This is a genomic window from Chryseobacterium sp. 2P (assembly GCF_059579425.1).
Genome location: NZ_CM184194.1, coordinates 2,479,414 through 2,537,084 on the forward strand (window position 1 = coordinate 2,479,414; position 57,671 = coordinate 2,537,084).

The 57,671-nt window shown below is 36.1% G+C and carries 53 protein-coding genes, 1 tRNA gene and 1 pseudogene (2 of these 55 only partly in view); 21 read left to right on the forward strand and 34 right to left on the reverse strand.

The genetic code is table 11. From position 1 onward, the window contains the following. Both mtgA and AC52CF_RS11290 read right to left on the reverse strand, forming a co-directional pair. A protein-coding gene (gene mtgA, locus AC52CF_RS11285; RefSeq protein WP_336689356.1) for a monofunctional biosynthetic peptidoglycan transglycosylase crosses the window boundary here: on the reverse strand, positions 1-193 show its 5' portion. 452 nt of this gene lie to the left of the window's left edge; only the first 193 of its 645 coding nucleotides appear in the window; its start codon is at positions 191-193; its stop codon lies off the left edge, out of view. 40 nt (positions 194-233) lie between these two features. Then, the gene (locus tag AC52CF_RS11290; protein WP_235131003.1) at positions 234-1,280 is read right to left on the reverse strand and encodes an ABC transporter substrate-binding protein; all 1,047 of its coding nucleotides are present in this window, start codon (positions 1,278-1,280) and stop codon (positions 234-236) included. Positions 1,281-1,339: 59 nt separating this feature from the next. Here AC52CF_RS11290 and AC52CF_RS11295 point away from each other — a divergent pair. Beyond that, a tRNA-Arg gene (locus AC52CF_RS11295) sits at positions 1,340-1,413 on the forward strand. Here AC52CF_RS11295 and AC52CF_RS11300 read toward each other — a convergent pair. From AC52CF_RS11300 to AC52CF_RS11315, 4 genes are all read right to left on the reverse strand, one after another. Further along, a complete protein-coding gene (locus AC52CF_RS11300; RefSeq protein ID WP_496517022.1) occupies positions 1,379-2,941 on the reverse strand; it encodes a recombinase family protein in 1,563 nt (520 codons plus the stop codon). The genes AC52CF_RS11295 and AC52CF_RS11300 overlap by 35 nt on opposite strands. A 98-nt stretch (positions 2,942-3,039) precedes the next feature. Further along, on the reverse strand, positions 3,040-3,252 hold the full coding sequence (locus AC52CF_RS11305) for a hypothetical protein (protein WP_496517023.1): 213 nt from the start codon (positions 3,250-3,252) through the stop codon (positions 3,040-3,042). A gap of 277 nt (positions 3,253-3,529) precedes the next feature. After that, entirely contained in the window at positions 3,530-4,138 is a 609-nt protein-coding gene (locus AC52CF_RS11310; RefSeq protein WP_496517024.1) for a phosphoribosyltransferase, read from the reverse strand. Continuing rightward, positions 4,128-4,802 carry a DNA-processing protein DprA gene (locus AC52CF_RS11315; RefSeq protein ID WP_496517025.1) on the reverse strand — a complete coding sequence of 225 codons (675 nt, stop codon included), beginning with the start codon at positions 4,800-4,802 and terminating at the stop codon, positions 4,128-4,130. The genes AC52CF_RS11310 and AC52CF_RS11315 overlap by 11 nt, the downstream gene beginning before the upstream one ends. Positions 4,803-5,188: 386 nt before the next feature. Here AC52CF_RS11315 and AC52CF_RS11320 point away from each other — a divergent pair, with 386 nt between their 5' ends. The 3 genes from AC52CF_RS11320 to AC52CF_RS11330 all read left to right on the forward strand — a co-directional run bounded on the left by AC52CF_RS11320 (position 5,189) and on the right by AC52CF_RS11330 (position 7,211). Further along, a complete protein-coding gene (locus tag AC52CF_RS11320; protein WP_496517026.1) occupies positions 5,189-5,590 on the forward strand; it encodes a single-stranded DNA-binding protein in 402 nt (133 codons plus the stop codon). Between the two features lie 36 nt (positions 5,591-5,626). After that, positions 5,627-6,700, forward strand: coding sequence for a DUF932 domain-containing protein (locus AC52CF_RS11325; RefSeq protein WP_496517027.1), 1,074 nt, complete (start codon positions 5,627-5,629; stop codon positions 6,698-6,700). Between the two features lie 61 nt (positions 6,701-6,761). Next, a complete protein-coding gene (locus AC52CF_RS11330) occupies positions 6,762-7,211 on the forward strand; it encodes a JAB domain-containing protein (RefSeq protein ID WP_496517028.1) in 450 nt (149 codons plus the stop codon). A gap of 171 nt (positions 7,212-7,382) precedes the next feature. Here the strand turns inward: AC52CF_RS11330 and AC52CF_RS11335 are convergent, their stop codons facing one another. The 11 genes from AC52CF_RS11335 to AC52CF_RS11385 are packed head-to-tail and all read right to left on the reverse strand — an operon-like array spanning position 7,383 to position 16,322. Then, a complete protein-coding gene (locus tag AC52CF_RS11335) occupies positions 7,383-7,823 on the reverse strand; it encodes a TraQ conjugal transfer family protein (protein WP_496517029.1) in 441 nt (146 codons plus the stop codon). A gap of 10 nt (positions 7,824-7,833) precedes the next feature. Beyond that, positions 7,834-8,394: a conjugal transfer protein TraO gene (locus AC52CF_RS11340; protein WP_496517030.1), complete on the reverse strand. Its 561-nt coding sequence runs from the start codon at positions 8,392-8,394 to the stop codon at positions 7,834-7,836. A 1-nt stretch (position 8,395) separates the two neighbouring features. Next, positions 8,396-9,304: a conjugative transposon protein TraN gene (traN, locus tag AC52CF_RS11345; protein WP_496517031.1), complete on the reverse strand. Its 909-nt coding sequence runs from the start codon at positions 9,302-9,304 to the stop codon at positions 8,396-8,398. 16 nt (positions 9,305-9,320) lie between these two features. Then, complete coding sequence (gene traM, locus AC52CF_RS11350; protein ID WP_496517032.1) at positions 9,321-10,619, reverse strand: conjugative transposon protein TraM; 1,299 nt, start codon at positions 10,617-10,619, stop codon at positions 9,321-9,323. Between the two features lie 28 nt (positions 10,620-10,647). Then, the gene (locus AC52CF_RS11355; protein ID WP_496517033.1) at positions 10,648-10,899 is read right to left on the reverse strand and encodes a hypothetical protein; all 252 of its coding nucleotides are present in this window, start codon (positions 10,897-10,899) and stop codon (positions 10,648-10,650) included. Positions 10,900-10,909: 10 nt separating this feature from the next. Further along, complete coding sequence (gene traK / locus AC52CF_RS11360; protein WP_496517034.1) at positions 10,910-11,533, reverse strand: conjugative transposon protein TraK; 624 nt, start codon at positions 11,531-11,533, stop codon at positions 10,910-10,912. Positions 11,534-11,545: 12 nt separating this feature from the next. After that, on the reverse strand, positions 11,546-12,538 hold the full coding sequence (gene traJ / locus AC52CF_RS11365; protein ID WP_496517035.1) for a conjugative transposon protein TraJ: 993 nt from the start codon (positions 12,536-12,538) through the stop codon (positions 11,546-11,548). Position 12,539: 1 nt separating this feature from the next. Then, a complete protein-coding gene (locus AC52CF_RS11370) occupies positions 12,540-13,172 on the reverse strand; it encodes a DUF4141 domain-containing protein (RefSeq protein WP_496517036.1) in 633 nt (210 codons plus the stop codon). A 21-nt stretch (positions 13,173-13,193) separates the two neighbouring features. Beyond that, entirely contained in the window at positions 13,194-15,704 is a 2,511-nt protein-coding gene (locus AC52CF_RS11375) for a TraG family conjugative transposon ATPase (protein ID WP_496517037.1), read from the reverse strand. Beyond that, entirely contained in the window at positions 15,701-16,033 is a 333-nt protein-coding gene (locus tag AC52CF_RS11380) for a DUF4133 domain-containing protein (RefSeq protein WP_496517038.1), read from the reverse strand. The genes AC52CF_RS11375 and AC52CF_RS11380 overlap by 4 nt, the downstream gene beginning before the upstream one ends. Before the next feature lie 10 nt (positions 16,034-16,043). Further along, positions 16,044-16,322: a DUF4134 domain-containing protein gene (locus tag AC52CF_RS11385; protein ID WP_496518216.1), complete on the reverse strand. Its 279-nt coding sequence runs from the start codon at positions 16,320-16,322 to the stop codon at positions 16,044-16,046. A 211-nt stretch (positions 16,323-16,533) separates the two neighbouring features. Here AC52CF_RS11385 and AC52CF_RS11390 point away from each other — a divergent pair, with 211 nt between their 5' ends. Further along, the gene (locus AC52CF_RS11390) at positions 16,534-16,944 is read left to right on the forward strand and encodes a hypothetical protein (protein WP_496517039.1); all 411 of its coding nucleotides are present in this window, start codon (positions 16,534-16,536) and stop codon (positions 16,942-16,944) included. Between the two features lie 131 nt (positions 16,945-17,075). Here the strand turns inward: AC52CF_RS11390 and AC52CF_RS11395 are convergent, their stop codons facing one another. Genes AC52CF_RS11395 through AC52CF_RS11405 form a run of 3 tightly spaced genes read right to left on the reverse strand, consistent with a single transcriptional unit; the run spans position 17,076 to position 18,874 of the window. Continuing rightward, positions 17,076-17,696 carry a hypothetical protein gene (locus tag AC52CF_RS11395; RefSeq protein WP_496517040.1) on the reverse strand — a complete coding sequence of 207 codons (621 nt, stop codon included), beginning with the start codon at positions 17,694-17,696 and terminating at the stop codon, positions 17,076-17,078. A gap of 11 nt (positions 17,697-17,707) precedes the next feature. Beyond that, positions 17,708-18,106 carry a DUF3408 domain-containing protein gene (locus AC52CF_RS11400; protein WP_496517041.1) on the reverse strand — a complete coding sequence of 133 codons (399 nt, stop codon included), beginning with the start codon at positions 18,104-18,106 and terminating at the stop codon, positions 17,708-17,710. After that, entirely contained in the window at positions 18,107-18,874 is a 768-nt protein-coding gene (locus AC52CF_RS11405) for a ParA family protein (RefSeq protein ID WP_496517042.1), read from the reverse strand. 604 nt (positions 18,875-19,478) lie between these two features. Between AC52CF_RS11405 and mobA the strand changes: the two genes are divergently transcribed. The 7 genes and pseudogenes from mobA to AC52CF_RS11440 all read left to right on the forward strand — a co-directional run bounded on the left by mobA (position 19,479) and on the right by AC52CF_RS11440 (position 26,140). After that, positions 19,479-19,910, forward strand: a complete 432-nt coding sequence (gene mobA / locus AC52CF_RS11410; protein WP_496517043.1) for a conjugal transfer protein MobA — start codon at positions 19,479-19,481, stop codon at positions 19,908-19,910. A 4-nt stretch (positions 19,911-19,914) separates the two neighbouring features. After that, a complete protein-coding gene (mobB, locus tag AC52CF_RS11415) occupies positions 19,915-21,195 on the forward strand; it encodes a conjugal transfer protein MobB (RefSeq protein WP_496517044.1) in 1,281 nt (426 codons plus the stop codon). A gap of 65 nt (positions 21,196-21,260) precedes the next feature. Further along, positions 21,261-21,983 (forward strand): DUF8737 domain-containing protein, encoded by a 723-nt coding sequence (locus AC52CF_RS11420; RefSeq protein WP_496517045.1) that lies wholly within the window; start codon positions 21,261-21,263, stop codon positions 21,981-21,983. A gap of 91 nt (positions 21,984-22,074) precedes the next feature. Beyond that, a complete protein-coding gene (gene mobC, locus AC52CF_RS11425) occupies positions 22,075-24,069 on the forward strand; it encodes a conjugal transfer protein MobC (RefSeq protein ID WP_496517046.1) in 1,995 nt (664 codons plus the stop codon). Positions 24,070-24,430: 361 nt separating this feature from the next. Beyond that, positions 24,431-24,778, forward strand: a pseudogene (locus tag AC52CF_RS11430) (DinB family protein); the annotation flags it as partial. A gap of 184 nt (positions 24,779-24,962) precedes the next feature. Further along, positions 24,963-25,724, forward strand: a complete 762-nt coding sequence (locus AC52CF_RS11435; RefSeq protein ID WP_496517047.1) for a DUF6597 domain-containing transcriptional factor — start codon at positions 24,963-24,965, stop codon at positions 25,722-25,724. A 29-nt stretch (positions 25,725-25,753) separates the two neighbouring features. After that, positions 25,754-26,140 (forward strand): VOC family protein, encoded by a 387-nt coding sequence (locus AC52CF_RS11440; RefSeq protein WP_496517048.1) that lies wholly within the window; start codon positions 25,754-25,756, stop codon positions 26,138-26,140. 88 nt (positions 26,141-26,228) lie between these two features. On the opposite strand, the gene AC52CF_RS11445 is transcribed toward AC52CF_RS11440, so the two are convergent. Further along, positions 26,229-27,008: a helix-turn-helix domain-containing protein gene (locus tag AC52CF_RS11445; protein ID WP_496517049.1), complete on the reverse strand. Its 780-nt coding sequence runs from the start codon at positions 27,006-27,008 to the stop codon at positions 26,229-26,231. A 92-nt stretch (positions 27,009-27,100) separates the two neighbouring features. On the opposite strand from AC52CF_RS11445, the gene AC52CF_RS11450 reads away from it, so the two are divergent. The 4 genes from AC52CF_RS11450 to AC52CF_RS11465 are packed head-to-tail and all read left to right on the forward strand — an operon-like array spanning position 27,101 to position 31,331. After that, positions 27,101-27,361: a hypothetical protein gene (locus AC52CF_RS11450; protein WP_496517050.1), complete on the forward strand. Its 261-nt coding sequence runs from the start codon at positions 27,101-27,103 to the stop codon at positions 27,359-27,361. Beyond that, the gene (locus tag AC52CF_RS11455; RefSeq protein ID WP_496517051.1) at positions 27,348-28,682 is read left to right on the forward strand and encodes a TolC family protein; all 1,335 of its coding nucleotides are present in this window, start codon (positions 27,348-27,350) and stop codon (positions 28,680-28,682) included. Before AC52CF_RS11450 ends, AC52CF_RS11455 begins: the two co-directional genes overlap by 14 nt. Positions 28,683-28,692: 10 nt before the next feature. Next, entirely contained in the window at positions 28,693-29,739 is a 1,047-nt protein-coding gene (locus tag AC52CF_RS11460) for an HlyD family secretion protein (protein WP_496517052.1), read from the forward strand. Next, positions 29,739-31,331: an MFS transporter gene (locus tag AC52CF_RS11465; RefSeq protein ID WP_496517053.1), complete on the forward strand. Its 1,593-nt coding sequence runs from the start codon at positions 29,739-29,741 to the stop codon at positions 31,329-31,331. Before AC52CF_RS11460 ends, AC52CF_RS11465 begins: the two co-directional genes overlap by 1 nt. A gap of 152 nt (positions 31,332-31,483) precedes the next feature. Here the strand turns inward: AC52CF_RS11465 and AC52CF_RS11470 are convergent, their stop codons facing one another. Next, positions 31,484-32,326: an RteC domain-containing protein gene (locus tag AC52CF_RS11470; protein WP_496517054.1), complete on the reverse strand. Its 843-nt coding sequence runs from the start codon at positions 32,324-32,326 to the stop codon at positions 31,484-31,486. Between the two features lie 46 nt (positions 32,327-32,372). After that, entirely contained in the window at positions 32,373-34,079 is a 1,707-nt protein-coding gene (locus AC52CF_RS11475; RefSeq protein WP_496517055.1) for a helix-turn-helix domain-containing protein, read from the reverse strand. Between the two features lie 700 nt (positions 34,080-34,779). On the opposite strand from AC52CF_RS11475, the gene AC52CF_RS11480 reads away from it, so the two are divergent. The 3 genes from AC52CF_RS11480 to AC52CF_RS11490 all read left to right on the forward strand — a co-directional run bounded on the left by AC52CF_RS11480 (position 34,780) and on the right by AC52CF_RS11490 (position 36,975). After that, complete coding sequence (locus AC52CF_RS11480) at positions 34,780-36,222, forward strand: MauE/DoxX family redox-associated membrane protein (RefSeq protein ID WP_496517056.1); 1,443 nt, start codon at positions 34,780-34,782, stop codon at positions 36,220-36,222. A gap of 74 nt (positions 36,223-36,296) precedes the next feature. Further along, positions 36,297-36,578, forward strand: a complete 282-nt coding sequence (locus AC52CF_RS11485; protein ID WP_074234186.1) for a DUF6520 family protein — start codon at positions 36,297-36,299, stop codon at positions 36,576-36,578. Between the two features lie 118 nt (positions 36,579-36,696). Further along, positions 36,697-36,975, forward strand: a complete 279-nt coding sequence (locus AC52CF_RS11490) for a hypothetical protein (RefSeq protein WP_496517057.1) — start codon at positions 36,697-36,699, stop codon at positions 36,973-36,975. 22 nt (positions 36,976-36,997) lie between these two features. On the opposite strand, the gene AC52CF_RS11495 is transcribed toward AC52CF_RS11490, so the two are convergent. From AC52CF_RS11495 to AC52CF_RS11505, 3 genes are read right to left on the reverse strand one after another with little or no spacing between them, the layout of a single operon-like run. Continuing rightward, positions 36,998-39,502 (reverse strand): alpha/beta hydrolase family protein, encoded by a 2,505-nt coding sequence (locus AC52CF_RS11495; protein ID WP_496517058.1) that lies wholly within the window; start codon positions 39,500-39,502, stop codon positions 36,998-37,000. After that, positions 39,489-40,886 (reverse strand): RagB/SusD family nutrient uptake outer membrane protein, encoded by a 1,398-nt coding sequence (locus AC52CF_RS11500; RefSeq protein WP_496517059.1) that lies wholly within the window; start codon positions 40,884-40,886, stop codon positions 39,489-39,491. The genes AC52CF_RS11495 and AC52CF_RS11500 overlap by 14 nt, the downstream gene beginning before the upstream one ends. Before the next feature lie 11 nt (positions 40,887-40,897). Continuing rightward, entirely contained in the window at positions 40,898-43,903 is a 3,006-nt protein-coding gene (locus AC52CF_RS11505) for a SusC/RagA family TonB-linked outer membrane protein (RefSeq protein WP_496517060.1), read from the reverse strand. 637 nt (positions 43,904-44,540) lie between these two features. Between AC52CF_RS11505 and AC52CF_RS11510 the strand changes: the two genes are divergently transcribed. After that, positions 44,541-44,789, forward strand: coding sequence for a transcriptional regulator (locus AC52CF_RS11510; protein ID WP_496517061.1), 249 nt, complete (start codon positions 44,541-44,543; stop codon positions 44,787-44,789). Positions 44,790-45,162: 373 nt separating this feature from the next. On the opposite strand, the gene AC52CF_RS11515 is transcribed toward AC52CF_RS11510, so the two are convergent. The 3 genes from AC52CF_RS11515 to AC52CF_RS11525 form a co-directional block, all read right to left on the reverse strand. Next, positions 45,163-45,519 (reverse strand): integrase core domain-containing protein, encoded by a 357-nt coding sequence (locus tag AC52CF_RS11515; RefSeq protein WP_496518217.1) that lies wholly within the window; start codon positions 45,517-45,519, stop codon positions 45,163-45,165. 40 nt (positions 45,520-45,559) lie between these two features. Continuing rightward, positions 45,560-46,144, reverse strand: coding sequence for a helix-turn-helix domain-containing protein (locus tag AC52CF_RS11520; protein WP_496517062.1), 585 nt, complete (start codon positions 46,142-46,144; stop codon positions 45,560-45,562). Between the two features lie 101 nt (positions 46,145-46,245). Then, positions 46,246-46,518: a transposase gene (locus AC52CF_RS11525; protein ID WP_496517063.1), complete on the reverse strand. Its 273-nt coding sequence runs from the start codon at positions 46,516-46,518 to the stop codon at positions 46,246-46,248. A 189-nt stretch (positions 46,519-46,707) separates the two neighbouring features. Between AC52CF_RS11525 and AC52CF_RS11530 the strand changes: the two genes are divergently transcribed. Next, on the forward strand, positions 46,708-46,956 hold the full coding sequence (locus tag AC52CF_RS11530; protein ID WP_496517064.1) for a hypothetical protein: 249 nt from the start codon (positions 46,708-46,710) through the stop codon (positions 46,954-46,956). 529 nt (positions 46,957-47,485) lie between these two features. On the opposite strand, the gene AC52CF_RS11535 is transcribed toward AC52CF_RS11530, so the two are convergent. The 5 genes in view from AC52CF_RS11535 to mads6 are tightly spaced (at most 11 nt apart) and all read right to left on the reverse strand, a layout consistent with a single transcriptional unit that may run on beyond the window. Then, positions 47,486-48,034 (reverse strand): hypothetical protein, encoded by a 549-nt coding sequence (locus tag AC52CF_RS11535; RefSeq protein WP_496517065.1) that lies wholly within the window; start codon positions 48,032-48,034, stop codon positions 47,486-47,488. Between the two features lie 11 nt (positions 48,035-48,045). Beyond that, positions 48,046-48,738: a PP2C family protein-serine/threonine phosphatase gene (locus AC52CF_RS11540; RefSeq protein WP_496517066.1), complete on the reverse strand. Its 693-nt coding sequence runs from the start codon at positions 48,736-48,738 to the stop codon at positions 48,046-48,048. Continuing rightward, the gene (mads8, locus tag AC52CF_RS11545) at positions 48,738-54,140 is read right to left on the reverse strand and encodes a methylation-associated defense system ATP-binding protein MAD8 (protein ID WP_496517067.1); all 5,403 of its coding nucleotides are present in this window, start codon (positions 54,138-54,140) and stop codon (positions 48,738-48,740) included. The genes AC52CF_RS11540 and mads8 overlap by 1 nt, the downstream gene beginning before the upstream one ends. A gap of 10 nt (positions 54,141-54,150) precedes the next feature. After that, positions 54,151-55,707 (reverse strand): methylation-associated defense system protein MAD7, encoded by a 1,557-nt coding sequence (gene mads7, locus AC52CF_RS11550; protein WP_496517068.1) that lies wholly within the window; start codon positions 55,705-55,707, stop codon positions 54,151-54,153. 2 nt (positions 55,708-55,709) lie between these two features. Beyond that, positions 55,710-57,671: the final stretch of a methylation-associated defense system protein kinase MAD6 gene (mads6, locus tag AC52CF_RS11555; protein ID WP_496517069.1), read on the reverse strand. It continues 2,511 nt past the right edge of the window; 1,962 of the gene's 4,473 nt are visible here — the last part of the coding sequence; the start codon falls outside the window, past its right edge — the gene reads right to left on this strand; the stop codon is at positions 55,710-55,712.

A 57,671-nucleotide genomic window follows, 5' to 3' on the forward strand; every position in this document is an offset into this window, starting at 1 on the left:
AAGCAATTACTGCTTTTTTTACGTTACTTCCCATTTCATCATAGGAAATATAATCTCTCTGCAATCTTCCGTATTCAAAGAGTCCTCCAATCTGGGTAAGCGTAATGGGAGGATTGAAAAATCTTCCCCAGACAATAAAAACTACGTTAAGAATAAGAAGGACGAATATAATCTGTTTAATTTTTTTCCACATAATTTTAAAAAGAAAGTCAAAAATAAGGAAATACTCCGAGTTATTGCAATTCTTTCATGTAAGTAAGCTGATATCCGGGTAAAAGTTCAGGATGAAAAATTTTAATATAGTCTTTTAATACCAAATCTGCACGTACCACACCGCTTTCGAAGAAATCATTTGCCTGTGCTTTTTCTTTTCCTGTAATCACATAGATTTTTCCTTTATTGAAAACATTCAGTTTGCTGTAAAAGGGATTCATGCTAAGCATTTCTTTTTTGGAGATATGATTTCCTGCATTGATCCAATACTGTACTTTACCGGATTTTGCAAAAACCTCTTCAAAACTCATAGTTACAGCCTTCTGATCTGTATTGTCTTTAAGAATATATTCTGCATTGGCATCGGAAATAAAATTAGCAGCAGAAGTTTTTCCTCCCGGAAGATACCATACATCTCCATACATTTCGTTTGCTAAAACAATTGGTTTTTCTTTTGCAGTAAGCGCCAGTTTTTTCAGATCACTGTAGTTTTTTTCAACTTCATCGAATTTTGTTTCCGCTTCTTTTTCTTTTCCTAAAAGTTTTCCGAAAAGCTTAATGTAAGCTGTCTTTTCCAAAGGTTTCTGCTCCAGATATTCATCCAGAAAGACAACCTGAATGCCGTTGTTTTTCAGCAATTGGTAGGTATTGTCAAAACTTGCAATGTGATTGGTAAAAATAGCATCGGGTTTTAGCGAAATAATTTTTTCTACGTCATATTTCTGTTCACTTCCCAAATTCTGAATTTTTCCCTGCTTAATTAAATTCTGAATTTTTTCTGAATAAATATATTCCGGATTTGATACGCCGATAATGAGATTTTCTGCATTCAGCTCCGAAATATAGCCTGCCATACTTGCATTCAGCAGGATAATTTTTTTAAACGGAATCTGATTTTTCTTGAAATCATAGGTGAAATTTCCGGATTTGATGTGTATTCCTCCATTCTCTTCTTTGTACTGCACCAAATTTGAAACTGAAACAGCTTCCGAAGGTGAATTTTTTGTCTCTCTTTTACAAGAGGTTAGCGCGAAAAACGCGATTAATAGTAAAATTCTCGGTTTCATCTTTCAAAGAAAAGAAAAAAGTGCTATATTTGCAAACCTTTAAACGATAAGGAAACAACGGCCTCGTGGCGCAACTGAATAGCGCATCTGATTACGGCTCAGAAGGTTACAGGTTTGAATCCTGTCGAGGTCACAAGACCGACATTTGTAGATTTTTTTCTCTTATGTCGGTTTTTTTTATTTCCTAATCCGTTGTTATACTGATAGATACATTGAGCCACAATATTCATTTTAGGTGTTTGAAAACTTTTTCCGTCAAATTCGACTTTTTGAGGAAATATCAAACACCCTATCGTTCTTTTTGTCTGTAAATCACCCTGCTGATAAAGGTTTGCCAGGTTTTCCATTGAATCGAGAGCATTTTCTATTTTTGTTTTTATATCAAGTTCTTTACTCTCTGAAACAATATGCTGAATCTCCTGTTCCAAGTGTTCAATCTGTTCTTTTGTTATTTTTTTTACCTCTTTGTAATCTTCTTCATCTAATTTATCTGCAAGATATTTATCTCTTGCATTAGCAACTTTCTCATTAAGCTCATTAATCTCTTTTGATATGGACTTCCTTTTTGCATCTATATCAAAAGTGAACTGTTTGTAGTTATCTAAAAGTATATCTTTCATCAAATCTTTGATGATAGGATTGTATTCCAATTTCGAAATTTCCAATTCGAATAGTTCATTTAATCGATCTGAATCAAAACGAAATCCACATTTATAATGGCAATGATAATAGTAATACGTTTTAGACTTTCCTTTAGCCCCACTTGCTGTGAGATTTTTACCACATCTTGGACAACGTAAAAGTCCACGTAATGGAAAACGTTCATTACCTAATACTCTTCCGCCTGGTCCTTCTACCTTTCTTTTTTTGTCCATAATCTGCTGCACCTGATTAAAAAGTCTTTCGCTAATCAGCGGCTCATGTTTTCCATCACTGTAATATGCTTCTTCCTGTTTATAATCCTCAATATATATTTTACCACAGTAAACTGGATTTCTCATAGCTTTTGCAAATGCACTTCTTGACATTGAAGCACCCTCTCTTTTATTCATCTGCAATCTGACATGATCTGCCGGAATATGTCCTTTTGCAACCTCATTAAATGCCCAGGCTATATTAGATCCTTCCGGCTCTTTGATGGCAATATACTTTTTGCCATCTTCATGGCTTCTATTGATATATCCATAGGGAGCAATTCCCATCAATCTACCTTCTTTTTTGGCTCTCCGCATACCGTGAAAAGTGTTGAGTGCCCTTCTGTCATTTTCTACCTCCGGAGTGGAGAGATAAATCGCAAGCATAAGCTTGTTTTCAGGAACAGACATATCCAATGGCTGTTCAATAGATTGAGGAATAATGTGATTTTTATGTAGTAAACTTATCATTTGATAAGCATCTGCTGTATTACGACTGAATCTGTCCCACTTGGTAAATAGGACTAAGTTGCTTTTATGGCTTTTCTTTCTTATTTCAAGAAGGTATTTTTTCCACTCAGGGCGATTAAAACTTTTTGCTGAATGATCTTCAAAAATCACTCTATTGATAGCTATATTGTTATTAGCACAATATTTTCTTAATCTTTCATCCTGATCTCTTTGTGAATAACCTTTTTCAGCCTGTTCATCGGTAGATACTCTTATATACAAATCTGCAATAACCATAGTTGTAGTATTTCGTTAAAATTTAGTTTTAAATTCGCATCAAAGAAACTGATGCAGTAGAAATTCATCTTTCCGATATACTGCTAAGGTACAAATTATCAATCAGATGTAAAAAATTCTTTTAAAGTAAGTTTTACTATAATGTATAGAAATTCCATAATCTCTTCTGACTGTTCTTCGTTTACATCATGACCTGCTTTCCTTAATATCTGTAGCGCCTTTTCGGGAGGAATTTTTTTTAAAGGTATTGTTGGAATATATTTTTTAATTTCGGGTTGCTGGGATGCATTTTTTGATTTAGCTTTCTTCATAACAATGTGATTGAAGATTTGTTCTCAAACATTGTAATTTAAGTAGGTAGCATATTATTGATCAAGTTACTGTCGTAAAAGTCCTTTTTTGGCTGTTGGTTGCAAGCTAAATTTTAACTAAAAAATTTCTTACCTTTTCGTTATGAATATAACTGGTGACTAAAACGGTGGGTATCCGCATAGTACCTATGAATATTAATCTGCACAAATCAATTGCGGGTTTATCAGTATTTGAGATAATAATTCCCCGCAAATTAAAATAAAATGTACTGTAAGCTTAATCCGGTAACTGAACGCCACCATTGGCTGTAAGACTCATATGGCCTCTACTAACATCTATAATATTTTCTAAATTCTTCCAGCCTCTTGTTCTGATAGCACAGAAAATTTTAATCTCTTTGTCCGGATAAATCTTTTGAAGCTCAAGAGCAGCAGCCATAGATGTTCGACCTAATGTCAGAATATCATCAACCACGATAATCGTTGGTTCGGTGATAATTACAGGTCTTATGATTAAGCTATCTTGATGAGTTTGAACTGTATTTCTTGTATCGGCGTGAAACTGCCCGCTTGATTTAGGAATTGCATATGCACGATCTACACAAATAGCGACACTTTCGCCTAATCCATTTTTGACCAGTGTTTCACAAATTACTTGTGCTGGAAAAACAGCTCCGTCTACTAGAGGAGTACTTCTTGGAACAGGAACTAAGGATGAGTTTGCAAAATATTCTGATAAATCTGCTTCTTCTATTCTTTGGCTTAATCTTGTACTGAAGCTGACATCTCCATTTTTGCAAGAACCGGCAACCGTGCGTGAATTGATTTCAATCTCAGACTTACCTCTTGGAGAATAGGCCAGAAAGGTAAGAAACTCAAAAGACATACTCCTTTTTTGTGGTTAAAAAAGGAATGCTTTCAATTAGAAATTCAAAGTTGTCGTTGGTCAAAACCTGTGCACCATAACTTAGCATTTCTTCTGCCCATGAAACTTTTTGATTGAGCACATTTTCCATAATAAGAAGCTGCCTTCCCAATCTTAGAGCTTCCCATCCCTGATGTTTTGTACCGCTTTTTTCACTGGCCTCAACAATGATTGTTGCATCACTTATCAATGCCATGGTTCTATTTCTGATCGGAAAGCTTTTCGGAGTTACTGGATAATTTTCAGGAAACTGAGAAATCAGCAAATGATTTTCAGCAATAAAATCCTGCAATTGCTTGTTCTCAGCCGGAAAATATTTATCAATAGGAGTTCCTATAACACCAATCGTATGACCTTGGGATTCAATTGCCGTTTTATGAGCTATTGTATCAATACCTTCAGCTAAACCGCTTACTACAGTTATATCATTTTGCACTAATAATTTAGCAATCTTTCTAGCTCTTCTTACACCAAGATCTGAAACCTTACGAGAACCAACAACTGCTACTCTCCTACCATTTTCCAACAAAGAAAAGTCCCCCTTATAGAATAATTCTTTGGGACTGTTTTTTTTCTCAATAGTGGTCAGCTTATCATAGTAATCGTTAAAAGAACCGATCTGCATAAGTATTAAGGTTTAAATGAACATTGTAAATATAGTGTATTTACAGTGTATTTTCAAAGTAATAGTAGTAAATAATATAGATTAATTTACGGTTGTTTTATTAAACATTTTCCATAACAAACCGGTAAAAAGGCAGCTAAGGTATTGTTGTCAGCCGAAGGCTTTTCCCACCAAAAGACTACGGCATAAACGGTTTCCTTCCTAAAGGTACCCTCCAATTATTCCGTTTCCTTTTGGCTTTTTCTCTTTGTCAACACTTCATATCTGCTTTCTTTTTTCCGGTTTTTCTTTTGAAAAATATTCAGCGAAGCCAACAGGGCTTTGTAAGAAAGGACGGAGAAGAGATTGAAAACAAATCAAAATGTACAATCTTAAAACAAACAGTTATGAACATTATCGGAAGACTGACAAGAGATGCGGAAGTACGCACCCTGTCAAATGAAAAACAAGTAGTTAATTTCTCAATTGCTACCAATGACAATTATCGCAACAAACAAGGCGAAAAAATCGAACAAACTACCTATTTCGACTGCTCATATTGGATTTCTCCGAAAGTGGCTGAAATTCTTACTAAGGGAGCATTAGTCGAATTAAATGGCAGAGCCTACACTTCTGCATGGATAGGCAAAGATGGAGAAGCGCACGCAGGACTGAATTTCCTTACATCACAGATTAAACTCCACAGCAGCAGTAAAAAGGATAGTAGTAGTACAACATCTAAAAACAAAGGAGAAAATGCAAAATCAAAATCAGCAGAAAACGACAAAGACGACGATTTACCATTTTAAAATCAATCACAATTATTAACATTTAAAATCATTATCATGGCACATAATTTAAATTTCAACAACAGAACAGGGAAATACTCATTTTTTACTGTTAAAGAAAAAGCATGGCACAACTTAGGACAGATTGTGCAGGAACACCCAACGAGTGAGGAAGCAATTAAGTTTGCAGGACTTGACTATGATGTGGAGAAATCTCCACTATTTACCAAAGGTTCAGGAATTTTAGAAAATGACAACGGAATTGAAATAATTGATTCTGAATTGGAAGTTCCAAATTACTTTGCCAATATCCGTACTGATAACAACATCGTGTTAGGTGTAGTAGGAAAAGATTATCATATTGTACAAAACCGTGAAGCCTTTTCTTTTTTTGATTCAATTGTAGGCGGTGGAAATGGTATTTTATACGAGACTGCAGGAGCTTTAGGAAATGGCGAAAGAATTTTTATTACGGCTAAACTTCCTGATTATATCCGTGTTGGAAACGGTGATGATATTACAGAAAAATATATTTTCTTAACAACCTCGCACGACGGAAGCGGAAGTATTACCGCCGCATTTACCCCAATCCGTATTGTCTGCCAAAACACTTTAAACGCCTCTCTAAAAAACATGAGCAATGTTGTACGCATAAGACATACCGCAGGAGCAAAACAACGTTTAGATGATGCTCATAAGGTTATGGGATTAGCAAGCAAAATGAGTAATGAATTGGAAAACACTTTTAATCATTGGTCAAAAATAACTGTTGGAGATGCTGAAATGAAAAAGCTAATTCAATTGGCACTCTGCCCAAACAAAGAAACTTTAAATCATCTGCAAAAGGGAAATTTTGACGAACTGTCAACTGTCTTTAAAAATACCGTTGATGATGCTTTTGCCTACGCTATGATGAGCGATACACAGCAGATGGAAACAACCAAAGGGACTTTATTCGGTGCTTATAATGCTGTTACTGGTTTTTACCAAAATGTAAAGACCTACAAAGATGATGAAGCCAAACTACAATCTATTGTTATGGGCGGAACTGCGCAAATCAAGTCACAAAAAGCATTTGAATTATGTGAGATATTTGCCAAAAGTGGCGCAGATTCTTTACTGATGAACTAATTACCCCTATTAATTTTCTACGCACGGGAAATCCAAGTCTCCACCGTGCAGGAGCACTAATATGAATTACAGTATTGTGAACGAAATAAAAATAACATACACCCGAAAAGGCAACAGTGAAAAGAAGATCACCAACTCAAACGATGCGGTAAGTGTTTTCCGTCAGCATTTCGACAGTGAGGAAATCGATTACAGAGAATCTTTCTATGCCCTTTATCTGAATCAGGCAAACAACGTTTTGGGAATAAAGAAAATTTCTGAATGTGGCATTTCCTCAACGATGGTTGATGTAAGAATTATTATGCAGGCTGCTCTGCTCTGCAATGCTACCGCAATCATTATAGCACACAACCACCCCTCCGGAAACCTGAAACCTTCAGGAGAAGACCTCAAGATAACACAAAATATAAAGAAAGCATCAGAATTTCTCAACATCAGATTATTGGATCACTGTATCTTAACAGCAAGTCACCACTGCTCATTTGCAGATGAGGGTTATTTATCCAATTAAATTCTTGAAAAAAACAAAACGGCAATTAAATTTGCCGTTTTTTAAAATTTGGGCGAAAAGGCAATTCCTTCCGATGGTCGGAAACGTCTTTTCGCCGTCTTATTGGAAATCAACTCATTTGAAGTGCCTTGCTTAATCCTTAACATTTCAAAACAGTTGATCGATTGAAAGTCATTGAGTGCTATCAAATTCAAAATCTATTCGTTTCTCATTACCATAACTATCCTTAATCCAAATACTGAATTGGTGAGATTCTGATGACTGAGAAGTGTAATAAAGTCTAAATTGTTTCTCGGGCAATATATATTCATCATTAGGAAGATACGGTTCATCACTATAACGTTGAAGTTTTCCATTTCCCTCAAATTGAAAATAGCGTATGCTATATTTTGTCTCGCTAAAATTACCTGCCGTTTCCAATATTATTCTAATCTCGACGATTTCACCTTCTTTGATCTTACTTGGAATAGGCATAACCTTAACATCGAACGGAAAGTTTTGCTTCATTTCCAAATCATTGTCCTGACATGAATTAAAAACTATACCCATTAAAACCATAATAAATGAGTACTTTAAAAGATTTAGTATTTTATAATTAATCGCATTTTTCATATTGTATATTTTAAAAATTATAGCGCAGTCCTATGCCAATCAATGAATGTAAAGCTCCAAGCTGGCTGTTCTGCAAAAACCGCAATTGACCATCTACAATAAAGACTATGTGTTCAGTCAGATAACTTTCTAAAGATAACTTACCGGAAACTCCGTATATAAAGCTTTCTGTACTGTCCAGTAATGACCCATCGTAGAGTATTGGTATATTTCTGTTTACTTCCTGATAGCCACCAAGAGCCCCTACTCCGAAATTCAAATTTACATTTCGCATTGAATCACCTATCAAATAGAAACTGTAACCAGCATTTAATAGAAAGGTATCAATCGGTATATCGTAATTTCTGTATTCATAATATTTCCTGCTGTATTCAGCCCTTCCAAAAACATATCTACCGTTCTTACCATAAGAAATAAGACCAGCCGCAAATACATAATTCTGCTTTTCTGGAGATTTAGGAAATACTGAATAGGATATTTCAAATCCTTTTTGCTTTGGAATCATCTGCTGTGCAAATGATTGTACATTCATTGTGAAAATGAAAAGCATTGTTATCAATAATTTTTTCATCTCAATTGGTTTTGAAATTTAAACTATTGATAAGTTTCGCATTGATTAGCTCTGAATTTTCAAGCTCAACTTTCTGATGTCGTCCACCATTCTTTTCCAGAACCTCGATTTCTAAAACCTGGTCTTTTAACAAGGTAAATTGCTCCAATAAGTAAACACCCCTTATATGAGAATGATGCATTGCGGTCATCACCGGAAAATAAACTCTAATCGGCTCCAACTGCTTATCCTGAACCACTGTTCTTCTTAAGTTCTTCTTATCTACAATTTTAAAGTTGATCAATTCAATGTCATAAGCGACATTGCTGCTGTTATCAACTTCGATGGTAAAATAGAATTTACTGTCATTGACGTGTAATGCTCTGACTGAAAACTGAATACCAAAGCTTTTCGAGGCGATATGCTTAATGGTTTTTCGGCTTTTTTTGTACAGATCTTCCATGATCAATTCTGTCAGAGATGAAGAACTTCCTTTGAGATCTTCAAAAAGCACATCGGTTGAGTACTGCCGTTCTTGGCTTCTCTGCATCTTTAACAGGTCATAGCTGAGAACATCAGGATAAGCACTGTAAAAAACATCAAAACTGTAAAACTTACCATCTTCCGTAATCACCGAAAAATTAGTTTCTTCCTCGAAATCTCTTATTGCGGATTTGACCCTGAGAACGTTGCCGATCGGCTCTGCCTTGTTCGCGACCAACAATTCACTTCCCAGATCGACATAGCGTATCTGTGAAGGAAATATCAAATGACTGGTCTTGCTGTAAGTGACCTGCATCCTGAAAGGATTTAGCTTCGCTTCTTCCAATGAAACATGGGTTTTAACGGAGTCACAATCCTGAGCATAAGCCCGTCCTGCAAAGAGCAGGAGTAAAATTATTACGTTGCTGTAAATCTTATGTACATTCATTGTATTTAAATTTTAGTTAATTATTTTTAGGTACCAGTAAGACCTGCTGCCCTGCCTTTATTGTGACTTTCAATTGTCTTACCCTCTTTTGAAAATAGCCTGATAAGCCCTGCACTACCCCACGGCTTAAATCTGCTGCCACCTGCTGTCCGGCTGATTGGGTCATCATAATATTGGTTCCCGAAGTCTGACTCATATTAGCAACAATATCACTTACGGCAGTTTGTTCTGGTGAATAGGGAACATATAAACCGGATTGACCGTCATTGTCGTGAACATTGATTTCTACAGGATAAACATTCCCTTGGTATTGAATGGAAGAGATCTTCAATTGAAGCCTTCCTCCCTGAAATTTACATATTGCAGTCAGTAAACTTCCTGCAGGAATTTCAATTCGCCTCAATTGCATTCCTTCAGAAAGTCTGATGGACAAAGTACTTTCATTAATTACGGTTTTGGTTTCATAAACCACACCTTTTATTGCATTTTTGGATTGCACTGAATGATTTGAATCATTTTGTGTCTCATAAAATCTGTTCTGATTCAAACCTGCAATAAAAGCACTATCCGACGGCTCTCTGTATAATGAAGAAACAATAGTCGAATAGGATGGTTTTGCAGGTATCAGCTTCACTTTCTTTTCGGTAGGCTTTTCCTGCTCTTGTTTTGGTGCTGACTCTTCCTGTTTTGTAGTCGTCGGAAGGTATTTTGCTGCCATCTGATATGATTTTTCCATCAGTTCTAATTGGTCGTTCATTCCAAGACCTGCCGGAGCAGTGTTATTCTGCATTGCTTCATTCTTCAACCTTGAAATTTCTTTCCTAAGATTATTGACTTCCTGATTATCCCGACTATAAAATGAACTCAAGGTCTGCTGTGCATTCCGATAACTATTGACCGCATTCTGATCTGATTGTTGAAGAGCATTTTTACTATGGGTAGAAAGTGATTGACTATTTTCATTATTTAATCCGTTTTGCTCATTCCAATAGTCGGACAAGGTGGTCATTGCACTCCTTTTCTCCTCATTCTTTTGCTCCAACAACTGCTGCTCATAAGCTTTTTGCTTATCTGATTGTAACTGACCGTCCTTTGCCTGTGGAATAACAACATTAAAACCAGCTTCTTCAACCAGAGCATTATTAGCTTTTGGCTTAAAGATGAGGTAAAAACAACCTACGCAAACTGCTGTCATCAAGAAGTATATAATCGGTTTTTTCAGTTTCTCCCATTGAGCACTCGAATTATCATTCGTATTGGTAGAATTTTGAGGGAGATCATCTTCTGTCAATTTAATTTTCTCTGAATCTTTCATATGCTATTTTTTAATGGGTGTTTCTGCTTTATCGATATATCATATATCCTGAATCCTTTTCCGCAGGTTTCTTAGATATGCCGTCAATGTGATCGATAGACATGATATTGCTTCTTTTACTTGTGGAAATAAATACATTAACGAGGACGAGGATCGTAATCAAAAAATAGCCACCAAAGAATACCTTTGTTAATAATCTTTGCCGATCTATTGGAAGAACTTTCCAATGATTTTCTGTCTTCAAAACAAAATTTTCGATTTTATCTCTTAGCTTTTTCATTGTGGTCTTTTTAGCGTTCAACAGTTTCGATATCTCTATTTTCAATCACATTGAATTTTTCAATCGTAAATCCCTGCGGATTACTGTCAGACCTTACTGAATTAACCAAGGAGCAGTCTGTCACTAAATTCCTGATGGTCAAATTACTGGATCGGATAATGAATTGTCTGGCATAAGTCTTCACGCCATAGGGATAGCTGTTGAAATTGGCAACGACACTATCGATTTCAATCCTCTGCTGAATATTACCGGAGATGATTCTGTTGTAATAGCCTTTCTCCTGAAGATCCTTGTAGTAATTAAATGCAGATTGGTCTGCCAGATTAAAGGCTCTTTTTACATTGCTTTCAATGGCATTTTTATCGGGTGCTATCGTGAAAAACAATTCATGAAATCGTCTCACATGCTCTCTCGCTTCAACAGGTCTGTTAATGGACATATCCTGCGATAACGCGACCATTAAAGATTTACCGTTATCCAGCACATAGATTTTCTGGCGCTGTTCTTCAGCGAACTGAAAGGATTTGAATACAACGACCCCAACGACCCCAAAACACAGCACCGCAAAAACAAACGTAAACAAACGGATCTGCTTGAAACTGCTTTCAATATTTCTTAAAGTTTTAAATTCCATAGAACTGTATTTTTATTTTAATAATCTTCCTGAAATATTTCCTGTTGCCGAACCAACAGCAGCCCCTGCGATATTGCCCGACTTCGTAGCCGTTTGATTCACATTGCGCATGAAATTCCCCGCACCTCCTGCCTGAATGACCCAGCCTGTCACCGTCGGTACCGTAAAGTAGCCTATGATGCCAATCACCATATAGATAATGTAAACCGTATTGGAAGTGTCAGGAATAAAAGTAGGATCAGCGAGCATTTCAATATCCCGTTCTAAAATCAGAGTCTGTATTTTGGCAAGAATGGCGCTGAAAATGTCAGCAACAGGAAGCCACAGATAAACACTGATATATCTTGTCAGCCATTGGCTCAAAGTGGTCTGAAATCCATCCCAAACTGAAATGGCAAAGGCAATCGGTCCTAATATTGAAAGTACGATCAGAAAGAAGGTTCTGATGGTATCGATAACCAATGCAGCTGATTGAAAGAGGATTTCAAGAAATTCACGGAATCCATCTCTGATATCTTTTTTAATTGCAAACATCTCTCTTTCGATATACATACCTGACATCGTGACCAGATCTGAAGGCGACCAACCTAATTCTTCCAGCTTTTTGTCAAATTCCTCATTTGAGATAAGGTAAGCCATCTCCGGATTTCTAAGCATCGCTTCACGCTCCAAAAGATCTTTTTTTTGTTGCAGTTCATTCATATCCAAAACCTGATCTTCGAGCATTGAGTGACTCCCTTGAACGATCGGGCTCATCACGCCATTCAGACTGCCCAAAACCAATGTCGAGAAAAACATAATGCAGATACCAATGGCAAAGGGTCTCAACATGGGAAACAGATCAATCGGTTCAGCACGGCTCAGTGATTGCCAGACTTTCAACGCCACATAGAACAATGCTCCCAAACCGGCAACGCCCTTTGCTACAGCCGCCATATCAGCGCACATCGGCATCATTTCTTCGTAAACGGAACGCAGGACTTCATGTAAGTTGTTCGCTTCCATCTTACCAGTATTTTTGATTGGCGGTTCCGTAAAGATTCAGCACTCTTTGTGTGTTATTCTGTTTCTTGGCTCTCAGATAACTGACCGAAATATTTTTGTTGGTATAGTATCTTACCAGATTGTGATAAGCTTTTACCTCTTTATACACTCGGTCAACCACATCCATCCTTTCTTTATCATTCAATGATAGACCGTTCGAGGTGATGATCTCTTTCAGTTCTTTTAAAAGTTCGGTACTCTCGGTAAGAAGTGCAGAATAACCATTAGCAATAGAAGCTAATTCCTGTGCATTGAAGTTGGGATCATTGAGCATCTTTCCGAAATTGTTCACATACATTTCAGAAACATCGCCCACCAAAAGAACAGTCTGTTGGACTTTTCTGGCATCTTTGACCAAATTATTGATGGCTTTCAGCTGGTCATAATATTCCTTTCCTTGTTCATACACTTTTTTAACTTCATTGAAGTTCTTAACGACGTTGGATACCGTCGATGAGGTCTGCACAATTTCATTGGCAGAGTTTAATATGCCTGATGCCAGATTGGCGGGATCAGTCACGACGAATTGCGCTTTAGCAAATGTTACGGTAGCAAAGAATGCTACCATCATTGTTTTGATAATTAATTGTTTCATTGTTGTAAAATTTTAAATGATTTAATGCTCTTTTGTATTCGATTTGATTCTCTTAAGAGAAATCCGCTTGATGGCGTGTTCAACATTGCCGTCAAGTTCTGATGCAAGATTCATCACTTCCATCTTTTCTGTTTCTTCAGTGGTATAAGCCAAATATTCTTCGGTAGAAACTTCGGTGGCATAAACCGCAGAGTGAGTACCACCCAGTCCAATCCACACTTCTTTATACAATCTTCGGGGATCGTTGTTCATGTTAATCGACAATACCTGAGATTTTTCTTTGTCGGTTAATCCCAGCATTGCCTGAATGTCATCGAATTTGTTCATGTACTTTCGCTGGTCAAGAAGAATCTTACAATCCGAATTGTTGATGATACTTTCCTTAACAATCGGCGACTGGATGATATCATCGACTTCTTGGGTCACCACAATGGCTTCTCCAAAGAATTTTCTTACCGTTTTGAACAGGTATTTGATGTATTCTGCCATTCCCTCTTTGGCGATGGCTTTCCAGGCTTCTTCGATGAGGATCAGCTTTCTGATTCCTTTGAGTCTCCTCATCTTGTTGATGAAGACTTCCATAATGATGATGGTCACAATGGGAAACAGAATCTTATGATCTTTAATAGCATCGATTTCAAAAACGATGAAACGTTTGGACAACAAGTCCAGCTGCTTTTCTGAATTGAGCAGATAGTCATATTCACCTCCTCTGTAATAGGGTTCCAGCACATTAAGAAAGTTGGCAATATCAAAGTCTTTTTCTCTGACTTTCTTTTGTTCCAATACTTTCTGATAATCATCTTTCACATAATCATAGAAGCCATTGAAAGAAGGATGCTCGTCATTGGATTTAATTTTTTCAATATATCCGCTGACCGCATTGGATAATGCTACTTCCTCTGAACGGGTCGGGGGTTCATCATCTCTTTTCCAAAGTGTCAGAATCAAGGTTTTGATACTCTCCCTTTTTTCAATGTCAAAGACGCCGTCATCGGTGTAGAATGGATTGAAAGCAATGGGATTGTCTTCGGTATAGGTAAAATAAAGCCCATCCTCACCTTTCGTCTTTCCTTTAATCAGTTCACACAATCCCTGATAGGAATTTCCGGTATCGACTAAGAGTACGTGAGCGCCCTGTTCGTAATACTGTCGCACCATATGGTTGGTGAAGAAGGATTTACCGCTTCCTGAAGGTCCGAGGATGAACTTATTTCTGTTCGTGATAATCCCCTGTTTCATCGGCAGATCTGATATATCCAGATGAATGGGTTTTCCGGTCAGACGGTCAGCCATCTTAATCCCAAATGGGGATGGAGAAACCTGATAGTTGGTTTCTTCGGTAAAAAAACATAGAGCAGGTTCAATGAATGTATAAAAGCTTTCTTCACTTGGAAAATCCCCTGCATTGCCCGGAATCCCCGCCCAATACAAGGTGGCTGTATCCGTCGTATTATGGCGGGGCTTACACTCCATTAAGGCTAAAGCACTCCCCGTATCATTCTTTAATTGTTTTAATTCAGCAGGATTATCAGACCACGACATTACATTGAAATGCGCTCGAATGGATTGTAACCCGAAAGAATGAGCTTCATTCAGATATTTTTCGATCCATTCCTTGTTAATTTGATTGGCCCTGCTGTATCTCGCCAGTGAATGCATATTCCTTGCAGATTTTTCAAACTGTCGAAGATTCTCATCACTGTTGTCTATGAAGAGATACTGATTGTAAATATGGTTACAGCTGAGCAAAAGTCCCACAGGAGAAGCAAATGACAAAAGACAGTCGCTCCGGTCTGTGCTTAACTTTTCATAACGGCTGTGCGATGAGACGGTACCCGGCAAATCCTCCGTATCCGAAAGCGTATGCATACTAATGCGGTTATTGCCAATTCTCATTTCTTCTGACCCTAATTTGATGTCCTGCAATGACGGACTAATGTCACGGGATAAGGTGAGATATTGTTCCAGTAATCCGGATTGTTCAGAAGTTCCGGATATCTCGTCTTCAGTCATCCGTTCAAGCTGGATGTATCCGCTGTCATTCATAATCCGCTCCAGCTGATCGACCGCTTCAAGAAAACGGCTCAGAACTTCTTTATCTTTGATTTCCTTCGGAATCAATTTGCCTTTGCATAGAGATGAAAAGTTACTCTGCATTCGCATTCTTTCCTTACTGGTTTTAGTAATGAATAGGTAGCAGTAATGATTTAAAAAAGGTCTCTCATTGAAATGTCTTTCAAAAGATTTGGACAAAAAACTTTGGTCTTCTTTTGATAGATCAGGATTATAGTTTTCCTTGATGAACCAGTCCTGCTTATGAACCACAGTAAAATCAGGCAATGTTTTAATTGCCTTGAACCAAGCAGAATGCATAGCTTCATACTCAGCGGAAGCAACGGTAAACAATTCAGGGAGTCTAACCTTAAAGCAAACCGTAACATCAGCGTCCTTTGAAATGATACAATCATTTTCAATTGCCAGCAATGGAAATTTACTTTCCAAGGTAGCTGCTTTGGAAGAATTTCTCATACATCAGCTTTTTTACGGTTTGTTTTTAGGTATCGATAAATGCTCCTACGGCTGATGATGTATTGAGGGTGCTTCTTACGAGCGCCCATTTTCATTAAACCATATTCTCCATATTTTCCATTCAGTGTGAAAGTCTGCCAGATCAGAATTCCACTGCTGACTCCCCCAAGGATAAGACAGAAGTATGTATTGACTCCTGCCATATACATGATCATCACACAAATGAGTAATCCTAGTAACCCACCTGCGAATATGAATAGGTATTGTGCTTTAAGTCCCTTGAACTCTACTGTCCTTCCTATTCCTTTATTGATATGATAGATATTCATAACTATCACTTTAAAGGAAGAATGAACGAAGGATTGTCGCGGCAACAATCAGGAATATACACGCACCGAACCAGCTGGCAGCAGTCTTACTGGTGTCGGGATCGCCACTGCTGAATTTGTTGTAAACCTTTACGCCTCCTATTAATCCTACGACAGCACCGATGGCGTAAATGAGTTGTGTCGCAGGTTCAAAATAAGAGGTGACCATCTGTGTAGCCTCGTTGATTCCGGCGGTACCATTGCCTTGGGCTGAGAGATTGACAGCAGTCATCAAAGCGACCGCTGACATCCAGACTTGAAATGTTTTTCTTTTCATAATCGATATTTATTTGTTCTGATCTCCTGCACTTTGCAGGATGATGAACAAATCTATCGGGCGCTAAGGCCTTGATTTGGAGATTGGCATTCCTAAGAATTTATTGGCTGACAATTGCCTTACATCAGTAGTTTTTAATTGGCTTAATTTCTGTACAGAATATGACACACCAAAAAATATTGTTATGTACAAAAGATTCATTGCAGGTTTAGGCGGCGCAATTGCCTTAACCATATTACACGAGACCGTTAGAAAAAATTGTAAAAATGCACCTGAAATCAATAAGGTAGGAGAAGAAGCTTTGGAAAAGTCTTTGAACCAATTTGATGCAAGCATTGATAGTCCTGATAAGCTTTACGCCGCCACATTGGTTGGTGATGTTGTAGGCAACGGAATTTATTATGCAGGAACAGCGACTAATAAAGCCGGTTTATTATCAGGATTGGCTATGGGTGTAGGCACAATCCTATTGCCCGGAAAGATTGGATTGGATGATGCTCCTGTTGCAGAAAATAACCAAAAGAAAATGATGACTATCGGTTACTATTTATTCGGAGCGCTGGTAACGAAATTGATCTATGACCGAATAAAATAAATTCAAATATTAAGCCTGAGCGGCACAGCATTTGAATAACGAATGTTACCAATCACACTTATATTATATGAAAATTAAATCCCCCTACTTTGATAAGTAAGGGGATTTTTTTGAGTAAAACAAAAAGTTCATTAAATGAACTCCTCAATGTCGAAACCTTCTGCTTCATTTTGACGATTCGGTGACCTGTTGACATCTGCATTCGAAGTGCTCTGGCTTAATAAATAGGCAATACGCTGAGTCGCACCCTCCAACGAATTTTCTAATAGATTGAAAAGCTCGGTTCCCTGAATTTTTTGAATTATATTAACTGCTTGTTGCTCTAAGGCAGGCTCTAGGAATTCTTCCTGTAGCAACTGCCCCGCAGTACTCAATTCCTGAAAGGTAACCCCTGTGGCAAAACCGTTTTCAATCTCAGAAAAATTCTCGTATTGCCAATCCTCTTCTTCTTCTTCCCAATTATCATTTTTGACCAGGATATCTTCCAATGATTTTTTTTCACTAGGCTGATCAATCTTCTGCTCTTTGATTTCTGAATCAAAATTATCTGTTCTTGCTTCTGCAGTTAAAAATTGGCTTTGAGTAGTAGATGATGGCAACGCTTGTCTTTCTTCTTGCTTGATTTTTCCAATGATTGTTGATGGATTTGATTTTGTTTCATTTTTTGTTTCAGGTGTATGACTTTTCATAGATTTTTTATCCAATAATAGTAGGATAATAATGATTAAAAGACCTGTTATAAGTAATTCCATAAGTAGGCATTTTAAAAGATGGGACGGTATTTATTGTTGAAATCTTCAGTAATTTCTTTTTCAAACATTTCAAAATGATGAGCAAGGATGTTATCCAAATACGCATATAGAGGAATCTGGTCATCTGCTACGATCTGAATGATCCGAGATAGTCTTTCGTGATATTCGGGACGGATGTATATACTTTTATCACCACGTTTATTCATCGTATGATGTGTCAGAAACTGCTCCACATATTTAATGTCATTACTGGTCTTCGCTTTGTTTTTTGATTTAGGCAAATGCGTTTCGTCGGATGTTATCGGTTTTGTATTTGCTGATTCTTTCTTGGTGGAACCAGCCATAATTGACATCAGGTAGTCCTCATCAATGCTATTTTCTTCTCCGTTCTTTTTATCAGTTTCCATCATTTATATATTGATAATTTTTATAAATTCTTCCATAAATTGATCCAGCCTGCATTGAATCATCAACTTATGATCTGCCGGCAACAAGGTTGAGCGAAAAACCGTTTTTGCAACGGTCTCTCCCTCTTTCCTGAATCTCTTACTGTCTGCGATAGATGCTTCCATCAAATACAGTCCTAACTCTCTGATTACTTTACTATAGTTTTCGTAAAGATTAGTTTTCTCCCTGCCATCAACCTGATTCCAAAATAGATGAATCGATTTAATTGCAGTCTGCTGTTCTTTCATCAGTACATTGGTCAGCACATCCGTAAAACTTAAAGTGCTTTCAAGGATAAGCCGGTCCGCCGTGATCGGTGAAAAAATATAATGAACATGGGCAAGGGCTCTTAAAATGCCTGCAGTATTCACGGTACCCGGAAGATCTAAAAATATAATATCGGGGATTGTTTCTGAGCCTTCTATAAACTTTTCTATTTCTTCCAGTACAGTGTCTGTCCTGCTTTGGAAAATGGGATACGCTTTTTTCCCAATAGTGGTAAATTGCTGATGCGCCATCTTTTTTAAAACCGGATTCTGCATCACTGTTTTTAAATCCCGTTCCCGCATTTGTATCAAACTGTACTGCGGAAAATCGCAGTCAAAGACTGCAACCTGATAGCCTAAACGGTAATGCAATATACTTGCAGCAAGTGATGTGAAAGTGCTTTTACCTACTCCTCCCTTTTGAGTTGAAAAAGCAATAATTGTTGGTTTTTTTCCTGTTTCCATTGTTTTGATTTATTGTTAAAATTTGTTGATGCTTTATTGATGGCAAGCAGTACTGCATTACTGCTGTACTTCATTCCGCATTGAAAGGATTAACTATGGCAAGCCTACCTGAATTCAATCTATCTTTATTGCCTTCCTACCTGAAGTCCAGCAATCGATCAATCAATTCTGACCGAGCGCTGAGACTCAGCATTTAAGAGATTCTTGATAGATGTTTTTACTGATTGCACGTTCTCCGGCATTCTGGAAAGCAAGCCTTCACGACCTTTAACCATCTAGCTTTATTTCTTTCCTGCTGACCTTCCGGTACAAATAGAGAGATTATTCATTGTGTCTGATGATTAGCGGTTGGATTTGACTGTATATGTCTCTTTTTGGCTTCATTTAAGATGGAGACTTTTTGATGATCTGTAAGTTACTTTGCTGGGGAGTTGTTCCGAACAACATTAGTTTTACTGAAAGGTTACTTCCTTTCACCCGAAAGGGGCAAGTTGTGTTTTGAGCATCTCGAAACGTTTTCGGATACTGAAAACAACTTGCCCTTGCAGGGGGCTGGGAAAACAATCTCCGAAGTCGATGTGTTATAAAATTAAATGGATGGATTATGAATGATCAGAATAATAAACAGAAAAAAACCGGTCGTCGCCCAAAGGCTGACCCTGCTAAAATTCGATATACGATTTCTTTTAATGAGGTCGAACACTCCCGGTTTCTTGAATTGTTTGACCAATCAGGGATGTCCGTCAAGGCTCATTTTATAACATCCTGCATCTTTGAAAAGACGATAAAGACGGTCAAATTGGATAAAGGAACCATTGATTTTTATATGAGACTGACCTCATTTCACAGCCAGTTCCGTGCGGTCGGTGTCAATTATAATCAGATTGTAAAACTGCTTTACACTCATTTTACTGAGAAAAAAGCGGCGTCATTACTTTTTAAATTGGAAAAGCAGACTATAGAAATGGTGGAAATCTTCAAAAAAGTAATTCAATTGACCGAAGAGTTTAATCAAAATCATCTTAAAAACGAGTAAAAATATGATTGCTAAAATTGGAAGAAGCAGCAATATGTTTGGTGCTTTGTCCTACAATAATCTGAAAGTAGAAAAGGAGAAAGGAGAAATTCTGCTGACTAACAAAATGATTGAAACTCCCAATGGGCAGTACAAGGTAAGTCAGCTGGCAAAATCTTTTGAACCTTATCTGTTTGCCAATCGAAATACAGAAAAACATACCCTGCATATTTCTTTAAATCCTGATCCTGAAGACAATGTTTCTGATGAGAAATACAGGCAAATGGCTCAGCAATACATGCAGGAAATGGGCTATGGGGAACAGCCGTTTGTTGTATTTAAACATACGGATATAGACAGAAGTCATATTCATATTGTTTCTGTCTGTGTCGATGAAGAAGGTAAGAAGATTTCCGACAAGTTCGAAAAAGTCCGTTCGATGAAAGTATGCCGGGAACTGGAAGAGAAATTCGGATTAATTTCAGCACCTGAAAAAGAAACTCAATTGAACAGCCCGATTTTTAAAGCGGTCGATTATAAGGGAGGTGATATAAAAAGTCAGATTGCCTCAGTGGTAAGACATATTAGTTCGCAATATCAATTTCAGTCCCTGGGTGAGTACAACGCTCTGCTATCTCTCTACAATATCACTGCGGAAAAAGTGGAAGGAGAACTGCACGGTCATTTGCAAAGAGGTTTATTGTACTTTCCAACAGACCGTAATGGTAAAAAGACAGGCCATCCTTTTAAGGCATCGCTGTTTGGAAAAAAGGTAGGTCTGGATTCTTTGGAAAAGCATTTCGAATCGTGCAGAACAAAAATGAAAAATCTTCCCGTGAGAGAAAAGCTACCAGAAAAAATCGTACTGAAATTACAATCTTCAAAAGATGAAGAAACATTTGTAAAAAATTTAAAGAATGAAGGCATTGATACAGTAATTCGCAAAAATGATACGGGAAGAATTTACGGCATGACATTCATTGATCATCAGTCAAAAACGGTCTGGAATGGATCACGTTTGGGAAAGGAATGTTCAGCCAATGCTTTTAATGAATGCTGGAACAGCATTCTTAAGCCAGATAAAAATGAAGCGGAAGAACCTTATAAAAAATCGTCTTCGTCGAATGACGCTAATTTTATAAAACCAACAATATATCCTTTCCTTGATATCATGGATACAAATAACCATAAAGATTTATTTGAATCAATAGGCGGTCTATTGCCGCCAACACAAGGAGAAGATTATGAGGAAATGGATTTTGAAAATAGGATGAGAAGAAAGAAAAAGCATTTGAGAAAAAAATGATATGACAAATTCTTGTCCTATGGCAATGTCATACCTTGTTAATTTAACTAATTTTATATAAAAATATGCTTGATCTACTGCCTTCATCTGTGTCCTATGCCTTTGTTTCTATCACTGCTTTAACCTTTGTGATGGTAATGATTATAATGAGGAAATCAAGAATTTGGATAAACCAGAAAAACAGATTTTTTATTGTTATTGGAATATTGATCTGGTTATTGATACAGGCTTTACTGGCACGCAAGGGCGTCTATCATCAAAATACTGATGTAATTCCTCCTCCCATTCTTCTATTTGGAATTGCTCCGGTCATTATGCTGTTCATAATACTGTTTATCAGTCAAAAAGGCAGGCAATTGATTGACAGTCTTCCTTTATTATGGATGACTTATATCCATTTGATAAGAATTCCTGTGAAGCTTGTATTATATTGGCTCAGTCTTTACAAAGCAGTTCCTAAATTAATGACCTTCGAAGGAATAAATTTTGATATTTTGGCAGGACTTACTGCACCATTCATTGCTTATTTTGGTATTAAGAAAAGAACAATTTCCCGGCAAACTGTATTAATCTGGAATTTTATATCCCTTGCATTGCTCCTGAATGTGGTAGTGATTGCTTTTCTCTCAGCGCCTTCTCCGCTGCAGAAATTATCATTCGATCAACCCAACCTGGCTGCACTAAATTTTCCGTTCTGTTGGCTTCCTACTTTTATCGTGCCCGTTGTTGTACTGGCTCACATCACATCCATAAGAAAACTGCTGCAAAACTCGGTGACGGATTCATAATGCCATATCACGCCCAACAAACCCTTTGACATCCAGTACCGGATAATTCATAAATCGCCTGTTATCTTCCCCTTGGATTAAACAATAAAAGATGCAGGGAGAAGATGATCTACGTGGTTTGGCAAAGACTATGGCTTTAATGCGGGCGGTCAGTATTATTTTAGTATTGATGCATTTATACTGGTTTTGCTACGGCTTTTTCGAAGAACGGGGATGGACGCTTCAGCTGATCAATACAATTTTACATAATTTTAACAGGACAGCAGGTCTGTTCTCTCATACCATCTATTCAAAATTATTTGCCACGCTGTTATTAGGTTTAAGCTGCCTTGGAACAAAAGGGGTCAAGAATGAAAAAATCACTTGGAAAAAAATCAATACTGCATTGATATCGGGTGTACTTATTTTTTATTTTAATACCACCCTGCTAAACCTATCTTCGAAAGCCTCCGTTTACCTATACATTTTTTCTACGGGTTTAGGCTATATCCTTCTCATGGTTGCTGGAGTCTGGATGAGCAGGTTACTCAAAAATAATTTGATGGACGACGTTTTCAACAGTGAAAACGAAAGTTTTCAGCAGGAAACAAAACTGCTCTACAATGAATATTCTATCAATCTTCCTACAAAATTCTACTTCCAAGGAGACTGGCATCAGGGATGGATCAATGTCGTCAATCCGTTTCGTGCGACTATTGTTTTAGGAACACCAGGCTCCGGAAAATCTTATGCCGTAGTCAATAATTATATCAGGCAGCATATCGAAAAAGGCTTTTCAATGTATATCTATGATTTTAAATTCGATGACCTTTCAACAATCGCTTATAATCATCTTTTAAAATATTCAGATGCTTATAAAGTAAAACCGAAGTTTTATATCATCAACTTTGATAACCCTAAAAAAAGCCATAGATGCAATCCTTTAAATCCTAAATTTATGACGGATATATCAGATGCCTATGAGGCTGCTTACACCATTATGCTGAATCTGAATAGAAGCTGGATACAGAAACAGGGTGACTTTTTTGTTGAAAGTCCGATTATTCTCTTAGCTGCCATTATCTGGTTTTTGAAAATCTATGATGATGGTAAGTATTGCACATTTCCACACGCTATTGAATTGCTCAACAAGAAGTATGAAGATGTATTTACCATTCTGACTTCCTATTCTGAATTGGAAAACTACCTCTCCCCTTTTATGGATGCCTGGCAGGGCGGTGCGCAGGATCAGTTACAGGGACAGATCGCCTCGGCTAAAATTCCATTATCAAGAATGATTTCGCCTCAGTTGTATTGGGTAATGACGGGAGATGATTTTTCCTTGGATATTAATAATCCAAAAGAACCTAAAATTTTATGTGTCGGTAATAATCCTGACCGACAGAATATCTATTCTGCGGCGCTGGGGCTTTACAATTCAAGGATTGTAAAACTGATCAATAAGAAAGGTCAATTGAAAAGCTCAGTCATTATTGATGAGCTGCCTACCATCTATTTTAGAGGTCTTGATAATCTTATTGCGACCGCAAGGAGCAACAAAGTATCTGTTTGTCTGGGATTTCAGGATTTTTCGCAGCTGACCAGGGATTATGGTGATAAAGAAAGTAAAGTCATCCAAAATACGGTTGGAAACATTTTCAGCGGACAGGTAGTAGGTGAAACAGCGAAAGCTTTATCGGAAAGGTTTGGCAAAGTGTTACAGAAAAGACAAAGTATATCGATCAACAGGAATGACACTTCTACATCCATCTCCACACAGTTGGACAGCCTGATTCCTGCTTCAAAAATATCAACTCTAACGCAGGGATTTTTTGTAGGAGCTGTCTCAGATAACTTTGATGAAAGAATTGAACAGAAGATTTTTCATGCTGAAATTGTCGTTGATACTGAAAAACTTTCAGCAGAGGAAAAGCATTATCAAAAGATACCGGAAATTCGTTCTTTTGCAGATAAGGACGGCAATGACTGTATGCTGAATGAAATTGAAAAAAATTACAGAAGTATTAAAACAGATATTCTTCAGATCATAACGAGTGAAATGGAAAGAATTTCTAATGACCCCGATTTGCAGCATTTGTTGCAGTAATTTGTAAATTAACTTAATAGCCAAGGCCTGAAATTTATCTAAATTAAGTTGGTCTCAGATCATGAAAGATAGATTCATCGTTTCTGTGTCATAATGATAATTATTGTTTACAGTCCAATTTTCAAAACTATAGCTTTAATCATAATTTGTACTTTTGTTAGGACTTTTACAAACATATCTATTCTTAATGCTAAAGAGAATATTTGCAAATTTAAAAAAGAAAATGGAAACCCTGTTTTAAACGTTCCCTTATTTCTAAAACCAGAAATAGGATATGGTTCGAGAGGTGTAAAAAAAGTATAAAACAAGCCGAAAGTTATATCTAGATTTTTTTTACAAATATTCATTATATCAACTCAATAGGATTCCAGTCGGTTTTAACAACAACATTATTTGGAATATCGTGCACATCATTGTAACACAACAAAAACTTATTTACAGAGGTTCTCCCTTACAAGAATATATTTCAGATGAGTTTTTTAAAAAATACCGATCGATAACACAACCAACAGAATCAGTTACTCGACAAGAAGCAGATGAACTTAAATCACTTTTGACTTCAAAAATTGAGCGCACAATTAATGATTTCGAAAACGGCATCTTTATCTGCTACAACAAAAGTATCACTGGTATTGGCTTTCATTTAATTTTTATACAAGATGCTTTTGCGTACAATAATTATCACGAGGTCTGCATTTGGGATACATAATGAGTAGTAGGAAATTTGTCTAAAAAGGTTCTCTTAAAAATAATATTGATAACATTTAGATACTACGTAATAAATATCAGGTTATAATTATAGTTTTTGGATATTCTTCACCTTATTGGCAGTTCATCTTAACTGATATAAGGTAGGTTTATAAATTCATAGTTTTGTACTCAAACAATTATAGATGAATTTGCGAAGAAATAAATTAGAATATATTTGTCTCAAACCCGATGAACCACTAACACATATCGTGGAAAGCATTTGGATGGTAAAAAACAACTCTAATGAAGAAAAAGAAGGCATTATAGTTCCCGATGGAAAAATAGATTTATTTCTGCTAGCTGATGAAAATGGAAATTTTGAAATTTTCGTTTCCGGAATATGTTCTGCTCCCATCACTAAACCCCCATTTCCTAAATCTACAATGTTTGCAATCAGCTTTTATCCCATCGCTGCTGAATATATTTTCAAACAATCTTTTAAGGATTTAAATAACACCAAGAAAACACTTCAAACAGGGTACTGGGGATTTTCAAGAGATGATCTGAATGATTTTAATCAATTTTATCATAAAGCTGTTAAGGTTATTTCTTCGATATCCAAAGAAATAGACGACCGAAAAAAGAAGTTATTTCAACTCATTTATGCTTCTAAAGGAGAAATTACGGTAAAACAACTCGAAGAAAATGTTTTTTGGAGTAGCAGACAGATGAACCGTTATTTCAATAAATGGTTAGGCGTACCGCTTAAAACCTACCTAAATATTATTCGCTTCTCCAACTCATTAAAACAACTAAAAAATGGTGATTTCTACCCCCAACTCGATTATGCAGACCAATCACATTTTATAAGGGAAGTGAAAAAATTTGCTGGAGTAAAACCAATTATATTAAATAAAAATGAAAACGACCGATTTATCCAATTTAGCCTGATGCCTGAAAAGTAATTTTGTTCTGTAATCAAAATAAGAATAAAATGAATTTAAATCACATCAACATCGTTGTGCAAGACGTAGATAAAGCTGTAAATTTATTTACAAAACACTTGGGTTTTAGTTTAATTGTCAATAGAAACAGCAAAATGGCAGTTCTGGAAAACAGCAATAATTTCGCCTTAGTCATTTGGGGTCAGGAATTGAACCATACAGAAAATACGCCTGAATATCCGGAGAATTTCCACATCGGATTTTATCAAAAGGATGAACAAGAAGTTTGGGATATTTATGAAAAGTTAAAACCAGAAGCTGACTTACAATTTGAAAATGAACCTAAGAAAATTAGGAATACATTTGGCTTCTATTTCTTTTTTGAAAAATTGATGATAGAAATAAGTGTTAGTCCATTTAAGGATAATATTGCATAGCTTGCCAACCACCAATAGATCATTTAAATTAAGTGATCTATTAACTTTTTTAGGGGAAAATTATTGCTTGGACTACTAGCAGTACTTCTTACTTAGTTTTAAATTCAGTAGGTCTCATGTTGGTCAGTTGCTGAAAATTATTGCTAAACGCAGATATATTCGAATAGCCTATTTCATAAGCTATTTCCGTCATGTTCAAATCTGTATCTTTTATCAATTCCATCGCTCTGATAATACGGAGCATCTTTAAATATTGAACAAAAGTGATATGCAATTTCGTTTGAAATAATCTGGTCAAACTACGCACACTCATTCCCGATTGCTGAGCAATACTTTCTAAACTTAGATTTTCATTTAACCGATTTCTAAAACTGTCGATTATGGCATTGAGTCTTTGATCGTCTGTTGTTGGAAGTTGGATGGAGAATTTTTTGAGATTTTCCTTTGATAATACGCCTTTAAGCGTAGTTAAAAACTCAAATTCCCATGAACCTTTAAAATAATCACCTTGCCATTTCTCGCTAAATGAGAGCATTTCTGCCAGAAGCTTACTAACAGGATAAATACCCAGTTCATCATAAAAGCTATCTGCTTTTTCATCTGGAAAATAGATATTGATAATATATAAATCCTGTGTATTAAACATCAAATTGTGCGGATAATTTTTCGGTATCCAGATATAATGATTAGACGGAATATAGAAATCCCTTGCGTCTGTTTGTAAATAAGCAATTCCTCCATAAACCAATAATAACTGAGCCTTATCGTGTTGATGAGCAGGCAAACGTTGCTCAGTTTGCTGTCGCATCACGAGGATAGAATCAGGATTTTGATCCACACTATTTATTAATTGGCTAAGAATTTCCATATGGCCAAATATAGCAAACTTTAGGCTAATTATATAAAATAAAGGTTTGGGGTGTTGAATAATTTTGCTGTGTTAATAATAGTAGAATCATTATGAAACATAAAATCATAAAACCTGACAAAGATTTTGAACTTGAAATACAAGCCCAAAAATCTGAACATAAATTATCTCGTGCAGATGAAGAAATTGATAAAGCTTATATCTACTGTCTGGCTTGTACTTATTCCAGTCCTTTTATGCCAATTGTCGATTTAAGCTTTGCTTTTGATGAGTTGACAAAGATGCTAACAAAATGGTTAGAAAACAGAAAGAACCCAATAATTTATAAAAACAAAACTAATGAAACAATATAAAACAGTTACGATTTTGGGTATAATTCTGATGTTATTTGCATCCTCTATTTATGCTCAAAATACAGCAAATATTCAACCATTAAGTTTAGAAGAAATATGGAAAATTGCTGAAACAAATAATCGACAACTAAAACTATCCGACCTAAATCTTCAGCAGAGTAAAATAGAAATATTGGAAGCCAAAGATCGTTTGTTGCCTGAACTTTCAGTAGGTGGAGACGTAAAGCTCAATTCCAAATTTCTGATTTATGACAATGGATTATTCTCTTCTCCACAGGATGTGCCAGTAAAAGGCTATGGTTACGGAGTAGGTTACAACTTAAACTTTAATCTTTACAATGGTGGTAAAGACAAAAGAAACATTGCCCTGAAAAAGGAAGAAGATACACGAAAGCAATATGAAGTGGATCTGCAAAAGCATAGTGTAAAATATAATGTCGCAGTTGCTTATTTTGATTTGTATAAGTTTTTGCATTTCTATGATTTTCTTCATGCAGAGATTGAAGCAGAAAAAAAACAATTGAGATTGATAGAAAGCCTGCATAAAAACGGTACCGTATTAAAGAGTGATGTGCTGAGAACCTCCGTGAAATTGTCTCAACTGGAACTTAATCTTTCCGATGTTACGAAAAAGATTGAAATCGCCAAACAACGGCTCAATATTCTGATGGGACGTGAAAATGATATGGGGCTAGCAATCAAATACGAAGATACAATTGAATTAAACGCAATCACAGAGGGTGACTATAATGACTATGTAAACATTGCTTTCAACAAATCCCCAGAATACAAAATGGCTGGTAGTGAAATCAAATGGAGTGAACTGAACGTAAAACAAGTGAAAGCTACGCTATTGCCCAAAGTTTCTTTGTACTCTAACTATAATTACAACTATCCACAGATTTCCTTTTATCCATATTCAAATGACTTGTGGGGATTTGGTCAGACAGGAATTAAAGTCCAGTATTCTATTGATAATTTGTACAAAAGCAAACATACCATTGCTCGTGCCCAAATTGTCAGCAATCAGGCGAAAGAAAAAGCAGAAATGAAGAAGGATGAAATCTCCCTTCAGGTCAAAGAGGCTTATTTACAGCAAAAACAGGCTTTGGAGAGCGTGGAAACGGCAGAACAAAATATAATTAAAACTACTGAAACTGTCCGTGTTATCAGAAGTAGCTACCTAAATCAGGAATCATTACTGACCGATCTTTTGGAAGCAGAAAATGCCTTATTGGAAGCAAAATTCAATCTGACAACAGCACAAACAAACGTAAAAGTAACCCATATCAGACTATTAGCAATTATAGGAATTCTTTAATACAAATATTATGAACAAAAATAAAACAGATAAAATTATTGTAAGCCTAACCAAATGGTTTGGTATCGCATTATTCGTAGGGATCATTATTTGGGGAGCTACCTATTTCTTTAAAGGATATCGCTATGAACAAACTAATGATGCACAGGTAGATGCTTATCTCTCACCTATAAACGCAAAAGTGGGTGGCTATATTAGCAAAATATATTACAAGGACAATCAGCTTGTTAAAAAAGGTGATACACTTGTTGTCATTGAGTTGGACGAGTATGGACTGAAAAAAGATGCTGCATCAGCAGAACTCATGAGTTCACACGCTAAATTACCGATTTTGACGGCGAGCGAAGAAACGCAATTTAAAAGTATTGAGGTTATAAAAGCACAATTGGCAGGAGCGAAAGCGAGATTGAACCAACAGCAAAAAGAATTTGATCGTTATAAAAATCTACTGGCGGATGAATCTACCACACAACAAAAATTCGACAACATCAGTGCTTCTTTATCCATTGCACAGTCAGATTATGATCAGGCTAAAGCTTCTTTAGAAGTAGCAGAATCTAAACTTAATGATTTCAGAGCTCAACATAATGCTATACAGGCAGAGATAAAAATTAAAGAAACACTTGTTCAAAGACAGGAATTGGACATTCGATATACGGTTATCACTGCACCTTTTGATGGGCAAATTGGTAAAAAGACCATTCAGGAAGGTCAACTGATACAAGCTGGGCAAACTTTGGCTTTTTTGGTGAACAAAGCCGAGGAAAAATGGGTGATTGCCAATTTTAAAGAAACACAGATTGGCAACTTTAAGATTGGACAAGCAGTGTCTATAGAAGTTGATGCTTTTCCGAATGAAAAATTCAAAGGTACTATCGAATCACTTTCCCCAACTACAGGTTCACGTTATTCGCTACTTCCACCAGATAATGCTACAGGTAATTTTGTCAAAATCATCCAGCGGATTCCCGTAAAAATTAAACTGACCGATACGCCTGAAAAATTAGGGAAACTCTCTGCCGGGATGAATGCGAATGTTTATGTTTTAAAAGATTAATGATGCAAGCACATAAAATACCGATTTTCAAATCCTGGGTATCTGAATGGGTGGCGAGATCTGTCATATTTGCCATTCTGATGACTTGTCTGTTTAGCTTTGCTTATTACGGTAGTCCAGTTGCGGCTATGGGTTTCTACGGAATACAGCCTACCGATGTACAATACGGTATGGTCGCTATTTATGGCTCTACCGTAGCTTTCTTGGCACTTGATTTTCGGATCGTAAAATATTTTGCACCTAGGAAATATTTACTGATTGCCCTTGCTGTAAACGCAATATGTTCTGTGATCTGTTTTCATTTTAAAGATTGGACATTGTTTGTTATTTGCCAGTTTTTTCAAGGAATTACCTGTGCATTGATGTCAGGAATTGTGTTACAGCTTATTTTTCCAAGATTACAATCTGTACGTGCCCGTGTGATTGCTTTTAGTTTACTGTATGGTAGCATACAGATTGCCGTTCCTTTTTATTCTATTTTTACCAGTGCAGTCATTCATTTTTTTGATTTTAACTGGCTATTCTATGGATTTATTATCATACTCCTCATCCTAACAATTACTGTATTGCTTACGATGAACAGTAAAGCTCGATTTACCAAAAAGATTCCATTGTATCAGGTGGATTGGATAGGCTATCTGTTTTATGTATCGTTTATCTTAATCTTGGGATACATCCTTGTATATGGGCGACAATTGGGATGGTTCGGTAGTTCATTAATCATTACGCTTAGTGTAGTTAATCTAATTATTCTTTCACTTTTCATCATGAGAGAATTGAAGCTTAAACGACCATTAATCAACTTACAGATTTTCAAAACCAAGAATTTTGTCATTGGGCTATTACTACTTTTTACATTTTATATTTTTAAAGGAAGTACAGGACTTGCCTACGGCTATCTTGAAGTAATTTTAGGAAACGACCCACTCAGCACCATTCCTATATGGACGTCTGTAATTTTAGGGACTACAGTGAGTATGTTCGTTACTTCCAGATTTGTCTTGATGGGTTATAACCTGATAAGAATGATTATTGTTGGCTTTGGAATTATGGCGATTTATTATGCTTATATGATACTATTTGTTTCTGTACAGGGCGAAACAATTGATTTCATTTTACCGATGTTTATTTATGGTGTGGCAACAGGAGTATTATTTGTTCCGATTGTTTCGTTTACCGCTTCATCAGCACCGCCAGCAATTGCTATCAATGCATCGCTCGTTGGCATATTGGCTAGGTTTACAGGGTTTACAGCTAGTCTGGCACTGAATAACGAACTTCAATTATTTTCAAAATCAGGAGTTCGCGAAAAGATTCGGGAAGCAGTTACGGAAACAAACCCTCAATTGCCAACTACCTTACTGGATATTCAAAATCAATATATGAATACAGGTAGCGATATCTATACTTCAAAAGCAGTATCCTCAGGCTATTTTAATCAAATGTTAGGTCATCAAATATTGGCTCGTGCTACCAGAGATTATTATGGTTGGATGCTGACAGGTGTGATTATCGTAATTGTTATTTTGCTCTTCTTACCACAGATACGACAAGTTGTTTTAAGATTAGAGAAAGGTAATATTCCTTATTAAAATTTTTTATGAATAGATTTTTAAAATGAGACTAATTAAAATAAATGCCATAGATAAAAAATAATGAGTGGTAACCTGATTTGCAATCACCTAATTTAATAATGCTTGATAAACCAGAAACGTAAAAGCAATTCTGGTTTATCAAGCATAGGTCACTCCCCTTCTGTGTTATGGAAATGCTGCAAAAGATTATCGCTGACGATGTTCAAAAACTTGGTCGGTCCTTGCTTTCTATTTCGGATTTCATAAATGGTCTTATGGAAGTTTCCAAGGTCGGTATCTAATGATTTTTCAACAAACTTGATCACTTCACTAAGCTCAACATTTCCACCGTTGAAGCACCGCATATGATATAAGGCATATACCAATTCGATAAGTCCTACCTTGGATGCTGACCAGACCAAAGGGGATATAGATTTGCTGCTATCTCTGTCTGATAAGCCATCAATCCGCTTTTTTAAATACTGGTCAAATTTTTCGTTCGCCATAAATTTTGCGATCAGCTGATCGTGAGAGGTTGTGAAGCTGGTATCGAAATTGTAAAATCCCAATGAGAGTTTCATTTTAAGATCATAGGAATCCCTGACAAATATTTTGTGATCCAGGTAGGTAGCTTCTCGTCTGTAATAACTGTAAAAATCAGATTGTTCTTTGTAAAAAATCTTAAGCTTTTCCTGTTCAGCCTCATAATATTCTTTAAGTGCATTATTCCCTGCATTGGGTTTATGCGATTCCAGATCTAAAATTGTTGAATAGTAGATGAACTTCGAAATGAATTTTGGCTTCAGATTTTTGAAGAAGTGTACTTCTTCGCCCAAATTATCAAAATGATGAGCAGAGACTAAAGACTTTAATTTTCTGATAGAATTATCGATTAAGATTAAAGATTTTTCTGCTACCTTCAGCATATCATTTTCATCATACACTTCATTGATCTTAAGCTCCAGCTCTTCATGTAGCTTTCCAATTTTTCTAAAAATAGTTTTTGTTACCATGTCCTTTTTTTAGAAATTTACAAAAAAACGTTTAGTGACGGCTCATTCAGCTGATTTTCAATTCTTTTTTCCGCTTTTTGATGTAATCTGTTGGTCGGATGCCATTGATATCGTAAAAGAGATTTGAAAAATTCTGACGGGCTGCAATCCCACACTCTTCTGCTAAGGCTTCTATGGTGTAGTTGAGGTATTTTGTGTTGGTATTTAAGAGGTTTGTTATGTAGTTGATCCTGAGTTCTGCAATATACCTTGTGAAATTCATCCCTTTATTCTCATTAATATAGATGGATAGATAATTTGCGTTGGTATTAAGTTTGGCAGCAATGCTGTTTTGAGTAATGCCTTTCTTGGTAAATTGCAGTTCTCTCTCGAATTTTTCCAGCTTTTCACCAATTTCAGATGTTACTTCAGGCGTCAGAAAAGTTTTTCTTAAGGAGTATTCCTGAGGTTGCTCTTCTACAGTATTGGGAATCCCGTAAGAGCCTTCAACAATCCTCTTCTGAAGTAGGTCATATTGTTTTTTTATCTTGCGGTCTTTCCGGTATCGGATGACAAAAAATAAAATCGTTAGCGTACTCGACAAGATCAGAAATTGGGCGATCCGCATTTTTTTCCTGCCTGCCTTCTCAATGTCTTCTTTTTGCTCAATGAGTGACCTGCGGTCGTACTCCTTATGAAGTTTTCCGGACAAGTATGGATAATCCTTGCTGATCATACTGTCTGCCTTCAGAAGCTGATCAGTATAATACAATTGTTTGTCGAGGTCTTTGTTTTTATAATAGCTGATGAGATAATTGTAACTTTTATAAACCTCCGGTAGGATAAATCCTTCTTTGACAAAGATGGAATCGATTTTACTGTAATAGCCGATCACAAAATCATCCTGATTCTTAGCCTCTGAGATCTTTCCAAGGTAATAGTAAATGACGGATACCCAGGCAAAGTCATTCCTTTTCAAGATCGCAGGTAATGCCCTGTTGAGATCCGACGCCGCACCATCATAATCTTTCTTCAAAAATTTGGAGATCCCTATACATTTTAGAAAATAGCTGTTCTCCAATAGAAAGTCATGGTCACCCTCGGTAAGTTTATATCCCAATTTGCTCAGACTGTCACTTGTGGAGACATTTTTTAAGTACCGGTTGACAACGGTCATTTGATGAAGTGAATTGAGATAGGCTTTCTTGTTGTTAAATTGTAAGTTTTCGTGCAGACCTTTTTGATTCATGGCCCTTTCATAAAATTGGGAACAGTTTTGAAAATGCTCTAGTGCTTCGTCATAATATCCCAAATGTGCTTTGACAACCCCTAAATGGTAAATAACCTTAAAATGCTGGTATTGGTCACCCGAACCTTTTGAGAAGTCATAGGCTTTCATATACTGATCTAAAGCCAGCTTATATTTTTTCTGGTAAAAGTAGTAGATGATTCCTTTGCTTAAATAGTCTTTACTGATGTCATCTTTGGTGCCGTACTTAATACTTACTGCCAAAGCGCTGTCAGCATATTTCATCTTGCTTTTATAATCAAATTGCCGTCCGTCCCGATAGCCCTGAATTAATTGAGAATTCTTGCTTTCAGATTTTGCTTTTTGAATGTAGGCTTTCACAAAAGGCATTGCCCGCTCATCATCAATGGCCATTTTTTCGTAATTGCTTCTGATCTCTCTGAAAGTCCGTACTTCTTTTTGCTGGGAAAATAATAATTGTGAATAGGCAGAAAGCAGGACGAGAAAGTAATTTAACTTTTTCATATACTGATTATTAGAACCTCACCATCTCAAAAATACGCATTTTGATTTTAAAAAATGCCTTTGGAAGCCAGCGAAGACCATTCGATACATAATATGCTGTGACCACTGATAAATACGCCTTTAGGAGCTTTTTTATGATGGTACAATTTTAAAATTGAGACGTATCTATTTAAAAATTGCCCCACAGGACAGTTTTTTTCCGGCCTCAGGGCTAATAACTTTGGCTTCAGAATTCTAATTCAATCCGACGTCGGGATAACCTAATCAAAAGAAATTACAATGAAAAAGTTAATCCCAATTTTTAGTATAGCGATAGCAGCAATCAGTTTACAAAACTGTACAAACCGAGATGAAGATTTAATACGATATGACGACTCACATGAGGTGCTGAACATATCGATCATGAAAAAAGACTCTGCAAAATCATCAGAAGAAATAGTAGATCCCGATCCGCCGGTAAGAGATGGCGACAATTGGAGGATCTCGAATAAAAATTAATCAATTCTATGACCTATGATTCCTCATACCTCCATATCAGCAGCCACAGGCTTACCATGTCCGGAAAGCGGCATCTGGGAGAGTATGGGGAATTTCAGAACAACGGTGACCCTATTTAAAGGTGAGCCCATGCCCGAGTACTGCGGAATGAAGATCAAATGGAGACTGATCCTGGTCTGTTAAACTAAATACAAACAAAGCTATGAAATCTTTTAAGCCAATTTTTGTCAAAGCTGTTTCCTATTTTTTTATCCTGCTGTTTATTTACGCAAGTGTCAGTAAGCTTTTGGACGTTGAGAATTTTCAGGTACAGTTAGCGCAGTCGCCTATGCTTGGAGCATATGCAGGCGTGATTTCATTGCTCGTTATTATAGCTGAACTGTTGATTGTCTACCTTTTAGTCGTCCAAAAATTTCGTCTGACAGGGCTTTATGCATCTCTTGGTATCATGTCAGCGTTTACAATGTACATCTATCTTATATTAAATTACAGCGATTCTATTCCCTGCTCTTGTGGAGGTATACTTGAGAAAATGGATTGGAATCAACACCTTATTTTTAATCTATGCTGTGTGCTCTCATTGATTGTGGCAATTATCATTAATAACGTTACAAACACAATAAAGTTAATAAGCCGGCTTGCATTGTTTACAATCCTGCCGATATTATCTGTGGTGCTGGTATACGATATCAATGTTGATGATCATCAGGGTTCTTTTGAAAGAAAAGTGATCGAACCATTAGCAGTGGAATATCAGACCTTGAAGTTTCCAATGAATAACTATTATTTAGCAGGAAGTTATGATGATTCCCTATTTTTAGCAAACCACAAAACACCACTCCTTCTTTCAACCATAACACCTGAATTTAATTCCATTAAACTGGACACGATCAGATTGAATAATTATAAGTATGATTTTGTCAGTGTTACCATTAATGTCTTATATCCATATTTCAGCGTCTCTGATGGAAAGGTGCCGGTAATTTTTGAAGGGAAACTCCCATCTTTAATGGCGTATGAGACAGGTATTAATCGACTTTATTTTTCGAGGTTCTATATGCTTGAACCACAAAAATATGTATTTAAAACAATGCTTGTTAAAACAAAAGAAAGTGAACTGGGTATTTTAAATACTGAAACTAAAGAGTATCAAATTTTCCCGGATGCATTACAGAAAAACACAGACGGCGTTTTTGATACGGATGGGGACATAGCTATAGATCGTCAAAACAAAAAAATTGTTTATAGCCATTACTACCGTAGCGAGCTGATGACAGCGGATTTTAATTTCCAAAATATTCAAAGGAAAAGAATGATTGATTCGCTTTCTCACATGGTAATTGAAACCCAAAATCTTAAGAACGGACAACAAAAATTAGTCAGAACTCCAAGCGTCATCAATAAGGTCCAGACTGTGTATGACAATAAGTTTTACAATGTGTCTATTATGAGGGGCAGAAATGAATCAAGGGATGTGTCCAGAAACAATTATATCATTGACGTCTATAATAATTCAACGAAACAATATCTCTACAGTTTTTATATCAGGAATACTGAGCATGATAAGATCAGAGGGATATTATCTACAAAACATTATTTCTATGTATTGTCGAGTAACAAAATTACAAGGTATACATTTAAATAATCTGTTGGCCGACAGAACAGGGAATGCCGAAAACCTGTTGATTTAGAGTAGGCATAACATCAAATTTTATTACAATGAAAAATTTCATTTTACCCGCAGTTCTGATTCTGATAGGAACAGGAACTGCATTCGCTACTCAAAAAGAAAAAAGTAGCAAAGAACATTTAGCAGTTAGACAGGGCTATATTTTTAACAATGTAACCAATCAGTGGGATAGAAGCATCATGTGTAAAGAAGAGGTTGATCCAATTTGCACAGTTAATGGTCTGCCATCAGGACAGCAGGTTTTTGGAACGACCGGGCCTGACGTTGATCACCCGGAAACGGCTAATGTCGAATTATACAAGATTAATTAAAAACAGCTCCCGAAAGGGAGCTTATTTTAATGGTTTGAGTTAAAAATTACTGTTATCAGCAGAAAAAGTTTTTATCAAATCTGTTGACTAATTATAATACAACATTAAATTTGACAAAATGAAAAATTATTTATTAGCATCAGTCCCCATTTTATTAGGAATCGGAGCTGTTGCCATTACAAAAACTGAAAGAAGTAACATGGAGAATGCAGCTGTTAGACAAGGCTATATTTTTAATCACTCAACCAATCAATGGGATCGAAGCGTCATGTGTGGAACAGATGGGACCATTTGTACTGTTAATGGTTTACCAGCTGGACAGCAGGTTTTTGGGACTGATGGACCTGAAATTGATCATCCGGAGACGGCTAATGTTGAATTATATAGGCTAGACTAAGAAACTCCCTTTCGGGAGTTTTTTATTGAGTTAGTGGGCGAATCCAGTCTGCCGGCTTTTTATTCTTCAGATAATAATCGAACCATTGCCAGATTTTAATATTAAAATCTAATTGATTGAAAGGTTGTAAGACGTTATGGGTTTCATTGATGTATTCCAGCAAAACAGCTTTTTTCATCTGTCTTTTTATTCCCATAAAGAACATCCTTGCCTGAGCAGGTGATACGTTTTTATCTTTCAACCCTGTCCAAAGCAATACAGGAACTTCAATATTTTTCACATGATAAACAGGCGAGTTCTCCAGATAAAGATTCCAATGATCCAGGACACTATTGTTCATCCTCATCTGATGATTTTCAGTCCTCATATAGTTCGGCTTAGTCATGAATTCAGATTGGCTAAGCGCATGGGAAACCAAATCAGAAATCATAACACCTGCCACTCCTGTCTTGAAGTACTTCGAATTGGTCAGTGCGAGACCGGTCTCATATCCCCCGTATGACAGTCCTATCAATCCAATATTTTTGTCATCGATTGATGCCAGCGATTTGGCTGAATCGATGCTTTTTTCCAAAGACAATAAAACGCTATTTTTAACATTTGCTACTTCGTATTGGAGATCCGGAAGTAAAACGATATAGCCATTCATCAGATAATGCATATAATTGAATCCGGTCATTATATTTAAATAAGGCTGCAAGAAAAATAACACATCTTGCGAAAGCTCCTCATAAATATTCACTATCATCGGATATTTTTTGTGGGGATCATAGTTGACAGGTAATAAGAGTGCTGCGTTGGAAGTTCCTAAATCGGTTTTATATTGAAATATCTCGTACCTAGCTCCTTCAAATCCTTTCTTTTCTTTTTTTAGAGATTCATAAACAATATGATATTTGCCTCTTTCGAGGATTGTCAGCTTAAAAGGCTCCAAGGCAAAACCAGATGTTAAAAAATATCCGTTATCATAAGATATTATATCCTTGTAATGACCTTGTTGGAAAAATGTTGTTTTATTGTTTTTATAGGTAACGGTGGCAAATCCTGAATCATAGCACAACTTATTGAATGTCTTAAATAGTAAATCCCGGGAAAGATCTATTTCAGCTATTCTGACATTCCAAGATGATTTCGGGTAATGCTCTTTTGACAACATGAGTTGATATTTCGTTTTTGCTACTTCTCCCATGGTGACTCTTTTTAATTGAATGGTTTTCAGGTCTATTACAAAATAATCAAAATGGTTGGAAATCATTATCGCAGATTTGCCTTTAATTTTAACAGGTTTAGTAGCAGGGCCTTTAGCCAAGCCGCTATGCTCGGGACTGTCCCAACCCTTTGTCTTAGGAGGTATAAGATCAACCTCTTTCCCGGTATTGATATTATGAGCTATCCAAGTCGTATCATTAAAATAGACAAACTGTTTTGTATCGCGATCCCAAAGATAATTGCCTTCCTCTATTCTTTTTTGGGGCAATAAATATGAATTTTTACCATAATTTAAAAACAGATTTAAATCAAGGATTCTATTTTGTTGCTCTTCCACAACATCATCCGCTAAATCATACACGATGAAATCTCCTTTGTCATTTAAAAATTTATAGACCGGTATTTCATCATTCACATCAGGTAGATAATCCCATTGTTCTCTTTTAAGATTATAAATGCCCAAATGGTAATAGAGCATTTTATCCTCGCCGTTCCTATTGGAATAGGTGATCTTCAATTCGGGATTTTCATAACGCTCCAGCTTACTTTTCAAATACAACGGAAATATGAAATGTTCATTTTCCCGAACTTCCAAATAGGTAATTAACCGGGTGGTTGATTCAAAGCCTTCGGGCACAGCTATCAGCTGCTTGATTAACTTTTCTGATCGAAGGTCAACACTGTAGAGTTCAATTTGCTTGGGTTGGACATTGGCGGCATATATTCGCTGATCAACTGAAGAAATCCATTGGATATCACTATTAACCTTGTAAGTCTTAGTGCGATAACTTGTCAGATTCGTTATAGCAAGGTCATTTCCTGATGTATAGATTAGGTTATTGGTAGTCGTATCAAGTTGATAAACCCTTACATCCTGTTTTCTCCACAAAACTTTTCCTTCTATGGAAACTAACAGAAGTTCTCTTAAACTTGGATTAAATAGAATCACTTGAGCTGATGCTTGTGTAGGTTCGATTAAATAGTTACCTGAAACTTCCGTGGACTGACCGCTTCTTAAATCTGTGAATCGACAATGATTACTATTGCGCATCAGCAGTAAATCATCATTTAAAAATTGAAATTGATCATAATTACCCAGCATTGTCGTTTTATTTTTTTTAACGTCCAACAATTCATAGTCATTCTTTCCATAAGTATTGCTGTGGTTTAGAATAACGTAACGCCCATTAGGGCTGTTCGCCCGTAGTGCTGTTTCATAATATTGCTTGTAAACAGCATTTAGACTGTCAATATCCTGAGAAAAGCAAAGTCCCTGAATGATTAGGAATGCCAGCATATATAACCTAGTAACCATCATTCTGCGGATTTAAGTTAGGATTTAATAACAATTCACTTGCAGGCAGGGGCAGTAATTTAAAATAGGGTTTCCACTGCCCTTTCTTTGAAAGCATTATGACATCTGCAAGGTCGTAATGCTTTAAGTCATAGAAGCGGTGTCCGAACTCAGTAAATAATTCTGACCTCCTTTCCTGAATTAAAACATTGATCAGGATATTTTGATCAGTTGTATTGGCTAATGATGCTAAACCAGCACGGTTCCTGATCGTATTGATATCTGCAATTCCCAAGTCATATTGGCCTTTTTTAATATAAGCTTCTGCTCTTATTAAATACAGTTCCTCTACTCTTAAAATGACCGAATATTCTAATGAGGTTGGGCTGGTATAATACTGTTTATATTTATATGGATAATAATACGTTTTATTTTGTGCATCGGTCTTTTGCCCTATCCAAACGGATTTTCTTTGATCGCCAGTCTCAAATTCATCTATAAAATCCTGTCGTAGCGCAACATTGGTCGGCGAGGCTGTGTTCAGGATAAATACATTCCCCTGATATGCATTGTACGTAGCACCAAAAGGTAACAGATGCCATATACTTCCTGAGCTGTCTTTCAGGAATACCTTGTTTAAGTCGGCTTCCATTTTATATTGGACATCTGCGATGACAAGGTTGGAATACTGAAGCGCGGAATCCCAATTTTTTTCATAATAGGCCATTCTTGCCAATACAGTATAGGCTGCCATCTTTGTCGGGTATACCCTGTTTCCTGCGGCCAAAGTGGCGGGTAAGAGTGGTACTGCCGTTTCGAGATCTGTTTTACACTGGGCATAGACCTGACTGGTACTTAGCTTACCGATACTCTGATTGACCTGATAATTTGTAGAGGTGACGTAAGGGACTGGGCCGAATGTCTGGGTTAGGTAAAGATGCAGCAAAGCCCTGAGAAAAAGACCTTCCCCTTTTAAACGGTTTCTAACTTCTGAGCTTAGGCTTTCCGAATTTTCAACCCCCTCAATAACGGCGTTGATGTTGTATATCTGAGTGTAGGTGATCGTCCACAAATTCTTGATCTTATCGGTAGTGGCCATATGGCTCAGGTTATAAAAGATGGCAGCATCAGTAGTAGCTGAACCATAGGCCTGAAGTTCATCTGTATAGGCTGCCAGCACAAGCTGAGCCCCTGATGGAGCTCCTGACAAAAACCCCTGCTCGTCTAATGACCGATAAACCCCTGCCATGGCAGATTTAGCCAGCTGGTCATCTTTGAAGACCACTTCTCTTGTTATTTGATTTTTAGGCAGTCCAACTTCCGTAAAGCGGTCACAGCTGTTAGTGATCAAAAGGGACAGAATCAAAAGGGTTAATAATATAATATGTTTTAAAATTGTATTTTTCATAATAAAGCACTTTAATAGGTTAATGAAAGACCAAAGCTGACTACTCGGAGCGGGCTGGTGTAGCCTGCCGCCATAAATTCAGGATTTCCTTCTTTGTAACTGGAAAAAACAAAGAGATTCTGTCCGCTCATAAAAAGCCTGGCTTTCAGCTTGCTGTTGCTGTCCGATGGTATGCTGTAGCTCAAGGTTGCATTTTTTACTCTGACGGTGAACGAATCAGAAACAGTAGCATCGCTGAGGATAAAAAGGGAACTCGCTGTCGCCGCGGCTGTGTTATACCCTGCACTGGGCTTTTGAAACTCGGCATCAGGATTTTCCGGTGTCCAGTAATCGGTGAATATCGCAGGCATATTGGACATGTTACCGATATTGCCGTACATTGATTTCACATTGTATTGGCTCTGGCTTACAAACTGCAACAGCAGATCGAAACTCCAGTTTTTATACTGGATACTGTTCTGTAGTCCACCATACCAGTATTCCTTAATCTCTTTGCTTACGGTACGGTCGGCAGTATTGATCTTTCCATCCTGATTCGTGTCATAAAAGGTATATAGACCGGTGACAGGATCGATGCCCGTATATTGGTAAAGCTTAACCAGGGAAATGGATTTTCCAATTTCAAATCTGTTAGCGTAAGTCGACTTATCAAGATTGGGGAACTTCATAAGCTTGTTCTCCGGCAACGTAAAATTGAGACTGGTCGTCCACTTCCAGTGTTCTGTTTTAACAGGAACCCATTCCAACGACACTTCCAGACCACGGTTTCTTACCGTAGCGTCCAGATTGGCCTGAATACTGCTGAATCCTACTGTGGCAGGCATTGGGATACCGACAAGCTGGTTGGAGCTGGTATTGTGGTAATAGCCTATGTTCAGATTTAGCCGCTCTTTAAATAGCCCCATTTCTAAAGCAGCCTCGAACTTGCGGGTCAGCTCCCATCCGAAGTTTTTGTTGTACAGCCGTTGTGGGACCAATCCGGAATTCCCACCATAGGATCCGCCGGTGGACTGATAGGTGTCGTAATACTGATAGTCTCCGATCTGGTCATTTCCTGCTATACCATAGCTGGTTCGCAGTTTTCCGAAACTTAACCAGGATCTATCTTTGAATGGTTTTTCTTCCGAAAATAACCACGCAGCCCCAATAGCGCCAAAATTGGCGTACCTTCTTTCCGAACCGAATCTGCTGGACCCGTCACGTCGACCTGTTAAATTTAAAAAGTACCTTTTGTTATAGCCGTAGTTAAGCCTGGCATAAACGGCTTGGTAGCGGTATAAGGATTCACTGGCGCTGGGAACCGTAATGGATGCTGCGGCCGCCATATTGGTCAACAGGTCATCTGATGGGAAATTTCTTCCGAGAATAACGATGTTATCGGATTTCTGTTCCTGAAATGACGCCCCGACCAATGCGGAGAACTGGTGTTTCTCCAGTCGCTTCTCGTAGTTCAGCTGAGGCTCAAGGATCCAGCTCTCGTTCAATTTCTGGGCTTTTCTGAGAGAAGAACTGCTGCTGCCGATATTGCTGGACGGGTTATAGGTGGTCTTGGGGAAAATTTTCTGCTCATAACTGTTGTAAGTACTGTAACCACTATTCAGATTAGCACTGAATCCGCTTCCGAATTGGTAGCTGGAAGTCATATTCGCATTTAAACTCTTGGTTTTTACTGAAAAGGTCTGCGTGGCAGGTCCCATAGGATTGTTAAATGTATTGTTCTCCCAGTTGATCATTCCGCTGGACGTATACAGATCCGGAGCATTAGGTGCTAAGACCGGATATACAATATTGAAGTCAGTCGGTGGAAGAACATTATCCTGCAATGCGGCAGTCCCATTAAAACCGATCTGGAATTTACGGTCGGCACTGGTATGGTTGACACTGACTCCCACGGTATTTCTCTTATAGCGGTAGCTTCCCGGAAAAACGGTTGTTTCCTCATTGTGACCACCGGAAACAGAGAATTGTGTATTGCCGTTGCCGCCCGATACACCGAGCTGTACATCCGAAACCTCAGATGTATTTCCGACGAAGTATTTCTGCCAGTCCGTCGTTTTATCTGGACTCCAGACCCCATTGATATCATAAGCATTGGAGGGCACTGCTATGCCATCATTGGCAAAAGCCAGTCGACGCATCGCGGCATATTCTTCCAGGTTCATCATTTTTGGCAGGTTGGTCATCTGTCCCAATCCGTAACTTGTTCTCAGGTTGACCTCTGTTTTTTCTTTCTTGCCCTTCTTTGTGGTGATTAAAATAACGCCGTTGGCTCCCTTGCTTCCATAAATGGCAGTGGCATCGGCGTCTTTAAGGACCTCAAGCGATTCAATGTCATCGGGATTGATTGCATTCAAAGGGTTCGTTTCATTGTATGGAAGGATGCTGGCGGTCATTCCACTATTGAAATCATTGACCAGAGGCAGAGGAACACCATCGACAATGTATAACGGTTTATTGCCGTCATAACCGGTCGTTGAATAGCTTCGTAAGCTGTTTCGCCCCCGGATCTTTATATCAAAGCCTCCGCCGGCAACTCCGGAATTTTGTGTAATGCTTACGCCCGTCATCCTGCCTTGTAGAGCCGAAAGGACATTGTTGACAGGCTGGTTTTCGATGTCTTTTGCTGAAACTTTGGCAATGCTACCGGTTCTCTCTCTGTCTTTAACCTTGTAGTAGCCTGCGTTGAGAATAACTTCTTCGATTCCCTTTACTTTTTGTTCTAAGCTGATATTAACGACGGTCTGACTAGTGAGTGTGACTTTTTCTTCTGCATAATCAGGGTGTCTGAACAATAGGATGGGATTTTCTGCTGAAACCTGTATGCTGTAGGTTCCGTTATTAGCGGTCATGGTTACCTGATCACTACCCTCTTGGGAGATAATGACTCCCGACAATGGTTTATTAGATGAGGTGACGGTGCCGGAAATGCTGCGTATTTGGGCTTTTAATTGAGTACTGACAGCGGTCAGCATAAGGCCAAAGAAAATACCTCCTATATGGTAATAGGAATTTTTCATAGATTTGTAAAGGTTTTTAATTTTCTAAAGATTAATTACTGAACTACGCTCTTTCCCGTTGGTCTGCAAACTTTATGGGAAAGGGCTTTTTACATTCTTCTGTTTTTAAGTTGAGTAGTTTTTTGATTCTTTTTTTAGTAAAACTTTCCTGATGCCCTTTGGTATGAAAAAAACTGGTGAGGTTCTGTAAGCAGTGACTTCCAGGCACCGGAAAGAATTTAATATGAATGAATCTGTGTCCCGTGTAAGCTTTTTAAAGCCGCAATAGGTTGTACCCTCCTATTGTATCGTGTAATCTGATACTATTTTAGGAAGCGAGCTTAGATAGTAATGTAGAGATAAAGCGAACTGCATTGAAAAAGACGGCGTGGGACTCTACATTATCCAATTCGGGGTACTGGTATACCTTACATACAGATAAGAGAGCCCACGCCTAGGTCGTGAGCTTTCTGCTTATCATCTCGTATGTTAAAAATTACCAGTTTTCGAATTTGAGATTCTAAGCAATAGCTTCTATTATTCTTTGAAGTATCGCAAAGTTACATTTATTGTAACCTATTTTACAAATATAACGATATTTTCTTATTGCGCACAGAAAACCGCACTATTTTTTTTGTCTTTCTTTTAATTTGTCATAATGGACGAAGAAAATGATGTAATTATTGCTATTTGCAAGTATGTTTATACAAGCTGGATTTCAAAAGCAAAATCACAGAGAGAGTTTGCGTCCAAATGCGAAATAGAAGAAAGTACGGTAAGGAGAATTAAAAATATAGCATTAGGCACATCAAAGACTGATTACAATATGTCTGTAAAGACTATAGCTAAAATTTGTCGAAAGAAAGAAATCACTTTAGAACAATTGTTCCAAGATATAAAAAAGTAAATCCTAGCTGAATTAAATTAGGATTTTTTTGTCACTTTTCAACTTCTTTGTAATAGCGGTCAGAACATTGATAAAAAACTTCTTCTGTTTCAGTGGATTCTTGTTTGGGATGGTAGTCAAAGATGAACAATTTTCGAAACATTTTGCTGAAGATTTGCAAATGATATCAGAAATCAACTTTACATAATTATAGTGAAAGGTAGTTCAGTTGCAATGTGTTATTGCATATTCTTATTATGTCCGCAAGCAAATTTTTTCTTTACTATCTAATCTAACAACTTGAGAATATAATCGTAAGAGAATTCTAGCCACTGATGTACGTCTTCAAACTAACTTAGACATTTTGTAATAATTCCTTAAGGAGTAATTAGTTTTATAAATTTATTAATTTCTGTTGAAAATACAACTTTCTTCTTTTTCGGATTGAATCTGATTTTATTTGTTTTCTTTTTTCCAAAATCTGCTCAGATCTTCCGAAGTAAACATCTGCCGGAGGAAGGTTTTTCAAAGATTCGTGATATCGCTTGTTGTTGTAGTTTTCTACAAATTTTTCTAAAGCTTCCACTAATTCTTCTGGATGGTAAAAATGATTGAGTTTAACCACATTTTTCATCGTTCTATGGTATCTTTCAATTTTGCCCTGGGTTGCGGATGCATAGGTTTTCCGTGAACCTGTTTCATCTTCAAATCGTCTTTTAGGTAGGTTCTGAGCTCGTTTGACACGTAACAGGAACCATTATCTGAAAGTAATTTTGGCTTGGCTTTAGACTTTAATTTTGCTTTTTCAATCGCCGTATTACTGTTCGTTTTACATCTTCAGCCTTCATCGAATCGCATAGTTCCCAGTGAATAATGTATCGGTTATAATCATCCAAAACGGTGCTTAGATAGTACCAACCCCAGCCAATAACTTTAAAATAGGTAAAATCCGTCTGCCACATTTGATGTACAAATTCTGTTTTATCTTTAAATTCATTTGCTGCTGAAAGTAAAAAATGATTCGGTGCTGGGATTAAATCCCTCTGCTTTAAAATCCTGTAAACACTGGATTCTGAGATGAAAACACCTTGCTCATCGGTAATTTTTTGCGCCAATTCTCTTGAGGAAAGTTCGGTGTGTTCCAAAGCGATTTCTACTACCAATTCTTTTTGCTCTTCCGGAATGCTGTTCCACTGTCTTTTAGATGTTCTTTTGCTTGTCTTCAAGCCATCATAGCCATTTTCAAGGTATTTCTGATACCATTTGTAGAAAGTACTTCTTGCAATCCCAAAGTTTTCCAGAGTTTGTTTTACGCCAATTTCACTCGTAGTAACTTCTTGAATAATTTCGTATTTCTCACTTGCTGATAATCTCATAAACTTTCTGTATTTATGGGTTAATCCAGCATGTCTAAGCTTTTTTTTACAATGTCATAGCGCAGAACCAAATCGGCAACCATTTCCTTCAAGCGGGCATTCTATTTCTTCAAATCAGACACTTCATCACTCGTGGCTTCTCTGACAACATCAACATTGAGCCGTTTTTTACAGGCTTCCATAAATTCTTTGTTCCAGGAATAAAACTGAGACTGGGCAATATTATGCTGTCGGCATAGTTCTGCTACAGAAGTTTCTGCACGAAGCCCTTCCATAACAATCAAAATTTTCTGCTCGGTTGTGAAAATCCGTCGGGTATTTTTACGGATATCTTTTACGAATTTTTCGGAACTTTTCTTTTTAGGTGTTTCCATAATTAAATGTAATTATTTTTTTGAAAACACTCCTTAAATTTTTAATGTCTAATGTCCACTTTTTGCTGACGATTTACAGGCAGAAACAGAGATTTATGATTTTCAAACTAAGGAATTATTCTTACAGGTGGAAAGTTCAAAGAATTGTAAAAAAGGTAAGGAAAGGGGGTTGGCAAAGAACGGTGAGCGATGGAAAAAGCAGGTGTATATGGCGGATGGCTTTCAGTGTGGCGATATACTCCTGCGTGTGGCGACGAAACGGTAGGAATATGCTTGCATATACCTATTGTGAAGGAACTGGAGAAAGTCGGATTTAGCTTTGGAAAGATTCGGCAAAAATGGGTAGACAAGCTCGCACAAAAAAGATGCTTGACTTTCTGTTCAATTATGGAAATATTTCATTTGGAAACTAATCGTTCTGCGCGTTGGGAAAAATAGCTGTATGACTGATTGACGGAAGGAGCTTTGTCGGATGTTTTAAAGACCGATGAAGAAATACACTAAAACTATTTGCCTATGAAACTATCGTATTTTTGAATTGGGATTTAAACAAAGCATTGGCATAAGCTCCTGGAGGAATGAAGGAATACTGCTATACGCGTGAGTGAAAGGCCGAAGGTCGGCAGCCAATTAACTAAATGCTTTATGCAACTAAAAAAATTGGCTAAGGATATGGAAAGGCTTTTACTATTGGCAAAGGACTACTCTATCTGCATTTTTTTTGTGCATCCTATAAAATGGGTGGGTTGGGTGAAAAGCGTTGGCAAAGCGTAGGCGCAAAAGGGCTATGCCCGTTGTATGGGAAGCATTTAACATAATCTCAAATTATAGGCATACCCTGTTGGCAGTTGCGGTAACGAAGTGGACGCAATCCCCGATGCGTTGGCGTATGAGTATAATTTCGATTATGTTATTTGATGGGGGAAGGTATTGAAATTCATCTATTTACATTAAGTAATATTTAAATTTATTTCTTAACTAATAATCTTAATCCTTTACCAAAAGACGATAATGTTTCGCCAAGTAGTAAATTGGAATTAGGAATTTTTTCAATGATCTCATTAAATTTATCCATAAGCAAATCAATCCGCTCATTATTTAACTCTTTTATTGAAATACTGTCCACAATTACTTCTTTGGGTTCTAAACACGGAAGACCATTTGAGAAAAGCTGATATTTGTAACCACACTCTAAAGTCTCGGATTTACTGAAATAGTTTCCTGCTTTTATAGATCGCTTGAATGGTAAAATTTGAACATCAATTTTAGAAATAGTCTCACCTCTGATAAAGCCCTTCTCAAATTCATTTCTTAATTCTTTACGATGAATATCTTTAAGTTCATTAATATCATTTTCATACCTCGCTTTTATAGACATAATTTTATTACTATAATCTAATTCATCATTTTTTTGTTTTTCTTGCACCGTATTTTTAAAAACTTGCAATTTATAAAGTAGTACAATTATTAGAGTTACTAAAACCCCAAGAATAATGTATAAAACAACTTTGTCCATATTCATCGTAATTACTTGTAAACTTTGATTAGGCTATAATTATCTTCCGAATGGTTCTCTAGATAAGCTTGAATCTGTGAAATTTCATTACACTCTTTGGTTAGTAAAATCATGTGCTCTGTAGTCATGGTATTATGGACACCATCAGAACATATTATGAACGCTTCATCATCACTAATATTTTCTATCATAAAATAATCTACATAGCAGTTTTCCCGCTTCCCTGCAATTGATCTGGTTACTACATGACCATATCTTTCTTGGAGATCTTTTTTACGTACAGGATCTGCTTCGCTTAATTCATTAATCAATGTGTGATTTTTAGATTCCCAAACAGGTTTATTTTGTTTTATATAGATTATTTTGACATCACCAATCCAAAAACAATGTGCAAGATTATTGTTTATAATTATACCCGCAACTGTTGCACCAGAACGAATATCATTTACCTCATTAAACTGCTTTAAGGCAAGGTTTGCTTTTTTTATCGAATCATTAATAACTATCTCATTAAAAGTTGTATTCATTCGAAGATGCGTTGCAATATTATCTGCAATAATTTTTGCTGCTTCTGCTCCTTTTTCATAACCTCCCATTCCATCGGCTATTAAAAATAAAGATGTATTTTGGTTGAAGTTTTCAACCAAAATAACATCTTCATTATTACTTCTGCGACCTACTCCAGTACAAGATAAATGTTTCATTAATGTCCTGTTGCTTGAATTGTTGCTCCACCATGTTTCGTAACGCGAGGTCTCGTGGATATTTTTACTGGCTTAAGTGTTAAGCTATGATCATTGGCTTTAGTAGCCCATAAAAAAGCTTCACCAGGCTTCAAAATACTCATGTCGGCAGGCGTTAAGCCATTTAACTGAATAACAGATTTTTGAATATGTTTAAGCCATTGCGGGGAATTAAACTTATGTAGTAATACCATGCTACTCAGTTCAATTATTTCATTTGGTAAACTAGGGGGATCTTGACTAGCAATCATTATTGATACACCCTTATGTCTCATTTCTCTTATTGCTGTAACAATACTACCTGTTAAATCTTTATTATCCATGTATTTGTGAGCCTCATCAAATACAATAAATTTATTAAAATGCTCTCCTTCAAAATCTTTAACACCTGAAAAAATGTTTAACATGATTACGAAAAGACCTAAAGCTTCGTCCTTTACAATAAATTCATCCCTAAGATCAACAATTACTAATTTTCCAGGTGCAAGAACTTGACTTAATGAAAAATCATCATCAATATACTCTTGCGCAAAATTCAGCTTTTGCCTAGCTAGTTGTTTTTGCGTATTTGATAATAGGTCTGAGTTTTCTACACTTTCACGAATAGCAGCCATCGTAATATTACGACGATGCTCTTTCATTATATATTTTAATTGTTTAATGTACGAAGAATCATTACCTATTGCTCCTAAAAGAAATAACCAATCTTGAACATTTAATTCTTGTGAATTGAACATTAATGGTAAAACTTGTATTGAAGGAAACTGGTCTTGCCTTTCTTGCACTTTATCTAATGGAGTTAAAATCACAACTTTGTCAAGGGCATCGGGATCTGCACCATAAAGTGATTTCAATTTTTCAACTTCTGAAATATTGTCATTCTGATTTATCATAGATGTAAACTCAGGTTCGTAATCCATACTTTCACTATAGTGAAAAATAACACCTGCCAATGGTGACGGCAATTTATTTACATTTTTAAATTTTTTAAGAACCATTTCAGAAATACTTCCAATAGTGTAACTCTTACCCCCTCCTTGAACTCCAAATAGGCTAATTGTATTGGTATCGGATAAATCTAAAGCTACAGTTTTGTTTTGCAGCGTTTTTCCAAGAATACCATACTGCCTACTTTCACTAGACTTACCCACAAGAATATCAAATTGAAGTTCCTCCTCATTTTCTTGTTCCATTGCTTCTTTCTCTACATTAAAATCCTTGTCAACATTATTCTCGACACCTTCTTCAGAGTGGATGTTTAAGTCAAAATCCCCATCAGTTTCATTTAAAGTTGTCCCAGTACCTATGTTGTTTTCTTTTTTAGTCTCTACCTTAGGTTCTGTGAAAATTTCTTCATGTATTTCTTTTTTTACTTTTGATTTAAATTGCTGTATAAAAGGTTCTAATTTGCTTTTAGAATCAAATGCCTGTTCAAATTCATCATTAAATTCTGTATCTTCTAATCTTCTTGTATTCAAATCTGAGTCTGGATCAATAATTTCATTTATTAACTTTTCGCCAAAGGTGAAGATGATAGTATCATCATCTAAAGTCTCTTTCAAATGCTTCTGATCAAATGAAAAATCAAAAATAAACCCAACGCGATTAAATTTAAAATTAAAACCTTCATCTAACGATTGAATAAAGTCCCAATATATATTATATGCATTTTCAGAAATGTATTTATATCGATAAGCTCTGTCAATATAAAAAGCCAATAAAGATTTTAATTCCTTATTTTTTATCTCCCGATCTAGGCGATCTTGTGAAGTAAAGCCATTAGGATCGTAATGTTGCTTAATTGCAAAAATTGTATTGTTGATTTGATCAATCATTTTCAGTTTTAGATCTTCTCTTTCAGCTAAGCCTAAATACTTACGACATTTGATCTCAAGTACGGAAATGTTAATAGTTCTAGAATCTTTATCAATTGAGATAAATAAATTATCTGCTCTACTCTTCGAATTAGAATCTAAATTATCAAAAAGATTCTGATGTAAATCAATTGGAACTAAAAATGCATTTTCTAATAATCCTTTTTTTTCCAGTACTCTTTTTGCGAATGCAGAACCTATGACCTCAAATGCTTTATTTTTTGAAGAGTTTAGTTGCATAACCAATGAACTACTTATAGCTCGTAAGTCCTCTAATAATACTTTTAATGCCTCTTGCCCATCATTACTTTCTATATCTATTCCAAAATCCTTAAAATGTGGCCCTAGAATACCAACAATTTCACTCGACGGCTTAGTTGTTAAATATGATGATATACCTGTAACCTCTTCTCCAGGAATATAATCTAATAAAAACGGAATTTTCCCATCATCAGAAGGCATGTCAAAAATTTGAGGCCCTAAATTTTTATCAAATGTAATCACCCAATCAGAAAATTCGTGTAAATGAGCTATTAAAACTCTATCACGTTCATTCAAATTAAGATTAATAGCAGGTATTGCTTCTGTCTTGTGTGAAGCCAGGGCACCCGCTGTATAAGCTTGATAGGTCGTATAAAAACTATTTAAGAGATTTTTTTCTTTATCTCCAAAATCAACAAACGAATACCATGACATATTATTTCCATTTTTTCCCTCCTCAATTTCGATTGCATTATCAAGGATTAATCCATTTAGATAATCTACTTTATAATCTCTAAAAGGTTTGTGAAGCGTTATTTTTGAAGCAAAAGGATTGACTAAGAAACTTAAATGAGAATCATATTTAGCAGGGTGTTGAATATAATCTTCAATTTTATTTATGGAATAACGAAGCTTTGGAAATAGTCTATTTTTTGAAGGCTGTGAAAATAGCTCCGCTTCTTCAGTAATCTGTGTCTCAGGATTAATTAACTCCTTTAGTGCAATTCCGTTTTCTATTAAAGCATCTTCGCCAACGAAAATTCTAATTTCGAATTTTGTATCTGCATATTCTTTAATCTTACTTAATTGAACTAACGAGTCTGCAAAAATATCTCCATCACCAACATTAAAAAGGTTGATTATTAGCTTATCTGTGTAAGGATGTTGAATTAGAAAATTTTTAATACTTTTCACTACCATTGATTTACTCACATCATTGTTCACTAAGTTGGAATAAGAAATATTTAGTAGTGAGCGAAAATAATATTTTACCTGATGCGTCATTGGAACTAAAGTATCTTTTTTATCAACCAGCTCACTATTTAAATATATTCCCCAGCCAAAAGAAAGATCCCCCAAGTAATCGAAATTTGAAAAACTACTTGGATCTACAATTACATATGGATTATTTTGTGGTAAAAGTTTGCCTAGAAACAAATTCTCTAAATTAGACCACTCTTTTAAATGATCAGGATAAATTAAAGTTTTTGCATACCAATTTTCAAACAAGTCCATAAGATTTAGAAGCCAAGCTAAGCGTAAAGGATGTAACGGAGACATCAAAACAGCAGTAATAGGCTGAGAATTAGGTAACTTTGTTTTCAATTTTACCATATCTAGATATTGTACTTCAGCAAGAACTAATCTTAGCTCCTCATTTGTTTCACCCGCAGTATTTGATTCTTCCAATTGATCAAATAAATCTTGTAACCAATTTTGATACTCAAAAACATAGTTTTCAATTTGTTCTTTGATTTGGTACAAATTTGTGGTTTCTAAAATGCCGTTGTTACTGTGATTGGAACATAAAATATGTTCGAAAATCTGCTTTCTTAAATCAAATAATCTAGGAGGTGCAATATCCGTTAATGCACTTTTCTCTATAATGCAATTTTGCAGCCCAATAGTGCTTGAATTATTACTTAATGATGCAGTTACATGCCCCAAAATAGATGCATTATTTAAAAATTCAGATTCAATTAATCTTAATTTTGAAGAAATAATTATTTGGTAGTTATGCTTACTTGAATAATTGATATGAAAAATAGAATTCAGTTTCGGTTTTAAGTCATTTAGCCAAATATTAGATGTTTCACTTGGCTCAGGAATCTCAATTGGACTATTTGCTTTTAGGTTTTCAATATTAAATTTAAAAAAAGCCTGTAAAACATTATTTAGTTTGTCTTTACGTGTATTCTCTTCTTTATCAGGATTTTCATCGAACACATAATCAAAATCTTCAGAATCACTAATTAGCTTATAGTCTAGCTCAAGCTTTGCCTCTGCTGTTTCTCCCTGTTCCTCCCAAGTTTTTTGAATCTTTTTATCGTAAAATTCATCATTATTATTGAGGATATTTCCTTTATCATCCTCTGCTAACACTTTAAAGAAGTATGACCCTTCTTCCATCGAATTTGCATTCAGTTCAACCTTTGCTTCTCTATATTTTTGTGCAGCAGCTGAATTTGGTACTTTCCGTAAAACGCTAATTTCTTGTCCAGCACCACCATCTACAGACATCAGAATTACTTTAAAGTATTTCAAGTTATGTAGATTATTTGGTGGCGGTGTTGTTGTATATCTTATGGTAACCTTTGCATTTGCAGTGTTTTTAGCTAACAGAACTTTTTTACCTTCTTCTTCCACGAAATCGGTTGAACGAATTTGTAAAATTTGGAGCTTTATTTGATCAAAGTCTAAATTTGGAATTAACCACTTATTGAACCACAAAGAAGGATACTTGCTTTCAACAATACTTACAAGGGTGAATGCAGAACTAATTTGCGCTTCTTCCTTGAACAACTTGATAAATTGTTTTTGTAGAGAATCTTTTTCAATTTTTAGTTCACCAATTCTATCATATAATGGTTTATTAAATGTACAAAGTAAATTAGTGCTTTCTAAATTTAAGTTTAACCTCGATCTAAAAAGCTTGTCATCAAGAAGTAAATCCTCATCTGGAAAAACAGAAAGTAAATTAAGATTTTTGCCTATTGACCCTTTATCGTAATTATCTCCTGTTATTGCTAAAAGGTAATCAATTACATGACTTTGTTTTAATTCATTTACTTTTAGAATATTAAAAATTTGATCAATGTAACTTTTTTCTAGAGTTGGAATTGCAGATAACAATCTTATTCGAAGTTCATTCTCGACAGGCTCTAAGGAAACTTCTTTAAAAGTCGCATTTCCGTAAGAGTCCTCAGCTGCCGTTCTACTATTAGAAGGAATTAAAACCAATAAGGGTTTTCGTTGCTGATTACGATACTCAATAAGTTTTGTAGCTGAAATATATGGTAGATCTGCGCTAGATTCATTGATAATAAACGTATCTAAATTTTTGAACTCAAGAGTAATAGCTTCCCATAGTAGCAACATCTCATCGTTGCCCATACCAGTAATTTTCATGCAGTGTCCTGGCTTGGCATCATTAAACTCATCCTTGTAAAGTTCTATAATGAGCTCAATTATTTTATTATAGTAAAGGGATATATTTTTAACTTCCATGGTGATTTTGTTATTTTAAAGCGTATCGAGGTCTAATTTTTTGCAAAATATATGCATCACTAAGATCATTGTAAAAACCAATCTGTCTTAATTTAAGCTTAAATGCTTCCACATTCTCTTTGAATGCCATATTCGTATGTAAATCAGCATCTACAAAACGTTCTTCATTTTGCCCATTAATAATTAAGCCATATCTACTTCGTAAGTTTTCCATTAGTTCTTCAATTGATAAACTTCTGGTAATAAATTTGTCATTTTCTCTATCAAGTACCTGAATCTGAACTAGGGTTTCTAGGAGTCTCGTTCCCAAAACAAAACGTCGTGGATGTTTTTTGCTACGCCCTTGCGCTAAAAAGCCCCGATCATTATTTTTTTGAGAAACCGCATCAATAAATTGCAAATGGTATTTATATTGGTAAGGACCTTTTTCCTTCACAAGAATTTCAACATACTTGTCAAAGTAAGTTTCTTCATACTTTACTTTTTCATTAATTAAAGCCTTATCTTCTTCATCTTGTTGATTATAAATACTATCCCAAAATGCTCTAAATAATGTTTCGAAGTCTGCTGTAGGATTTTTTAATAGAAGTAAAGTCTTCGAAATAGAGCTTGAATCACCACGATCCAAATACAATTTACTAATAACACTGTTAATTTTGAAACAAGCCTTAATATAACCGTATATGGAGTTATATGTTCGTTCTGCGTCTGAGATTGCCAATGCTGAAACTTTACTATCAAAATCATCTGTCACATCCAAAACAACAGCCCAGTCATCTTTTACGTCCGTAGTACCTTGCTCGACCATTTTTGGTAGGAGATAGATTAGCTTATTAATGTATAAGGCCAGGTGAAAAGAGGTAATTGTTTTTAAATATTCTATTAAAACCCCTCTTGGTATTTCATTTTTATAAACCAATAATTTTCTTACATCATCACAATACTTCGCACTTTGCTCATGAAGTAAAGGCTTAATTTTATTTAAAGAAGTACTACTTTCTAAAAATCCAGGTGAAATACTTTTCATCAAATGTAAAACTCCTAAACTGTCAATATCTAGCCGACTGCTATTCATTAATTGATTTGTGGTAGAATCATAGCCTTCGCTTAAGAAGTTTATTAGGTTCTCTTTTACTTTTGGGTCATGGCCTAACATTAAATAAACTTGATCCGCAGAATAGTAATCTCTCGTTTTTTGAGCATTTCTAATTCTATAACTTTGCAAGTGAATTGGTTTTAATGAAGAAATCCCTTCCTTATCTGAGTTGCCTCTATTTACCAAATTTACGAGATTAGTACGTAGCCAAAGTTCGACCGCTTCGGAATTATCTTTAAAACCAGTAACATCCCCATCTTCTTCCAGTTTGGAAAATATTAATTTTAGTTTTTCAATATCAATAAATACATTTTCACCTCTTCTAGTTCGTTGTGAAGGTCGTATACCATTATGCTTTAGAAGCATAAAAAGATTAACAAATGTATTTTCAATGTTTATTAATTTTGCGTCAATAGCAAAAATCAATTCATTTCTGAAAACACTTTCATCTTTGTTTAGTTTTATAGGCATAATCAGTAAACAAGTTTATTAATTGAAATTTTATTGGAACTATCTTTTTTAACAGAGAAAAACTCTTTATTATCTGGGGTTACTACCACTTCATTGTAGTTAAGATTCTCTAAAAGGTTTTTAAAGACCAGTAACTCTATAAATTTACCTTTCATATCATTAAGAGATGGACTAAAACCTTTGTGTATGAAGTATAGCATCTCGTATAAGTCTAAGGAAATAGTTAAAGCCATATGTTTATTCACTTTATGACGGAAGGTTAACGAATCCGATTCATACTCTAAAAATCTGGTTAAATGGTCTGTTTTATTTACCAATAACTCAAAATCTGAAAGTGGGAATAATTTGAAAGATTTACCTTTTGGATCTTTAATTTCTGATGAGGCAATTACCAAGTTCTTAGCGTCTAATGATTTATTATTACAGCCCTCATTTAACGATATCGCTCGCGAAATACTTTCTTTAATATTTTCATTTAATTTGTCTGCCCGCAGTATATTGACAAACTCAAAAACAGACTTGTATGGGCTTCTTAAAAGGTTGGCAGGTTTCACACGTTTATCAATCGAGCCATTTTCATCTTCAACATCAACAACTTCTGTTATGAGGTTAAAAAATTTAGCCTCAAAATATTGATGGCGAATAAAGGATTTATGCTTTTCTTTTATTTCTAAAATAATTTCTGGCGACTGCTCATGAGCAGGAACGAAATATTTATTTTCATTAAATATCTCTAAAAGATTAGCTTCTCGATCTGCAAATTCTAAATAGTCCTTTTCTTGGTGTTTAGTGAAAAATAATTCTCTATCTAAGTTAGGTACTGCTACTTCTCCGATGTCTGTTTCGCGCAACAATTTTATCAAACGATCATTATCTAGACCGTCTTCAACATTAGGATTGGTAATATTAAAGTAATAGTATTGCCAATACTTATCAGGGTTCGACTTTTTGTAGTCTTCTAGAGACCTTACGTCTTCACAAGAAAAGTCACGCGTTAAAAGATAAGCAATAAACGAACGCAAATCACGCATTGTAATGTGCAATTCCCGTTTAAGACTTACTGTACGTAAAAGCCATTCCATTCTTGTAATCACTTCATTTCCAGCAGCAGAGTCGTTAAAGCTTTCTACATTATACTTGATAAAGCAATCCTTCGCCAAATCACAAGAGTCACAAGATTTCCAAAGATCTTTTCTGGTTAATTGTTTTATCTGTTGTTTAAAGAGGCTTCCTTCCTGATTATTTTCAGCCACCACAGAACGTAGGTTTAGATTAATAATCATAAGGCCTTTCGGCAATTCATAATGACCTTCTTTATCAAAATAGTTATCAATTACATCTGCGAGGTTTTTATGTTTAGAAGAAGTTTCAAAAAACTCCACTAATCGACCTTCATTAATTGCAATAATTCGCCCTTCTTTAGCTTGTTCATAATTTGACAAGCCCTCAAAAGGTTCGAAAAATTTTTCAAGAACTTGGTTATTTATATTCTCATTTTCATCTTGCGAGCCATCATAATTACTTTCATATTGGGTATTACCAATCTTAAAACGCGCTCCATTTTGATGTTCAAAATGTTCTACTTCTTTAACGTAAGGACTCTTCTCAATTTTCTTAATAAAAGCTGTTTTCCCATCACCAGCATTTCCTGTAATTATTAACAATTTGAAGGTGCCATCAACGATGCTTGGGATTAGCTTCTTGTCAAGCTTGGTTTCTGAGTAGGTTAATTCATCTAAATTGCCAGCAGTTGGATTTGCACTTACACGCGTTCCAAAATTCCCATATTTGGACTGACTGTATAATGAATTGATGTAATCTACAATATTTTCGCCTTCAACCTCAATTTTGCGCGCCTTGATTTTATCTTTATTATTTTCAAATAGCGTTTTTAGCGCAGCGTGAACTCTTTCTATATTACCAGCTGTAAAGGTTTTAGCACCACCATGCCAAAAGTTCTCGTT

What these genes read in the sequence shown, in the direction of transcription:
- AC52CF_RS11290 (WP_235131003.1), bottom strand. Translation starts at nt 1,280, where the DNA reads ATGAAACCGAGAATTTTACTATTAATCGCGTTTTTCGCGCTAACCTCT.
- AC52CF_RS11300 (WP_496517022.1), bottom strand. Translation starts at nt 2,941, where the DNA reads ATGGTTATTGCAGATTTGTATATAAGAGTATCTACCGATGAACAGGCT.
- AC52CF_RS11305 (WP_496517023.1), bottom strand. Translation starts at nt 3,252, where the DNA reads ATGAAGAAAGCTAAATCAAAAAATGCATCCCAGCAACCCGAAATTAAA.
- AC52CF_RS11310 (WP_496517024.1), bottom strand. Translation starts at nt 4,138, where the DNA reads ATGTCTTTTGAGTTTCTTACCTTTCTGGCCTATTCTCCAAGAGGTAAG.
- AC52CF_RS11315 (WP_496517025.1), bottom strand. Translation starts at nt 4,802, where the DNA reads ATGCAGATCGGTTCTTTTAACGATTACTATGATAAGCTGACCACTATT.
- AC52CF_RS11320 (WP_496517026.1), top strand. Translation starts at nt 5,189, where the DNA reads ATGAACATTATCGGAAGACTGACAAGAGATGCGGAAGTACGCACCCTG.
- AC52CF_RS11325 (WP_496517027.1), top strand. Translation starts at nt 5,627, where the DNA reads ATGGCACATAATTTAAATTTCAACAACAGAACAGGGAAATACTCATTT.
- AC52CF_RS11330 (WP_496517028.1), top strand. Translation starts at nt 6,762, where the DNA reads ATGAATTACAGTATTGTGAACGAAATAAAAATAACATACACCCGAAAA.
- AC52CF_RS11335 (WP_496517029.1), bottom strand. Translation starts at nt 7,823, where the DNA reads ATGAAAAATGCGATTAATTATAAAATACTAAATCTTTTAAAGTACTCA.
- AC52CF_RS11340 (WP_496517030.1), bottom strand. Translation starts at nt 8,394, where the DNA reads ATGAAAAAATTATTGATAACAATGCTTTTCATTTTCACAATGAATGTA.
- traN (WP_496517031.1), bottom strand. Translation starts at nt 9,304, where the DNA reads ATGAATGTACATAAGATTTACAGCAACGTAATAATTTTACTCCTGCTC.
- traM (WP_496517032.1), bottom strand. Translation starts at nt 10,619, where the DNA reads ATGAAAGATTCAGAGAAAATTAAATTGACAGAAGATGATCTCCCTCAA.
- AC52CF_RS11355 (WP_496517033.1), bottom strand. Translation starts at nt 10,899, where the DNA reads ATGAAAAAGCTAAGAGATAAAATCGAAAATTTTGTTTTGAAGACAGAA.
- traK (WP_496517034.1), bottom strand. Translation starts at nt 11,533, where the DNA reads ATGGAATTTAAAACTTTAAGAAATATTGAAAGCAGTTTCAAGCAGATC.
- traJ (WP_496517035.1), bottom strand. Translation starts at nt 12,538, where the DNA reads ATGGAAGCGAACAACTTACATGAAGTCCTGCGTTCCGTTTACGAAGAA.
- AC52CF_RS11370 (WP_496517036.1), bottom strand. Translation starts at nt 13,172, where the DNA reads ATGAAACAATTAATTATCAAAACAATGATGGTAGCATTCTTTGCTACC.
- AC52CF_RS11375 (WP_496517037.1), bottom strand. Translation starts at nt 15,704, where the DNA reads ATGAGAAATTCTTCCAAAGCAGCTACCTTGGAAAGTAAATTTCCATTG.
- AC52CF_RS11380 (WP_496517038.1), bottom strand. Translation starts at nt 16,033, where the DNA reads ATGAATATCTATCATATCAATAAAGGAATAGGAAGGACAGTAGAGTTC.
- AC52CF_RS11385 (WP_496518216.1), bottom strand. Translation starts at nt 16,322, where the DNA reads ATGTCAGCGGTCGCTTTGATGACTGCTGTCAATCTCTCAGCCCAAGGC.
- AC52CF_RS11390 (WP_496517039.1), top strand. Translation starts at nt 16,534, where the DNA reads ATGTACAAAAGATTCATTGCAGGTTTAGGCGGCGCAATTGCCTTAACC.
- AC52CF_RS11395 (WP_496517040.1), bottom strand. Translation starts at nt 17,696, where the DNA reads ATGGAATTACTTATAACAGGTCTTTTAATCATTATTATCCTACTATTA.
- AC52CF_RS11400 (WP_496517041.1), bottom strand. Translation starts at nt 18,106, where the DNA reads ATGATGGAAACTGATAAAAAGAACGGAGAAGAAAATAGCATTGATGAG.
- AC52CF_RS11405 (WP_496517042.1), bottom strand. Translation starts at nt 18,874, where the DNA reads ATGGAAACAGGAAAAAAACCAACAATTATTGCTTTTTCAACTCAAAAG.
- mobA (WP_496517043.1), top strand. Translation starts at nt 19,479, where the DNA reads ATGAATGATCAGAATAATAAACAGAAAAAAACCGGTCGTCGCCCAAAG.
- mobB (WP_496517044.1), top strand. Translation starts at nt 19,915, where the DNA reads ATGATTGCTAAAATTGGAAGAAGCAGCAATATGTTTGGTGCTTTGTCC.
- AC52CF_RS11420 (WP_496517045.1), top strand. Translation starts at nt 21,261, where the DNA reads ATGCTTGATCTACTGCCTTCATCTGTGTCCTATGCCTTTGTTTCTATC.
- mobC (WP_496517046.1), top strand. Translation starts at nt 22,075, where the DNA reads ATGCAGGGAGAAGATGATCTACGTGGTTTGGCAAAGACTATGGCTTTA.
- AC52CF_RS11435 (WP_496517047.1), top strand. Translation starts at nt 24,963, where the DNA reads ATGAATTTGCGAAGAAATAAATTAGAATATATTTGTCTCAAACCCGAT.
- AC52CF_RS11440 (WP_496517048.1), top strand. Translation starts at nt 25,754, where the DNA reads ATGAATTTAAATCACATCAACATCGTTGTGCAAGACGTAGATAAAGCT.
- AC52CF_RS11445 (WP_496517049.1), bottom strand. Translation starts at nt 27,008, where the DNA reads ATGGAAATTCTTAGCCAATTAATAAATAGTGTGGATCAAAATCCTGAT.
- AC52CF_RS11450 (WP_496517050.1), top strand. Translation starts at nt 27,101, where the DNA reads ATGAAACATAAAATCATAAAACCTGACAAAGATTTTGAACTTGAAATA.
- AC52CF_RS11455 (WP_496517051.1), top strand. Translation starts at nt 27,348, where the DNA reads ATGAAACAATATAAAACAGTTACGATTTTGGGTATAATTCTGATGTTA.
- AC52CF_RS11460 (WP_496517052.1), top strand. Translation starts at nt 28,693, where the DNA reads ATGAACAAAAATAAAACAGATAAAATTATTGTAAGCCTAACCAAATGG.
- AC52CF_RS11465 (WP_496517053.1), top strand. Translation starts at nt 29,739, where the DNA reads ATGATGCAAGCACATAAAATACCGATTTTCAAATCCTGGGTATCTGAA.
- AC52CF_RS11470 (WP_496517054.1), bottom strand. Translation starts at nt 32,326, where the DNA reads ATGGTAACAAAAACTATTTTTAGAAAAATTGGAAAGCTACATGAAGAG.
- AC52CF_RS11475 (WP_496517055.1), bottom strand. Translation starts at nt 34,079, where the DNA reads ATGAAAAAGTTAAATTACTTTCTCGTCCTGCTTTCTGCCTATTCACAA.
- AC52CF_RS11480 (WP_496517056.1), top strand. Translation starts at nt 34,780, where the DNA reads ATGAAATCTTTTAAGCCAATTTTTGTCAAAGCTGTTTCCTATTTTTTT.
- AC52CF_RS11485 (WP_074234186.1), top strand. Translation starts at nt 36,297, where the DNA reads ATGAAAAATTTCATTTTACCCGCAGTTCTGATTCTGATAGGAACAGGA.
- AC52CF_RS11490 (WP_496517057.1), top strand. Translation starts at nt 36,697, where the DNA reads ATGAAAAATTATTTATTAGCATCAGTCCCCATTTTATTAGGAATCGGA.
- AC52CF_RS11495 (WP_496517058.1), bottom strand. Translation starts at nt 39,502, where the DNA reads ATGATGGTTACTAGGTTATATATGCTGGCATTCCTAATCATTCAGGGA.
- AC52CF_RS11500 (WP_496517059.1), bottom strand. Translation starts at nt 40,886, where the DNA reads ATGAAAAATACAATTTTAAAACATATTATATTATTAACCCTTTTGATT.
- AC52CF_RS11505 (WP_496517060.1), bottom strand. Translation starts at nt 43,903, where the DNA reads ATGAAAAATTCCTATTACCATATAGGAGGTATTTTCTTTGGCCTTATG.
- AC52CF_RS11510 (WP_496517061.1), top strand. Translation starts at nt 44,541, where the DNA reads ATGGACGAAGAAAATGATGTAATTATTGCTATTTGCAAGTATGTTTAT.
- AC52CF_RS11520 (WP_496517062.1), bottom strand. Translation starts at nt 46,144, where the DNA reads ATGAGATTATCAGCAAGTGAGAAATACGAAATTATTCAAGAAGTTACT.
- AC52CF_RS11525 (WP_496517063.1), bottom strand. Translation starts at nt 46,518, where the DNA reads ATGGAAACACCTAAAAAGAAAAGTTCCGAAAAATTCGTAAAAGATATC.
- AC52CF_RS11530 (WP_496517064.1), top strand. Translation starts at nt 46,708, where the DNA reads ATGGAAAAAGCAGGTGTATATGGCGGATGGCTTTCAGTGTGGCGATAT.
- AC52CF_RS11535 (WP_496517065.1), bottom strand. Translation starts at nt 48,034, where the DNA reads ATGGACAAAGTTGTTTTATACATTATTCTTGGGGTTTTAGTAACTCTA.
- AC52CF_RS11540 (WP_496517066.1), bottom strand. Translation starts at nt 48,738, where the DNA reads ATGAAACATTTATCTTGTACTGGAGTAGGTCGCAGAAGTAATAATGAA.
- mads8 (WP_496517067.1), bottom strand. Translation starts at nt 54,140, where the DNA reads ATGGAAGTTAAAAATATATCCCTTTACTATAATAAAATAATTGAGCTC.
- mads7 (WP_496517068.1), bottom strand. Translation starts at nt 55,707, where the DNA reads ATGCCTATAAAACTAAACAAAGATGAAAGTGTTTTCAGAAATGAATTG.